Annotated in this window: 52 protein-coding genes, 1 other RNA gene and 1 pseudogene; 35 read left to right on the plus strand and 19 right to left on the minus strand. The window is 60.4% G+C overall.

The genetic code is table 11. From position 1 onward, the window contains the following. Window positions 1-2,563 (minus strand): M10 family metallopeptidase C-terminal domain-containing protein (locus ACW9HX_RS20110; RefSeq protein ID WP_457381956.1); only part of this gene is annotated, 2,563 nt, incomplete at its 3' end. Between the two features lie 211 nt (window positions 2,564-2,774). Here ACW9HX_RS20110 and ACW9HX_RS20115 point away from each other — a divergent pair. After that, window positions 2,775-3,419: an MBL fold metallo-hydrolase gene (locus ACW9HX_RS20115; RefSeq protein ID WP_457381957.1), complete on the plus strand. Its 645-nt coding sequence runs from the start codon at window positions 2,775-2,777 to the stop codon at window positions 3,417-3,419. A 116-nt stretch (window positions 3,420-3,535) separates the two neighbouring features. Continuing rightward, window positions 3,536-4,273 (plus strand): OmpA family protein, encoded by a 738-nt coding sequence (locus tag ACW9HX_RS20120; protein ID WP_096822848.1) that lies wholly within the window; start codon window positions 3,536-3,538, stop codon window positions 4,271-4,273. 68 nt (window positions 4,274-4,341) lie between these two features. Here the strand turns inward: ACW9HX_RS20120 and ACW9HX_RS20125 are convergent, their stop codons facing one another. Beyond that, window positions 4,342-4,776 carry a YhcB family protein gene (locus tag ACW9HX_RS20125; RefSeq protein ID WP_457381958.1) on the minus strand — a complete coding sequence of 145 codons (435 nt, stop codon included), beginning with the start codon at window positions 4,774-4,776 and terminating at the stop codon, window positions 4,342-4,344. A 144-nt stretch (window positions 4,777-4,920) separates the two neighbouring features. Here ACW9HX_RS20125 and ACW9HX_RS20130 point away from each other — a divergent pair, with 144 nt between their 5' ends. The 3 genes from ACW9HX_RS20130 (at window position 4,921) to zapE (ending at window position 8,115) form a co-directional block, all read left to right on the plus strand. Continuing rightward, window positions 4,921-5,550 (plus strand): alpha/beta hydrolase, encoded by a 630-nt coding sequence (locus ACW9HX_RS20130; protein WP_457381980.1) that lies wholly within the window; start codon window positions 4,921-4,923, stop codon window positions 5,548-5,550. 24 nt (window positions 5,551-5,574) lie between these two features. Then, complete coding sequence (locus ACW9HX_RS20135; RefSeq protein ID WP_457381959.1) at window positions 5,575-6,930, plus strand: tryptophan--tRNA ligase; 1,356 nt, start codon at window positions 5,575-5,577, stop codon at window positions 6,928-6,930. Between the two features lie 90 nt (window positions 6,931-7,020). Beyond that, window positions 7,021-8,115 carry a cell division protein ZapE gene (gene zapE / locus ACW9HX_RS20140; RefSeq protein ID WP_085606932.1) on the plus strand — a complete coding sequence of 365 codons (1,095 nt, stop codon included), beginning with the start codon at window positions 7,021-7,023 and terminating at the stop codon, window positions 8,113-8,115. Between the two features lie 62 nt (window positions 8,116-8,177). Here the strand turns inward: zapE and ACW9HX_RS20145 are convergent, their stop codons facing one another. Next, window positions 8,178-9,074, minus strand: a complete 897-nt coding sequence (locus tag ACW9HX_RS20145; RefSeq protein ID WP_173861364.1) for a GlxA family transcriptional regulator — start codon at window positions 9,072-9,074, stop codon at window positions 8,178-8,180. Window positions 9,075-9,320: 246 nt separating this feature from the next. Here ACW9HX_RS20145 and ACW9HX_RS20150 point away from each other — a divergent pair, with 246 nt between their 5' ends. Beyond that, window positions 9,321-10,457, plus strand: a complete 1,137-nt coding sequence (locus ACW9HX_RS20150; protein WP_457381960.1) for an acyl-CoA dehydrogenase family protein — start codon at window positions 9,321-9,323, stop codon at window positions 10,455-10,457. Window positions 10,458-10,506: 49 nt separating this feature from the next. On the opposite strand, the gene ACW9HX_RS20155 is transcribed toward ACW9HX_RS20150, so the two are convergent. Next, window positions 10,507-11,547, minus strand: a complete 1,041-nt coding sequence (locus ACW9HX_RS20155; RefSeq protein ID WP_457381961.1) for an NADP(H)-dependent aldo-keto reductase — start codon at window positions 11,545-11,547, stop codon at window positions 10,507-10,509. 244 nt (window positions 11,548-11,791) lie between these two features. Between ACW9HX_RS20155 and rplM the strand changes: the two genes are divergently transcribed. From rplM to ACW9HX_RS20190, 7 genes are all read left to right on the plus strand, one after another. After that, complete coding sequence (rplM, locus tag ACW9HX_RS20160; protein ID WP_003228062.1) at window positions 11,792-12,220, plus strand: 50S ribosomal protein L13; 429 nt, start codon at window positions 11,792-11,794, stop codon at window positions 12,218-12,220. 14 nt (window positions 12,221-12,234) lie between these two features. Next, window positions 12,235-12,627 carry a 30S ribosomal protein S9 gene (gene rpsI, locus ACW9HX_RS20165; RefSeq protein ID WP_007961615.1) on the plus strand — a complete coding sequence of 131 codons (393 nt, stop codon included), beginning with the start codon at window positions 12,235-12,237 and terminating at the stop codon, window positions 12,625-12,627. 269 nt (window positions 12,628-12,896) lie between these two features. Beyond that, window positions 12,897-13,490, plus strand: coding sequence for a ubiquinol-cytochrome c reductase iron-sulfur subunit (gene petA, locus ACW9HX_RS20170; RefSeq protein ID WP_003228055.1), 594 nt, complete (start codon window positions 12,897-12,899; stop codon window positions 13,488-13,490). After that, entirely contained in the window at window positions 13,490-14,701 is a 1,212-nt protein-coding gene (locus tag ACW9HX_RS20175) for a cytochrome b (protein WP_096822842.1), read from the plus strand. Before petA ends, ACW9HX_RS20175 begins: the two co-directional genes overlap by 1 nt. Beyond that, window positions 14,701-15,483: a cytochrome c1 gene (locus tag ACW9HX_RS20180; protein WP_457381962.1), complete on the plus strand. Its 783-nt coding sequence runs from the start codon at window positions 14,701-14,703 to the stop codon at window positions 15,481-15,483. Before ACW9HX_RS20175 ends, ACW9HX_RS20180 begins: the two co-directional genes overlap by 1 nt. 147 nt (window positions 15,484-15,630) lie before the next feature. Continuing rightward, window positions 15,631-16,248 (plus strand): glutathione S-transferase N-terminal domain-containing protein, encoded by a 618-nt coding sequence (locus tag ACW9HX_RS20185; protein ID WP_096822840.1) that lies wholly within the window; start codon window positions 15,631-15,633, stop codon window positions 16,246-16,248. Between the two features lie 16 nt (window positions 16,249-16,264). Next, a complete protein-coding gene (locus tag ACW9HX_RS20190; RefSeq protein ID WP_065261496.1) occupies window positions 16,265-16,678 on the plus strand; it encodes a ClpXP protease specificity-enhancing factor in 414 nt (137 codons plus the stop codon). A gap of 51 nt (window positions 16,679-16,729) precedes the next feature. On the opposite strand, the gene ACW9HX_RS20195 is transcribed toward ACW9HX_RS20190, so the two are convergent. The 4 genes from ACW9HX_RS20195 to ACW9HX_RS20210 all read right to left on the minus strand — a co-directional run bounded on the left by ACW9HX_RS20195 (window position 16,730) and on the right by ACW9HX_RS20210 (window position 20,174). After that, on the minus strand, window positions 16,730-17,308 hold the full coding sequence (locus ACW9HX_RS20195) for a BON domain-containing protein (protein WP_134828052.1): 579 nt from the start codon (window positions 17,306-17,308) through the stop codon (window positions 16,730-16,732). Next, complete coding sequence (locus ACW9HX_RS20200; RefSeq protein WP_007928463.1) at window positions 17,305-17,898, minus strand: phosphoheptose isomerase; 594 nt, start codon at window positions 17,896-17,898, stop codon at window positions 17,305-17,307. The genes ACW9HX_RS20195 and ACW9HX_RS20200 overlap by 4 nt, the downstream gene beginning before the upstream one ends. Window positions 17,899-18,000: 102 nt before the next feature. After that, on the minus strand, window positions 18,001-18,363 hold the full coding sequence (locus ACW9HX_RS20205; protein WP_007956783.1) for a YraN family protein: 363 nt from the start codon (window positions 18,361-18,363) through the stop codon (window positions 18,001-18,003). Next, complete coding sequence (locus tag ACW9HX_RS20210) at window positions 18,363-20,174, minus strand: penicillin-binding protein activator (protein ID WP_457381963.1); 1,812 nt, start codon at window positions 20,172-20,174, stop codon at window positions 18,363-18,365. The genes ACW9HX_RS20205 and ACW9HX_RS20210 overlap by 1 nt, the downstream gene beginning before the upstream one ends. Before the next feature lie 240 nt (window positions 20,175-20,414). Between ACW9HX_RS20210 and rsmI the strand changes: the two genes are divergently transcribed. The 18 genes from rsmI (at window position 20,415) to lpxC (ending at window position 39,905) form a co-directional block, all read left to right on the plus strand. Beyond that, complete coding sequence (gene rsmI, locus ACW9HX_RS20215; RefSeq protein ID WP_457381964.1) at window positions 20,415-21,257, plus strand: 16S rRNA (cytidine(1402)-2'-O)-methyltransferase; 843 nt, start codon at window positions 20,415-20,417, stop codon at window positions 21,255-21,257. 73 nt (window positions 21,258-21,330) lie between these two features. Continuing rightward, an RNA gene (rnpB, locus tag ACW9HX_RS20220) (RNase P RNA component class A) lies at window positions 21,331-21,684 on the plus strand. Window positions 21,685-22,087: 403 nt separating this feature from the next. After that, window positions 22,088-22,543: a division/cell wall cluster transcriptional repressor MraZ gene (gene mraZ / locus ACW9HX_RS20225; RefSeq protein WP_003205355.1), complete on the plus strand. Its 456-nt coding sequence runs from the start codon at window positions 22,088-22,090 to the stop codon at window positions 22,541-22,543. After that, window positions 22,540-23,487, plus strand: a complete 948-nt coding sequence (rsmH, locus tag ACW9HX_RS20230) for a 16S rRNA (cytosine(1402)-N(4))-methyltransferase RsmH (RefSeq protein WP_457381965.1) — start codon at window positions 22,540-22,542, stop codon at window positions 23,485-23,487. The genes mraZ and rsmH overlap by 4 nt, the downstream gene beginning before the upstream one ends. After that, a complete protein-coding gene (gene ftsL / locus ACW9HX_RS20235; RefSeq protein WP_007956777.1) occupies window positions 23,484-23,777 on the plus strand; it encodes a cell division protein FtsL in 294 nt (97 codons plus the stop codon). The genes rsmH and ftsL overlap by 4 nt, the downstream gene beginning before the upstream one ends. Next, window positions 23,777-25,516 carry a peptidoglycan D,D-transpeptidase FtsI family protein gene (locus ACW9HX_RS20240; protein ID WP_457381981.1) on the plus strand — a complete coding sequence of 580 codons (1,740 nt, stop codon included), beginning with the start codon at window positions 23,777-23,779 and terminating at the stop codon, window positions 25,514-25,516. The genes ftsL and ACW9HX_RS20240 overlap by 1 nt, the downstream gene beginning before the upstream one ends. Further along, window positions 25,516-26,979 carry a UDP-N-acetylmuramoyl-L-alanyl-D-glutamate--2,6-diaminopimelate ligase gene (locus tag ACW9HX_RS20245; protein ID WP_457381966.1) on the plus strand — a complete coding sequence of 488 codons (1,464 nt, stop codon included), beginning with the start codon at window positions 25,516-25,518 and terminating at the stop codon, window positions 26,977-26,979. The genes ACW9HX_RS20240 and ACW9HX_RS20245 overlap by 1 nt, the downstream gene beginning before the upstream one ends. After that, on the plus strand, window positions 26,972-28,339 hold the full coding sequence (locus tag ACW9HX_RS20250; RefSeq protein ID WP_457381967.1) for a UDP-N-acetylmuramoyl-tripeptide--D-alanyl-D-alanine ligase: 1,368 nt from the start codon (window positions 26,972-26,974) through the stop codon (window positions 28,337-28,339). Before ACW9HX_RS20245 ends, ACW9HX_RS20250 begins: the two co-directional genes overlap by 8 nt. After that, entirely contained in the window at window positions 28,339-29,421 is a 1,083-nt protein-coding gene (mraY, locus tag ACW9HX_RS20255) for a phospho-N-acetylmuramoyl-pentapeptide-transferase (RefSeq protein WP_015096766.1), read from the plus strand. Before ACW9HX_RS20250 ends, mraY begins: the two co-directional genes overlap by 1 nt. Before the next feature lie 5 nt (window positions 29,422-29,426). Continuing rightward, the gene (gene murD, locus ACW9HX_RS20260) at window positions 29,427-30,773 is read left to right on the plus strand and encodes a UDP-N-acetylmuramoyl-L-alanine--D-glutamate ligase (protein WP_457381968.1); all 1,347 of its coding nucleotides are present in this window, start codon (window positions 29,427-29,429) and stop codon (window positions 30,771-30,773) included. Next, window positions 30,770-31,987 (plus strand): putative lipid II flippase FtsW, encoded by a 1,218-nt coding sequence (gene ftsW / locus ACW9HX_RS20265; protein ID WP_096822830.1) that lies wholly within the window; start codon window positions 30,770-30,772, stop codon window positions 31,985-31,987. The genes murD and ftsW overlap by 4 nt, the downstream gene beginning before the upstream one ends. Then, window positions 31,977-33,047 (plus strand): undecaprenyldiphospho-muramoylpentapeptide beta-N-acetylglucosaminyltransferase, encoded by a 1,071-nt coding sequence (gene murG, locus ACW9HX_RS20270; protein WP_457381969.1) that lies wholly within the window; start codon window positions 31,977-31,979, stop codon window positions 33,045-33,047. The genes ftsW and murG overlap by 11 nt, the downstream gene beginning before the upstream one ends. Next, window positions 33,040-34,500, plus strand: a complete 1,461-nt coding sequence (gene murC, locus ACW9HX_RS20275; protein ID WP_085733672.1) for a UDP-N-acetylmuramate--L-alanine ligase — start codon at window positions 33,040-33,042, stop codon at window positions 34,498-34,500. Before murG ends, murC begins: the two co-directional genes overlap by 8 nt. Further along, window positions 34,497-35,471 carry a D-alanine--D-alanine ligase gene (locus ACW9HX_RS20280; RefSeq protein ID WP_096822828.1) on the plus strand — a complete coding sequence of 325 codons (975 nt, stop codon included), beginning with the start codon at window positions 34,497-34,499 and terminating at the stop codon, window positions 35,469-35,471. The genes murC and ACW9HX_RS20280 overlap by 4 nt, the downstream gene beginning before the upstream one ends. A gap of 4 nt (window positions 35,472-35,475) precedes the next feature. Next, a complete protein-coding gene (locus tag ACW9HX_RS20285; RefSeq protein ID WP_248742697.1) occupies window positions 35,476-36,342 on the plus strand; it encodes a cell division protein FtsQ/DivIB in 867 nt (288 codons plus the stop codon). 15 nt (window positions 36,343-36,357) lie between these two features. Next, window positions 36,358-37,617 carry a cell division protein FtsA gene (gene ftsA / locus ACW9HX_RS20290; RefSeq protein ID WP_007956755.1) on the plus strand — a complete coding sequence of 420 codons (1,260 nt, stop codon included), beginning with the start codon at window positions 36,358-36,360 and terminating at the stop codon, window positions 37,615-37,617. Window positions 37,618-37,684: 67 nt separating this feature from the next. After that, complete coding sequence (gene ftsZ / locus ACW9HX_RS20295) at window positions 37,685-38,881, plus strand: cell division protein FtsZ (RefSeq protein ID WP_457381970.1); 1,197 nt, start codon at window positions 37,685-37,687, stop codon at window positions 38,879-38,881. A gap of 112 nt (window positions 38,882-38,993) precedes the next feature. Beyond that, window positions 38,994-39,905 carry a UDP-3-O-acyl-N-acetylglucosamine deacetylase gene (gene lpxC / locus ACW9HX_RS20300; protein ID WP_007916984.1) on the plus strand — a complete coding sequence of 304 codons (912 nt, stop codon included), beginning with the start codon at window positions 38,994-38,996 and terminating at the stop codon, window positions 39,903-39,905. Window positions 39,906-39,966: 61 nt separating this feature from the next. On the opposite strand, the gene ACW9HX_RS20305 is transcribed toward lpxC, so the two are convergent. From ACW9HX_RS20305 to ACW9HX_RS20335, 7 genes are all read right to left on the minus strand, one after another. Beyond that, window positions 39,967-41,475, minus strand: a complete 1,509-nt coding sequence (locus ACW9HX_RS20305; RefSeq protein ID WP_457381971.1) for a sensor domain-containing diguanylate cyclase — start codon at window positions 41,473-41,475, stop codon at window positions 39,967-39,969. Window positions 41,476-41,665: 190 nt separating this feature from the next. Then, window positions 41,666-42,982 carry an OprD family porin gene (locus tag ACW9HX_RS20310; RefSeq protein WP_457381972.1) on the minus strand — a complete coding sequence of 439 codons (1,317 nt, stop codon included), beginning with the start codon at window positions 42,980-42,982 and terminating at the stop codon, window positions 41,666-41,668. A gap of 196 nt (window positions 42,983-43,178) precedes the next feature. Continuing rightward, window positions 43,179-43,400, minus strand: a complete 222-nt coding sequence (locus ACW9HX_RS20315; RefSeq protein ID WP_457381973.1) for a hypothetical protein — start codon at window positions 43,398-43,400, stop codon at window positions 43,179-43,181. 306 nt (window positions 43,401-43,706) lie between these two features. Beyond that, a complete protein-coding gene (locus ACW9HX_RS20320; RefSeq protein WP_457381974.1) occupies window positions 43,707-45,071 on the minus strand; it encodes a heavy metal sensor histidine kinase in 1,365 nt (454 codons plus the stop codon). Further along, a complete protein-coding gene (locus ACW9HX_RS20325) occupies window positions 45,061-45,738 on the minus strand; it encodes a heavy metal response regulator transcription factor (RefSeq protein WP_053123617.1) in 678 nt (225 codons plus the stop codon). Before ACW9HX_RS20325 ends, ACW9HX_RS20320 begins: the two co-directional genes overlap by 11 nt. 8 nt (window positions 45,739-45,746) lie before the next feature. Then, window positions 45,747-48,848 (minus strand): multidrug efflux RND transporter permease subunit, encoded by a 3,102-nt coding sequence (locus tag ACW9HX_RS20330; RefSeq protein ID WP_457381975.1) that lies wholly within the window; start codon window positions 48,846-48,848, stop codon window positions 45,747-45,749. After that, on the minus strand, window positions 48,845-50,005 hold the full coding sequence (locus tag ACW9HX_RS20335) for an efflux RND transporter periplasmic adaptor subunit (protein WP_457381976.1): 1,161 nt from the start codon (window positions 50,003-50,005) through the stop codon (window positions 48,845-48,847). The genes ACW9HX_RS20330 and ACW9HX_RS20335 overlap by 4 nt, the downstream gene beginning before the upstream one ends. A 709-nt stretch (window positions 50,006-50,714) precedes the next feature. Between ACW9HX_RS20335 and ACW9HX_RS20340 the strand changes: the two genes are divergently transcribed. From ACW9HX_RS20340 to ACW9HX_RS20355, 4 genes and pseudogenes are all read left to right on the plus strand, one after another. After that, the gene (locus ACW9HX_RS20340) at window positions 50,715-51,020 is read left to right on the plus strand and encodes a type 1 fimbrial protein (protein ID WP_457381977.1); all 306 of its coding nucleotides are present in this window, start codon (window positions 50,715-50,717) and stop codon (window positions 51,018-51,020) included. Window positions 51,021-51,131: 111 nt separating this feature from the next. After that, complete coding sequence (locus tag ACW9HX_RS20345; RefSeq protein WP_236193404.1) at window positions 51,132-51,371, plus strand: hypothetical protein; 240 nt, start codon at window positions 51,132-51,134, stop codon at window positions 51,369-51,371. A 147-nt stretch (window positions 51,372-51,518) separates the two neighbouring features. Further along, a pseudogene (locus tag ACW9HX_RS20350) lies at window positions 51,519-51,800 on the plus strand (PAS domain-containing protein); the annotation flags it as partial. Between the two features lie 243 nt (window positions 51,801-52,043). Then, window positions 52,044-53,108 carry a methyl-accepting chemotaxis protein gene (locus tag ACW9HX_RS20355; RefSeq protein WP_457381982.1) on the plus strand — a complete coding sequence of 355 codons (1,065 nt, stop codon included), beginning with the start codon at window positions 52,044-52,046 and terminating at the stop codon, window positions 53,106-53,108. On the opposite strand, the gene ACW9HX_RS20360 is transcribed toward ACW9HX_RS20355, so the two are convergent. The 4 genes from ACW9HX_RS20360 to ACW9HX_RS20375 all read right to left on the minus strand — a co-directional run bounded on the left by ACW9HX_RS20360 (window position 53,105) and on the right by ACW9HX_RS20375 (window position 55,818). After that, entirely contained in the window at window positions 53,105-53,854 is a 750-nt protein-coding gene (locus tag ACW9HX_RS20360; protein ID WP_457381978.1) for a YkgJ family cysteine cluster protein, read from the minus strand. The genes ACW9HX_RS20355 and ACW9HX_RS20360 overlap by 4 nt on opposite strands. An 87-nt stretch (window positions 53,855-53,941) precedes the next feature. Then, complete coding sequence (locus tag ACW9HX_RS20365) at window positions 53,942-54,259, minus strand: hypothetical protein (RefSeq protein WP_457381979.1); 318 nt, start codon at window positions 54,257-54,259, stop codon at window positions 53,942-53,944. 170 nt (window positions 54,260-54,429) lie between these two features. Next, a complete protein-coding gene (locus ACW9HX_RS20370; RefSeq protein ID WP_457381983.1) occupies window positions 54,430-54,888 on the minus strand; it encodes a GNAT family N-acetyltransferase in 459 nt (152 codons plus the stop codon). Between the two features lie 27 nt (window positions 54,889-54,915). After that, entirely contained in the window at window positions 54,916-55,818 is a 903-nt protein-coding gene (locus ACW9HX_RS20375) for a chemotaxis protein CheV (protein WP_096822815.1), read from the minus strand. Between the last annotated feature and the right edge of the window lie 335 nt (window positions 55,819-56,153).

Raw genomic sequence — 56,153 nt, forward strand, 5'->3', positions numbered from 1 at the left:
TGCCGTAAGCGTCATCGCCCTTGCCGCCGATCATGGTGTCCAGGCCTGCGCCGCCGTTGAGCTGGTTGTTGCCGTCGTTGCCGATCAGCACGTTGTTCAACGAGTTGCCGATACCGTCGATGTTGGCCGTGCCGGTCAGGGTCAGGTTCTCGACGTTGGCGCCCAGGGTGTAGGTGATCGACGCTTTGACGGTGTCGATTTCGCTGGCCAGGGTGCTGGTCTCGACCACGACGTCACCGACGTTGTCGACGATGTAGGTGTCGTTGCCGGTGCCGCCGGCCATGTAGTCGGCGCCCAGGCCGCCATCGAGGATGTTGTTGCCCGAGTTGCCGGTGATGCGGTTGTCCAGCGAGTTGCCGGTGCCGTTGAGGTTGGCAGTGCCGATCAGGTTCAGCCACTCGACGTTGGCGCCCAGGGTGTAATCGATCGAAGCGTTGACGGCGTCGATCTCCGAGGCCGAGGTGCCGGTTTCAATGACCACGTCGCCGATGTTGTCGACGTAGTAGCTGTCGTTGCCGGCGCCGCCGTTCATGATGTCGGCACCTGCACCGCCGTCGAGGACGTTGGAACCGCTGTTGCCGGTCAGCACGTTGTCCAGGCTGTTACCGGTCAGGTTGATGTGAGCGGAACCGGTCAACACGCCGTCTTCGACGTTGGCGCTCAGGGTGTAGCTGACGGAGGCCTGGACCAGATCGTGGCCTTCGTTGAGGTTTTCCACCACGGTGTCGCCGACGTTGTCGACGATGTAGGTGTCGTCGCCGGTGCCGCCGATCAGGGCGTCAGCGCCCGCGCCGCCGTTGAGTACGTCATTGCCGGCGCCGCCTTGCAGGGTGTTGGCGTCGGCGTTGCCGATCAGCACGTTGTCCAGCGCGTTGCCCAATACGGTGAAGGCTCCGGCGGCATACAGACTGACGTTCTCGACGTTCTGCAGGTTGCTCAGGTTCAGGTCGATCACGTTGTTCTGCGCGGTGGCAGCGTAAACGATGGCCAAGGTGTCGTTGCCTTCGTTGGCGTTTTCCTGGACCAGTGCCAGTTCGCCGGCCTGATCGATGCCGTAAGCGTCATCGCCCTTGCCGCCGATCATGGTGTCCAGGCCTGCGCCGCCATTGAGCTGGTTGTTGCCGTCGTTGCCGATCAGCACGTTGTTCAGCGAGTTGCCGATGCCGTCGATGTTGGCGGTGCCGGTCAGGGTCAGGTTTTCCAGGTTGGCGCCCAGAGTAAACGAAACCGAAGATCTGACAGTGTCGATTTCACTGGCAATGGTGCTGGTTTCAACGACGTAATCGCCGACGTTATCGACGATGTAGGTGTCGTTGCCGGTGCCGCCGGCCATGTAGTCGGCACCCGCGCCACCGTCGATGATGTTGTTGCCCGAGTTGCCGGTGATACGGTTGCCCAGTTCGTTGCCGGTGGCATTGAGATTGGCGCTGCCGATCAGGTTCAGGTTTTCGACGTTGGCACCCAGGGTGTAATCGATCGAGGAGTTGACCGTGTCGATTTCCGAGGCCAGGGTGCTGGTTTCGACGACTACGTCGCCGACATTGTCGACATAGTATGTGTCGTTGCCAGCACCGCCGATCATGGTGTCGGCGCCCTCGTTGCCAACCAGCAGGTTATCCAGCGCGTTACCGGTCAGCACGTCGTCAAACGCAGAGCCGACGGCGTTTTCAATCTTGGTACCCCAGGCGATGGTCAGACCGTTGTTGATGGCCGTCAACGTGTTGAGGTCGAGGAAGCTCTTGCCGATGTTGCTGAATTGGCCTTCATTCAGGTTGATTTTCACCCCGGCCAATTGATTGGTGCCGTCGATGGTATCGACACCGCCCGAGTCCCAGATTGTCTCGAATACTGACTGGGTGGGTGCCCAGCTGTAAGTCGTGTTGCCGGCCTGCCAGTGCGTGTTGGCACCATAAAGGTTCTGGATCGCGAGGATGTCCAGAAGCATCGGAGTGGTCGGCTGGTACGAGTACGAGTCGTTGTAGCTCATGATGGTGTAACGGACATCGTCCACGGACGGATCGATGATCGTCGGGTTCAAGGCGCTCGCCGAGAAGGGGTGCTTGAGGCCGATTGCATGGCCGATCTCGTGCATGAACGTCAGGTAATCGTACGAGCCCTTGACCGGCGACAGGCTGCTGGTCTCCGGACCAATCCACACATCCCCGCCTTTTGGGGTCTCGTCAGGCAGGTAAGCCCACGCAGCCGTTTTGTCGTCCATCGACGCGTAACCGCCAAAGCGCAGGTCGCCGACGTTGACGATGTTGTCACTGGTCTTGTTGAACAGGATGTTGGCGACGGAACTCCAGGAATCGAGCGCATTGGAAACGGCGGTCTGCTGAGCGGCTGTCAGCGAGTACGAATCCAGATACTCGTTTTTCGAGCTGTAGTTGATCGCGAAATACGAAACACCCGGTGTCATGAAACTGTAGGTCAGCAGAGTAACAGCGGTGGGATCGCTCCACTTGACGCTCTCCCATTTTGTACCGCCAATGAGGCTGTTGACGGGGGCGGAGCCAGTCAGGGACGCGGACCAAGTTTCGGTGTAACCAGTAGGACGAGGCATGTGGATTTCCTGGATGGGCTGCGGTCCTTCCTGAATGCGACCGCTACAAAAAAAGGCGATTCTGCACCAGAAACGTTACGTTTGACATCATCTAGCCACTACTTTCTGATCGATGGCGTCAAATAACTGACCGGGCGATCTGTATCGGCGAGTCGAGTAGAATCCTGAAGCTCTTTCACCGCCTTTCGTCTACTACAGGCCCTCGATTTCCATGACCGCTCCCCACTCCCAACTGATCCGCGAAACCTTCCCCGTCGGCCCGTTGCAGTGCAACTGCACGATCATCGGCGACCCGATCACGAAGAAAGCCATCGTCGTCGACCCGGGGGGCAACCCCGACCTGATCATGGCGCGCCTTGATGCGCTGGGTCTGAAAGTGGTGAGCATCATCCACACCCATGCGCATCTCGATCACTTTCTGGCTTCCGGGCAGATGAAAGAAAAAACCGGTGCAACCCTGCACTTGCACAAAGAAGATCAGTTCCTGTGGGACAACCTGGAGATGCAATGCCAGATGTTCGGCGTGCCCTACACCCCGGTGCCATCCCCGGATCGCTGGCTGAGCGACGACGAAGAGCTGGCCTGCGGCTGCGGCGTGGCGCTGCACACGCCGGGGCATACACCCGGTTCCATGAGCTTTTGGTTTTCCGAGGCTAAGCTGTTGATTGCCGGCGACACGTTGTTCCGGCGCGGAGTAGGGCGCACGGATTTGTGGGGCGGCGATCAGGCGACCATCGTGCGATCGATCAAGCAGCGGCTATATACATTGGACGAAGACGCGATCGTTGTGGCTGGACATGGCCCGGACACACGTCTGGGTGATGAAATGCGGGAAAATCCGTTCGTGCGCGCCTAAACATTTTGTCACGAGTGCCCGGCGGAATTTTTGTGCATTGTCATGATCCAACGCCCGCAAAGGTCCATTGCCAAACGGCCGTTGCACCACAGAATGCAAAAAAGTAGGAGCTCTCCATGTTCACCACGCGTCGTTTGATAATTGTCGCTACTGCCGTCGCCGTGCTGTCCGGCTGCGCCTCGCCCAACCCGTATGACAATCAGGGCCAGGCCGACGGTGGCTCCCAGGGCATGAGCAAAACCGCCAAGTACGGTGGCCTCGGTGCACTGGCCGGCGCGTTGGCCGGTGCTGCCATCGACCACAACAACCGCGGCAAGGGCGCCTTGATCGGCGCCGCTGTCGTCGGTGCTTCGGCAGCCGGTTACGGTTACTACGCCGACCAGCAAGAAAAGAAACTGCGCGCCAGCATGGCCAACACTGGTGTTGAAGTGCAGCGTCAGGGCGATCAGATCAAGCTGATCATGCCGGGCAACATCACCTTCGCTACTGATTCGGCAAACATCGCCCCAAGCTTCTACCAGCCGCTGAACAACCTGGCCGGCTCGCTCAAGGAGTTCAGCCAGAATCAGATCGAGATCGTCGGCTACACCGACAGCACCGGCAGCCGCCAGCACAACATGGACCTGTCCCAACGTCGCGCGCAGAGCGTGGCGACCTACCTGACCTCGCAAGGCGTCAGCGGTGCCAACCTGTCGGCCCGCGGTGCCGGTCCGGATAATCCGATTGCCAGCAACGGTGACGTCAACGGTCGGGCGCAGAACCGCCGCGTTGAAGTCAACCTGAAGGCAATCCCGGGTCAGCAGTACGGTGGTCAGCAGCAACAGCAGCCAGGCACGGTTCAGCAGTACCCGTAACCGTCAGGCACAAAAAAGCCCCCGGACAAGTGATTGTCCGGGGGCTTTTTATTTGCGCTGAAGGCTGATTACTTCTTCAGGCCGTAATGCTCATCGAGCATGCCCGGCGAGTTCGGCGTCTTCGGGGCGTAGTCACGCGGCGGCTCCTGATTGCGCGGTGGCGTCAGACGTTCGCGCGGGGCCTGCGCAGCCTCTGCGTGCAGAGAGGCGAGCAGACGTTGGCGGGTCTGTTCGTCCAGGGCCAGACGATTGGCGCCATCGGCGAGGTGATCCTGCACTTCCTGATAGCTCTGGGTCAGTTTCTTGACCAGATTGGCGGTGCTGTTGAAGTGGGTCACCACTTCGTTCTGATAACTGTCGAAACGTTCCTGAATGTCGTCCAGTTGACGCTGTGTGCGGCTGGGCGCGGCGTTCGGCGCAACGCGTGCGATCAGGAAACCAATGGCGACACCCACAACCAGGGCAAGAGTCGGTAACAACCAAACTAAGAGCGAGTGTTCCACGAGTCCTTCCTCTATAAACGGCTTTGCTTTACGTTAACGGCTCGAACCTGCGCTGTATACCGCGATTCACTCGCAATAGATTGGCACAGACAATTTGCTAGACGAGTCGACCCGATTCGAGGTCACGGAGTTCCTTCCTTGCTGATGCGTGAAACCCCTGTAGTGATTGACGGCCCGGTGGGTCAACTTGAATCTCTGTATCTGGACAGCGAGCAGCCACGCGGCATCGCGCTGATCTGCCACCCGAACCCGGTGCAGGGCGGCACCATGCTCAACAAGGTCGTCTCGACCCTGCAGCGCACCGCGCGCGACGCGGGCCTGATCACCTTGCGCTTCAACTACCGCGGCGTCGGTGCCAGCGAAGGCTCCCATGACATGGGCAGCGGTGAAGTCGACGACGCTCAGGCGGCCGCCGCATGGCTGCTGGAAAAACACCCGGATCTGCCGTTGACCCTGTTCGGTTTTTCCTTCGGTGGATTTGTTGCAGCAAGTCTCGGTGGCCGTCTCGAAGCCCAGGGCGTACAGCTCAAACATCTGTTCATGGTTGCACCGGCGGTGATGCGCCTGGGAGATCAGGATCAGTTGCCGCAGCAGGGCGAACTGACGGTGATCCAGCCGGAAACCGACGAAGTGATCGATCCGCAACTGGTCTACGACTGGTCTGACAAACTCCAGCGCCCCCATGAGCTGCTGAAAGTGGCAGAATGCGGACACTTTTTTCATGGCAAGCTGACCGATCTCAAGGATCTGATCCTGCCGCGTCTCTCGAATTGATTGCAGTCTGACAAGCGATTACCCATGACGAACCGTACCCGCATCCTCACCGGCATTACCACCACCGGCACCCCGCACCTGGGCAACTACGCCGGCGCCATCCGCCCGGCGATTCTCGCCAGCCGCGACAGCAATGCCGACTCGTTCTACTTCCTGGCTGACTATCACGCCCTCATCAAGTGCGATGACCCGCTGCGCATCCAGCGCTCGCGTCTGGAAATCGCCGCGACCTGGCTGGCCGGTGGTCTGGATGTGGATCGCGTGACCTTTTACCGTCAGTCGGACATCCCGGAAATCCCCGAGCTGACCTGGCTGCTGACCTGCGTTGCCGCCAAGGGCCTGCTCAACCGCGCCCACGCCTACAAGGCGTCGGTGGACAAGAACGTCGAGACCGGCGAAGACCCGGATGCCGGCATCACCATGGGCTTGTACAGCTATCCGGTGCTGATGGCCGCGGACATCCTGATGTTCAACGCGCACAAGGTGCCGGTCGGTCGCGACCAGATCCAGCACGTGGAGATGGCTCGCGACATCGGCCAGCGCTTCAACCACCTGTTCGGCCAGGGCAAGGAGTTCTTCACCATGCCCGAAGCGCTGATCGAGGAAAGCGTCGCCACGCTGCCGGGCCTGGACGGTCGCAAGATGTCCAAGAGCTACGACAACACCATTCCGCTGTTCTCCAGTGCCAAGGAAATGAAGGACGCGATCTCGCGGATCGTTACCGACTCCCGCGCACCGGGCGAAGCGAAAGATCCGGACAACTCGCACCTGTTCACCCTGTTCCAGGCTTTCTCCACGCCGTCGCAAGCCGACGAATTCCGCAGCGAGCTGCTGGGTGGTCTGGGCTGGGGCGAAGCGAAGAACCGTCTGTTCCAGCTGCTGGACAACGAGCTGGGCGAGTCCCGCGAGCGTTATCACCAGTTGATCGAGCGTCCGGCGGATCTGGAAGACATCCTGCAACACGGCGCCAAGAAGGCCCGTGCGGTGGCGACGCCGTTCCTCAACGAATTGCGCGAAGCGGTCGGCCTGCGTTCGTTCGTCAATCAGGTTCAGGTTGCCGCGACCACCAAGAAGAAGGCTGCGAAAGCCGCACGTTTCGTCAGCTTCCGCGAAGACGACGGCAGCTTCCGTTTCCGTCTGCTGGCGGCCGATGGCGAGCAGTTGCTGCTGTCGCGCAACTTCGCCGACGGCAAGACCGCCGGCCAGCTGACCAAACAACTGCAATCGGGTCAGGCGCTGGATGTCCGTAGCGAAAGCCTGAGCTTCAGCGTCTGGCTGGAAGGCGAGTGTGTCGGTGACAGCCCGGCGTTCGCCGACGCTGCTGCGCGAGACGCGGCCATCGAGGCCTTGCGGATCGCTCTGACACCGATTCAGGAATAATCAACGGGCCGGCCCGACCAAGGGCCGATTGCCATTCCCACGGGCCATCGCTACAGTGACGGCCCGTTTTTGTTGCCTTGCTAACGAATTATGACGCCCCTAGAACGATATCAAGCTGATCTGAAACGCCCGGACTTCTTCCATGACGCGGCGCAGGAAACTGCCGTGCGTCACTTGCAACGCCTGTACGACGATCTGATCGCGGCCGAGCAGAACAAGCCGGGTTTGCTGGGCAAACTGTTTGGCAAAAAGGATCAGACGCCGGTCAAGGGCCTGTACTTCTGGGGCGGTGTGGGTCGCGGCAAGACTTACCTGGTGGACACCTTCTTCGAAGCGCTGCCATTCAAGGAAAAGACGCGTACCCACTTCCACCGCTTCATGAAGCGCGTGCATGAAGAGATGAAGACCCTCGGCGGCGAGAAAAACCCGCTGACCATCATCGCCAAGCGTTTTGCGACGGAATCGCGGGTCATCTGCTTCGATGAATTCTTCGTCTCCGACATCACCGACGCCATGATCCTCGGCACGCTGATGGAAGAACTGTTCAAGAACGGCGTGACCCTGGTCGCCACGTCGAACATCGTGCCGGACGGCTTGTACAAGGATGGCCTGCAACGTGCGCGCTTCCTGCCGGCCATCGCGCTGATCAAGCAGAACACCGAGATCGTCAACGTCGACAGCGGCGTCGACTACCGTTTGCGTCACCTCGAGCAGGCGGAACTGTTCCACTTCCCGCTCGACGAAGCCGCGCACGAAAGCCTGCGCAAGAGCTTCCGTGCGCTGACGCCTGAATGCACGGCTGCCGTGGAAAACGATGTGCTGATCATCGAAAACCGCGAAATCCGCGCTCTGCGCACTTGCGACGACGTGGCCTGGTTCGACTTCCGCGAACTTTGCGACGGCCCGCGCAGCCAGAACGACTACATCGAACTGGGCAAGATCTTCCACGCCGTGTTGCTCAGTGGCGTGGAGCAGATGAGCGTCACTACCGACGACATCGCCCGCCGCTTCATCAACATGGTCGACGAGTTCTACGACCGTAACGTCAAGCTGATCATTTCCGCCGAAGTCGAGTTGAAAGACTTGTACACCGGCGGGCGCCTGACGTTCGAATTCCAGCGGACCCTCAGCCGTCTGCTGGAAATGCAATCCCACGAATTCCTGTCCCGGGCGCACAAGCCTTAAGCGGATTCGGCAAACAAAAAGGGCCTGCAGATGCAGGCCCTTTTTTGTGTCTGGTCGAATCGTCAGGCAGCTTGCTGGAACTGCTGTCGATACTGGTTCGGCGACAGTTCGGTGTGCTGGCGGAACAGGCGTGCAAAGAAACTCGCATCGTCGTAGCCGACTTCGTAGCTGATGGTCTTGATGCTCTTGCGGCTGCCGGAGAGCAAGCCCTTGGCGGTCTCGATGCGCAGCCGTTGCAGGTAGTGCAGAGGCTTGTCACCGGTGGCGGTCTGGAAGCGGCGCATGAAGTTGCGAATGCTCATGCCGTGCTCGCGGGCCACGTCCTCGAAGCGGAACTTGTCGGCGAAATGCTCTTCGAGCCAGTGCTGGATCTGCAGGATGATCACGTCCTGGTGCAGTTTCTGCCCGCCGAAACCGATGCGGCCCGGTGAGTAACTGCGCTGCACTTCGTAGAGGATGTCGCGGGCCACGGCTTGGGCCACGTTGGCGCCGCAGAAGCGCTCGATCAGATAGATATAGAGGTCGCAGGCCGAGGTGGTGCCGCCGGCGCAGTACAGGTTGTCGGCGTCGGTCAGGTGCTTGTCCTGATTGAGATAGACCTGTGGGAAACGCTCGGCGAAGGCATTGAAGAAGCGCCAGTAGGTGGTTGCTTCCTTGCCGTTGAGCAGGCCGGCTTCGGCCAGCCAGAACACCCCGGTAGCCTCGCCGCAGAGTACTGCGCCACGGGCGTGTTGTTCGCGCAGCCACGGCAGGACCTGTGGATAACGTTGGCAGAGGGTGTCGAAGTCATCCCAGAAGGCCGGAAGGATGATGACGTCGGCGTTTTCCAGGCCGCCGTCTACCGGCATGACCACGTCGCTGAAGCTGTTTACCGGTTTGCCGTCGGGGCTGACCAGGCGGGTTTCGAATGCCGGAGTCAGGCCGTGGCCCAGTTGTTTGCCGTAACGCAGGCTGGCCAGGTGGAAGAAGTCCTTGGCTTGCATGAGGGTGGAAGCGAAAACCCGGTCGATCGCCAGGATGCTGACGCGCCGCAAGGGCGTGGAGACTTGCTTAGACATAATTCAACTTTTGTTTTTATAAGGGAAAGTGGTCACCAGACGGCTGGATCGTCTTATTTTTTGTCGGATGTGTCCAGTGTCCTGTATCGGAAGCGAGGCTTAGTCTCTGAAGGTCTGATCCCTTCAACAATAAAGAAAAGGTGTCGCATGATCCCCAGAACCCTGTTCAGCTCCGAGCACGAATTGTTCCGCGACAGCGTGCGGACATTCCTTGAAAAGGAGGCCGTGCCGTTCCACGGGCAATGGGAAAAACAAGGCTACATCGACCGCAAATTGTGGAACAAGGCAGGGGAGGCTGGGATGCTCTGCTCGCATCTGCCGGAGGAATACGGCGGGCTGGGGGCGGACTTCCTGTACAGCGCCGTAGTGATCGAGGAAGTGGGGCGGTTGGGTCTGACCGGTATCGGTTTCTCGCTGCATTCGGACATCGTCGCGCCGTACATACTGCATTACGGCAGCGAGGCGTTGAAGCACAAGTACCTGCCTAAACTGGTGTCCGGCGAGATGGTCACGGCCATCGCCATGACCGAGCCAGGCGCGGGTTCCGACTTGCAGGGGGTCAAGACCACCGCCGTGCTGGATGGTGACGAATATGTCATCAACGGTTCGAAAACCTTCATCACCAATGGTTTTCTCGCCGATCTGGTGATCGTCGTCGCCAAGACCGATCCCAAGGCTGGAGCGAAGGGCACCAGTCTGTTTCTGGTGGAGGCGAACACGCCGGGCTTCGAAAAGGGCAAGCGCCTGGAGAAGGTCGGAATGAAGGCTCAGGACACGTCGGAATTGTTCTTCCAGGACGTGCGAGTGCCGAAGGAAAACCTCTTGGGGCAGGCCGGGGCCGGGTTTGCCTATCTGATGCAGGAATTGCCGCAGGAGCGTCTGACCGTGGCCATTGGCGGGCTGGCCTCGGCCGAGGCGGCGCTGCAGTGGACGCTGGATTACACCCGTGACCGCAAGGCGTTCGGCAAGGCGATTGCCGATTTCCAGAACACTCGCTTCAAACTGGCGGAAATGGCCACCGAGATTCAGATCGGCCGGGTGTTCGTCGATCGCTGCCTGGAGCTGCACCTGCAAGGCAAGCTCGACGTGCCGACCGCCGCGATGGCCAAGTACTGGGGCACCGACCTGCAATGCAAGGTACTCGACGAGTGCGTGCAGTTGCATGGCGGCTACGGTTTCATGTGGGAGTACCCGGTAGCCCGGGCCTGGGCGGATGCGCGGGTGCAGCGGATCTATGCCGGCACCAACGAAATCATGAAAGAGATTATTGCGCGGTCGCTTTGACCGGAGCGCTCCCACGCTTGTGCGTGGGAGCGCGGCTTTTAGCGCCGGATCAAGGGGCCGGATTCGGATGATCCTTGTGAATCGCCTCGATCCCTTCAAGCACTTCGTCTGAAAGATTCAGATAGAAACTGGCAATGTTGCTGTCCAGTTGCTCGAGCGTTGTCGCCCCGATGATGTTGCTGGTGACGAACGGTTGCCGATTGACGAAGGCCAGCGCCATTTGCGCCGGATCCAGGCCATGTTCCCGGGCGAGAGCCACGTAGCGGCTGCACGCCGCTTCCGATTGCGGGTTGAAGTAGCGGCTGAAGCGGCTGTAGAGGCTCAGGCGACCTTTTGGCGGGCGGGCGCCACCTTCGTACTTGCCCGACAGGAAACCGAACGCCAGCGGCGAATAGGCGAGCAGGCCACACTGTTCGCGAATGGCGATTTCCGCCAGGCCGACTTCGAAGCTGCGGTTGAGCAGGTTGTACGGGTTCTGGATCGACACCGCGCGGGGCCAGCCACGGGCTTCGGCCAGAGCAAGGAAGCGCATGGTGCCCCACGGGGTCTCGTTGGACAGACCGATGTGGCGGATCTTGCCGGCCTTCACTTGCTCATCGAGCGCTTCCAGGGTGTCTTCGAGGGGCGTGAGGTTGGCTTCGATCTTGTGTTTGTAGCCCAGCTGTCCGAAAAAGTTGGTGCTGCGCTCCGGCCAGTGCAATTGATACAGGTCGATGTAGTCGGTCTGCAGGCGCTTGAGGCTGGCGTCCACCGCTTCGGTGATGTGTTGGCGGTTGTGGCGCAGGTTCTTGTCGCGGATGTAGTCGATGGTGTTGCCGGGGCCGGCGATCTTGCTGGCGAGGATCCAGTCGGCGCGGTCGCCGCGACTCTTGAAGTAATTGCCGATGTAGCGCTCGGTGGTGGCATAGGTTTCGGCTTTCGGCGGCACCGGGTACATCTCGGCGGTGTCGATGAAGTTGATCCCGGCCTCTTTTGCCCGTTCGATCTGGGCGAAGGCTTCAGCTTCAGTGTTTTGCTCGCCCCAGGTCATGGTGCCGAGGCAGATTGCACTCACGTTCAGGTCGGTACGGCCTAGCTGGCGATAGTCCATCGGGTGCTCCTTGGGCAAAACAGGCATAAAAGCAGGTTGAAATTTTTTTCGCAATCTGCATAATTGCCGACCTCTTTCTGCAGTGGAAGTGATGCGCCGCCGCCGAAGAATCTTGCCGTTGAACGGACGCGCCGACCCGAGCCCCCGAAAGCGTCTGTATCCGGCTGCCTTTGACTTGTCAAAGTACGCACTATTCAGTAAGATCCGCCGTCTTATTTACAGGCGGCCCCTGAGGCTATAAAGAATGAAAACTTTTACTGCTAAACCGGAAACAGTAAAGCGCGACTGGTTTGTCGTCGACGCTGCTGGTCAGACCCTGGGTCGTCTGGCCACCGAAATCGCGAGCCGTCTGCGTGGCAAGCACAAGCCTGAGTACACTCCTCACGTTGACACCGGCGACTACATCGTCGTAATCAACGCTGAGCAGATCCGTGTTACCGGTGCTAAAACCACTGACAAAATGTACTACTCCCACTCCGGTTTCCCGGGCGGCATCAAGTCGATCAACTTTGAAAAGCTGATCGCCAAAGCCCCTGAGCGCGTGATCGAGACCGCGGTTAAAGGCATGCTGCCTAAGAACCCACTGGGTCGCGACATGTACCGTAAGCTGAAAGTCTATGCGGGCGCTGCACACCCTCATACTGCTCAGCAGCCCCAAGAACTGAAGATTTAACGGAATAGTTCATTATGTCGGCGACTCAAAATTACGGCACTGGCCGTCGCAAGACCGCAACCGCACGCGTTTTCCTGCGTCCGGGTACTGGTAACATCTCCATCAACAACCGTTCGCTGGATTCGTTCTTCGGCCGCGAAACTGCCCGCATGGTAGTTCGTCAGCCGCTGGAACTGACCGAGACTGTCGAGAAGTTCGACATCTACGTCACCGTGATCGGCGGTGGTGTAAGTGGTCAAGCTGGCGCAATCCGCCACGGCATCACTCGCGCTCTGATGGACTACGACGAAACCCTGCGTAGCGCTCTGCGCAAAGCTGGCTTCGTTACCCGCGACGCCCGTGAAGTTGAACGTAAGAAAGTTGGTCTGCGTAAAGCGCGTAAGCGTCCGCAGTACTCGAAGCGTTAATTTCGCTTCCACGTTCAAAAAGAACGCCCGATTCCTCACGGAACCGGGCGTTTTTTTATGCGTGCGATTTCTTGAATAATTGCGCTGTGACAACTTGCCACATTCGTAGACCCCCTATACTACAAGGCTTGGGGGCCACCCCTCCGGGTAATTACCTTGTCAGAATTGGGGGTTTTCATTACCATTCGGCAAAATTTTTATAAGTACATAGATTCATATTTAGTAGATGCCTGATTTAACAGGCCACAAAGCTGATGGGAGAGGACTGAATGAGCAATGACGGCGTGAATGCAGGCCGGCGTCGCTTCTTGGTAGCAGCCACATCCGTGGTGGGTGCTGCAGGAGCGGTGGGGGCTGCGGTCCCGTTCGTGGGGTCATGGTTTCCCAGTGCCAAGGCGAAAGCTGCCGGTGCACCGGTGAAAGTGAATGTCAGCAAAATCGAGCCCGGACAGCAGATGATTGCTGAATGGCGCGGCCAGCCGGTATTCATTGTTCGCCGTACTGCGGAAATCCTGGGGAATCTCAAGAAGATCGAGGGCCAGCTCTCCGATCCGACCTCCAAAAACTCCACGCAACCTACCTATGTCGACCCTGAAGTGCGTTCGATCAAGCCGGAAATTCTGCTGCTGATCGGGATCTGCACTCACCTGGGTTGCTCACCGACCTTCCGTCCCGAAGTGGCACCCGCGGATCTGGGAAAAGACTGGGTAGGCGGCTATTTCTGCCCTTGCCACGGTTCCCACTATGATCTGGCTGGCCGCGTCTACAAGTCGCAACCTGCGCCTTTGAACCTGCCAGTACCCCCGCATTCCTATGAGACCGATGACCTGATCGTCATTGGCGTCGATACGGAGAAAGCGTGATGAGCAAGTTCATGGATTGGGTTGATGCGCGCTTCCCCGCCACCAAAATGTGGGAAGACCATCTCAGCAAGTATTACGCTCCAAAAAACTTCAACTTCTTCTACTTCTTCGGCTCGCTGGCGCTGCTCGTTCTGGTCAACCAGATCGTTACCGGTGTCTGGCTGACCATGAGCTATACCCCGTCGGCGGAAGAGGCGTTCGCCTCCGTCGAATACATCATGCGCGACGTCGAGTACGGCTCGATCCTGCGTTTGCTCCACTCCACCGGCGCTTCGGCGTTCTTCATCGTGGTCTATCTGCACATGTTCCGTGGTCTGCTCTACGGTTCGTATCAGAAACCGCGTGAACTGGTTTGGGTGTTCGGCATGCTGATCTACCTGGCGCTGATGGCCGAGGCTTTCATGGGCTACTTGCTGCCATGGGGGCAGATGTCCTACTGGGGCGCCCAGGTGATCATCTCGCTGTTTGGCGCAATCCCCGTCATTGGCAACGACCTGACTCAGTGGATCCGTGGTGACTACCTGATTTCCGGAATCACCCTGAACCGCTTCTTCGCCCTGCACGTGGTGGCCCTGCCGATCGTGATTCTCGGTCTGGTGGTGCTGCACATCCTGGCGTTGCATGAAGTCGGTTCGAATAACCCGGACGGCGTGGACATCAAGAAGCACAAAGACGAAAACGGTATCCCGCTGGACGGCATCGCCTTCCACCCGTACTACACCGTGAAAGACATTGTCGGCGTCGTGGTGTTCCTGTTCATCTTCTGCTTCATTGTGTTCTTCTTCCCTGAAATGGGCGGCTACTTCCTCGAAAAACCAAACTTCGAGCAAGCCAACCCGTTCAAGACGCCTGAGCACATTGCGCCCGTCTGGTACTTCACACCGTTCTACGCGATCTTGCGTGCGGTCCCTGACAAACTCATGGGCGTTATCGCCATGGGTGCGGCGATTGCGGTGCTGTTCGTCCTGCCATGGCTCGACCGCAGCCCGGTCAAGTCGATGCGCTACAAAGGCTGGATGAGCAAGATCTGGCTGGTGGTGTTCTGCATTTCCTTCGTGATCCTCGGCATTCTGGGCGTTCTGGCCCCGACGCCGGAGCGCACCTTGCTGTCGCAGGTATGTACCTTCCTGTACTTCGCCTACTTCATTCTGATGCCTTTCTACACCAGGCTCGAGAAGACCAAACCGGTTCCGGAAAGGGTGACTGGCTGATGAAAAAGTTATTTTTTGCTCTGATTTTTGCTGCGCTGCCAGTGCTGTCTTTCGCCGCTGAACACGGTGGCCCGGAGCTGGAAAAAGTCGACATCGACGTTTCCGACAAGGCTGCCCTGCAAGATGGTGCGCGTACGTTCGCCAACTATTGCATGGGTTGCCACAGTGCCAAGTTCCAGCGTTACGAGCGTGTTGCCGATGATCTCGGCGTTCCGCACGAAATGATGCTGGAGAAGTTGGTGTTCACTGGCGCCAAAATTGGCGATCACATGACCATCGGCATGCAGCCGGCCGATGCCAAGACCTGGTTCGGCGCAGCGCCTCCGGACCTGACCCTGGTGGCTCGTGTTCGTGGTACCGACTGGCTTTATGGTTATCTGCGTTCGTTCTATGAAGATCCGGCGCGCCCATGGGGTGTGAACAACAAGGTCTTCCCGAACGTCGGCATGCCAAACGTGCTGGTCGGCCTGCAAGGTCGTCAGGTCGTGGGTTGCAAGCAGGTGCAGATCGTCGAAGACGGCAAGAAGCAGTATGACCCGCTGACCGGTACGCCTTTGACTCACGAGGCGTGCGATCAGTTGACCATCGTGCCGAAAACCGGAACCCTGAACGAAGAGCAGTTCGATGAGAAGGTCAAGAATCTGGTAACCTTCCTGGCTTACTCGGCTAACCCGGTTAAGCTGCAACATCAGCGCATCGGTACTTACGTCTTGTTGTACCTGGCGTTCTTCTTTGTGTTCGCCTACCTGCTCAAGCGTGAATACTGGAAAGACGTGCACTGATACGCTTCAAGCAATTGCTGTTAATCGCGCGCGCCCAAGGGCGTCTCTGAAAACGCAGTGCCTGGTCAGCCAGGTATTGCGGGAGGCGCCCTCTGGGCGCGCGCGTTTTTCCGGCTCCGACAATTTCAACAAGCGAGGAGGATCGCCATGGGCGTGACCAATCGGTTGGCCTGTTACTCCGACCCCGCCGACCACTATTCCCACCGAGTGCGCATCGTGCTTGCAGAGAAGGGTGTCAGCGCCGAAATCATTTATGTGGAGGCTGGTCGTCAGCCGCCTAAACTGATTGAGGTGAACCCTTACGGTAGTCTCCCGACGCTGGTCGATCGCGATCTGGCGTTGTGGGAGTCGACCGTGGTGATGGAGTATCTGGATGAGCGTTACCCGCATCCGCCATTGATGCCTGTGTATCCGGTGGCGCGTGCCAACAGTCGTCTGTTGATACACCGTATCCAGCGCGACTGGTGTGGTCTGGTGGATCTGATTCTGGATTCACGCACCAAGGAAGCCGCGCGTGTCGTGGCGCGCAAGGAATTGCGCGAAAGCCTGACGGGCGTGTCGCCGTTGTTTGCCGACAAGCCGTTTTTCCTCAGTGAGGAACAAAGTCTGGTGGATTGCTGCCTATTGCCAATACTCTGGCGTTTGCCGATTCTGGGTATAGAACTGCCGCGGCCAGCCAAGCCGCTGCTTGATTATATGGAGCGTCAGTTTGCGCGTGAGGCTTTCCAGGCGAGTCTGTCTGGTGTCGAACGCGACATGCGCTAAGGCTTAAGGAGCCGTTATGAACTCCAGTCGACCTTATCTGGTCCGCGCGCTCTACGAGTGGATTGTGGATAACGATTGCACCCCGCACATGCTGGTCAATTCCGAGTACCCGGCAGTGCAGGTGCCACAGGGTTTTGCCAGTGACGGGCAGATTGTCCTGAACATTTCGCCGAGTGCCGTGCGTCATCTGCACATGGACAACGACGTCGTGACCTTCGAAGGTCGCTTCGGTGGTGTTCCGCACAGTCTGTATGTGCCGATTGCTGCGATCCTGGGTATCTATGCCCGGGAGAACGGTCAGGGCATGGTGTTCGATCTGGAGTCGCCGATGGATGACGAAGACGAGATCGAACAGGACGATGATATTCCGCCACCGGACAGCGAACCGCCGCGCCCAAGCGGTCGACCAAGCCTGAAAGTGGTGAAGTAATAAAAAAGGCGATCCAACCGGATCGCCTTTTTTGCGCCTGCGCTTTGCGTATCAGTCGATGTATTCGAACAGCTTCACAATCTTCTGCACGCCGGAAACACCCTGCACCAGATTGGTGGCTTGGGCCGCCTCCTGCTTGGTCAGCAGGCCGAGCAGATAGACGATGCCGTTTTCGGTCACGACCTTGATGCGTGAGCCGGGAATGCTGGCATCGGTCAGCATCTGGGTTTTGATCTTGGTCGTCAGCCACGAGTCGTTCTGGCGGGCGAGGAAGCTCGACGGCGCAATCACTTGCAGCTCGTTGTGCACCTTCTTCACGCGTTGCACGTTGGCGGCAGCCTGTTCGGCCTTGGCCTTGAGGTCTTCGCGCGGGGTCTGGCCCGCCAGCAGTACGACGCCGTTGAAACTGGTGACGACGATGTGTGAATCGTTGTCCAGGCCCGGATCGGCCTTGGCCACGTTTACGCCGACTTTGGTTTCGATCAATGAGTCGTCGATTTTGCTGCCGAAGGTGCGGGTGCCGCGATCGTCTTCGATCGGTGCTTCACGGCTGGCATTCACCACGGAGGTGCAGCCAGTAATGCCGAGGCACAGGGTCAAGGCCAGAAGGCCAAGGCGATTAGGGGTCATTCTTCACTCCCGAACAGTTGGCTGTCGATCAGATCGCAAAGGCAATGGATCGCCAGCAAGTGGACTTCCTGAATACGTGCGGTGACGTTGGCCGGTACGCGAATCTCGACGTCCTCGGGCAACAGCAGCGACGCCATGCCGCCGCCATCGCGACCGGTCAATGCTACGACAATCATTTCGCGATCATGTGCGGCCTGGATCGCCTGAATAATGTTTGCCGAGTTGCCGCTGGTCGAAATCGCCAGCAATACATCGCCTGGCTGGCCAAGTGCGCGGATCTGCTTGGAGAACACTTCGTTGTAGCTGTAGTCGTTGGCGATCGAGGTGATGGTCGAGCTGTCGGTGGTCAGGGCGATGGCCGGCAGGCTCGGGCGCTCGCGCTCGAAGCGGTTGAGCAGCTCCGAGGAGAAGTGCTGGGCATCGCCGGCCGAGCCGCCGTTACCGCACGAGAGCATCTTCCCCTCGTTGAGCAAGGCGTTGACCATCACTTGGCTGGCTTGCTCGATGTGCGGTGCAAGTACGTCCATCGCCTGTTGCTTGGTGTCGATACTGGCCTGAAAAAGCTGGCGAATTCGGGATTGCATGTCCATCTGTGTGACCTTAATTAGCGCGGCTGTCCGGCACGTGAATGTGCAGCCCGCAAAGCAAAGAGCAAAAGTGTTGAGTGAAAATGTCCAGGTCGGCGCAGGCGCTCAACTGTCGAACGCATTCTGCAACCAGTTCAGCTGACCCTGGTGGCTGTCGATGGCCACCACGTCGAAGCGGCAGGGGGAATTGGCCCAACGCGACTCGCGCTGAAGAAAATATTGTGCGGCGAAAATCAGTTTCTGCCGTTTGCGCCCGTCGATACTGTCGAGCGCTCCACCCCATTGAGTGTTCTTTCGGTAACGTACTTCGACGAATACTACTGTATCGCCATCAAGCATGACCAGATCAAGCTCGCCGCGTTTACATAACCAGTTCTGCGCCAGCAGGCGCAGACCCTGGTGTTGCAGATGCTCGAGCGCCTGGCGCTCGGCATCCTTGCCACTTTGCAGGTGTGACCTGTCGGGCATCAGCGTGGAGTGTCCGGCAGGCGCTGAACCTGGCCGCTGACGAACTGGGCCCATGGCAGCTGGCGCACGACGCGTTGTGTCTGAGTCATACCCAGGCTGCCTGACAGGCCGTCGATGCGGCTGTCCGGCAAAGCCTTGAGTTGATCCAGGCGTGGCGCCAGGCGGTAGGCGTCAACACCCATCGCGTACAGTCGGCCGAGGCTGCCGGCAGCTTGTGGCCATTGAGCGGTGACCTGCTTGCGCAGTGGATCATTGGCATCCAGCAACCATGGCGTTTCGCAGAAGCGCACACCGTTCATGTCGTTGTACTGGTTCACGTCGCCGCTGGCACTGAATACATGGGAAGTTGCGTAGACCGGAACGTCACCGGCGTACTGGAAGTTCAGGGTCGGCTTGATCTGCTGCGCCTGTTGCGGCGTGGCAGCCAGGAAGATGAACTCGATGTCCTGGCGACGCGAAGGCTGGGCGGCGACGTTGGTGCCGGCAGCATTCTGCAGGCTCTTGGCGCGGGCTTCGCTCTGACGCAGCTGAAACATGTCGGCGATTTGCTGGGCCAGTTGCACAGGCTGATCGACACGCTCGGTGGCGACGATGCTGCCGCCATTGGCTTGCCAGTCCTGGCTGAATGCACGCAGAACGCGGTCGCCCCATTCGCCTTTCGGCACCATGATTGCGGCGCGATGCAGGCCGTCGGCACGGGCGCGGCGGGACACTTCGCGGGCTTCGTCTTCAGCGGCCAGTCCGAACTGGAACAGTTGCGCCGGGCCTTGGTCGCCTTCGCTGTAGTTCAGTGCCAGGGTGGTGATCGGCAGTTGCGGGCGGGTGCTCAGCTGTTTGACCAGTGGTTTTTCCAGTGGCCCGACAACCAGTTGCACGCCGTCGGCCTGGGCCTTGCGGTAGAACTCGTCCATCGAGGTCAGGTGCGAGCTGTCATAGAACACGATGGCCGGTGGTTTCTGGCCGGCTTGCTGAGCCTGGTAGTGCGCGGCCATGAAGCCGTCACGCAGCGCCTTGCCGACCGAGGCCAGTTGGCCGTCCTGTGGCAGCAGCAGGGCAATCTTGCTCAGAGGCTGGCTGGCCAGTTCCTTGAGCTTGGTCAGCGGCAGCGGCAGGTTGATTGCGGCCGGGTGTTTCGGGTGCTGCGAGCGCCAGGCATCGATGGCGGCTTGCTGTTGCTCCAGGGTGCCGGCGGTTTTCACTGCCAGGGCCAGGCTCATCCAGCCACCCAGGTCATCGGTGGTGTTCGGTTGCAGTTGATCGGTCGGCAGCGACGCAATCAGGGTCCAGATCGCTTCGTGGTTCTTGCCGGCGGCTTCGCCTTCCAGCATCGGTGCGATGAAGATGCGCTCGCGAGCGGCCGCCAGTGTCTGACCGTCGGCTTCAAGGGCGCGGGCGCGGACGGTGCCGGCGCGAACTTGCAGCGGTACCGACATTTCGCTCAGGCGTTGCAGGCTTGGATGGTTCAGGGCTGCCAGTGCGGCTTTTGGCTGGTTGCGGGTCATGGCCAGCTCAGCGGACAACGTGCTGGCGAATGCCTGCTGGCCAGGCTGGAGTTGTTCCATTGGCACTTGTTGCAGGATTTGCGCGGACTGTCCGGCATTGCCTTGACGGTAAGCCATGTCTGCCGCGCTGAGGCGCAGCAGCGCAGCCTTGTCAGGCGATTTGGCCTGGGCGGCCTGCTCGAGCAGTTGCTCGATGCTGGCGTCCGGAGTCCGTGGAAGTTCGCCAAGGCTGGAGGAAGGGGAGCTGGCGCAAGCCGCCAGCAAGGCAGCGAGGCAGAGGGCAGTGAACAGCCGCAGGCAAGCGATCATGTAAGTGTTCCTGATACTCGATCAAATTAGCGTCGAATTGTACCCAAGCGCTGGCCGGGGCGCGATGTTACTGGCGTGAAACCGTCAATTTAGCTGATACAAATGTTACGCGACCGCACAATGGTGCGACAAACCGTGTCTGCCGTGACCGCATCGCCTGTCGCGCGACGCGCTACAATGGCGGTTTTTACCGAACGTGAGGTGTGCGCTTTGACTGCTCCAGGTGCTTTGAATTCCGCTATGGGCTCGCTTTATGTGGTGGCGACGCCCATCGGCAACCTGGATGACATCAGCGCCCGGGCGTTGAAAATCCTGCGCGAAGTGGCGCTGATCGCCGCCGAAGACACGCGCCATTCCCAGCGTCTGATGCAGCATTTCGGCATCACTACGCCGCTGGCGGCCTGTCACGAACACAACGAGCGTGATGAAGGCAGTCGCTTTATTACCCGTCTGCTGGCGGGCGACAACGTGGCGCTGATTTCCGATGCCGGTACGCCGTTGATTTCCGATCCGGGCTATCACCTGGTGCGTCAGGCGCGAGCCGCCGGGATCAATGTGGTGCCGGTGCCGGGTGCCTGCGCGTTGATCGCGGCGCTGTCGGCTGCCGGTCTGCCGTCTGATCGTTTCATCTTTGAAGGGTTTCTGCCGGCGAAGGCGGTGGGGCGCAAGGCGCGCCTTGAAGCCATCAAGGAAGAGCCGCGCACGCTGATTTTCTACGAGGCGCCGCACCGTATTCTCGAATGCCTGCAGGATATGGAAGTCGTGTTCGGTGCTGATCGCCCGGCATTGCTCGCCCGTGAAATCACCAAAACCTTTGAAACGCTCAAGGGCCTGCCGCTGGCCGAGTTGCGTGCATTCGTCGAGGCGGACAGCAATCAGCAGCGTGGCGAATGTGTTGTTGTGGTGGCTGGCTGGACTGCGCCGGAATCCGAGGATGCCGTCAGCAGCGAGGCGATGCGCATCCTCAATCTGTTGCTTGAGGAGATGCCCCTCAAGCGAGCGGCGGCGCTGGCGGCGCAAATCACCGGTGAACGCAAAAACGTGCTGTATCAGGTAGCACTGGATCAGCAAAAGGACGCGTAACCCGTCGCGCAGACAGGTTTGCGGGCTATTAGCGCTTGTTCTTCGGGCGCTCTGCCGTTAACCTGCGCGGCGGAGAGTCGATCGGACAGTCGCTGCCCTCTATGAAAATTAGGGGGGGGAGGAAAGTCCGGGCTCCATAGGGCGAAGTGCCAGGTAATGCCTGGGAGGCGTGAGCCTACGGAAAGTGCCACAGAAAATAACCGCCTAAGCGCTTCGGCGCCGGTAAGGGTGAAAAGGTGCGGTAAGAGCGCACCGCACGTCTGGCAACAGTTCGTGGCTAGGTAAACCCCACTTGGAGCAAGACCAAATAGGGTCCCAAGGCGTGGCCCGCGCTGGGACCGGGTAGGTTGCTAAAGATGTCCAGTGATGGCCATCGTAGACGAATGACTGTTCAAGACAGAACCCGGCTTACAGATCGACTCTCCACCTTTTTCTTTTCCCTGCTTGAATTAAAGGCGACAGGGCTGTTTATTATCAGCAGGCCTGCTCTGGAAATCCGGCAGCGGCAACCGCAGTAATAGCCATTTCCCACCTTGCTTCAATCAACAGCAGAAGCGCTTTTGTAATACCGAAAAAATCTTACTCTTAACAAATTACTTTAACTTTCGAGCGCAGCTTTCAGTGCTGCATCAAGTTATTGGATAAAAGCATCCGCCAGATTCTCGTTGCGCCTCCTTTTATGCTCCTAAATCTCCGTTCTGTAAGGGTTTTCCTTTAATCCGCGCCTTGACGGTGTGGTGGGCGCATTCCTATAGTGTGCGCAAGTGGCGGAAAGTGGCATGAAGTGGGTTTTTTGAGCTCAAAACGATAAAAATTGGAGAAACGCTGACGTGTTTCGCGGAGCTAACGCTATCAGTCTCGACGCAAAGGGCCGTCTCGCCATGCCGAGCCGGTACCGTGACGAGCTCGTTTCGCGTAGTTCCGGCCAGTTGATCGTGACCATTGATGCCGTTGATCCATGTTTGTGTGTCTACCCGCTCGATGAGTGGGAAATTATTGAAACCAAGTTGCGCGCGCTTCCTTCGCTCCGCGAAGAAAACCGTCGTCTGCAGCGTTTATTGATTGGTAACGCCGTTGACCTCGAGCTCGACGGCAGTGGTCGTTTTCTGGTGCCGCCGCGCCTGCGCGAATACGCAAAGCTGGACAAGCGCGCGATGCTGGTCGGCCAACTGAACAAGTTCCAACTGTGGGACGAAGATGCCTGGAACGCGGTTTCTGCCGCTGACCTGGCTGCCATACAACAACCGGGCGCCATGCCTGACGAACTGCGTGATTTGATCCTGTGACTATTGATAGCGGCTTTAACCACATCACCGTACTGCTTGACGAAGCCGTCGAGGCTCTCGCCGTACGCCCTGATGGTTGCTATCTGGATGGCACGTTCGGGCGCGGCGGGCACAGTCGGTTGATCCTCAGCAAACTCGGGCCGGATGGTCGGCTCATCGGATTCGACAAGGATCCTCAAGCGATTGCTACCGGGCAAACGCTAGCGGCCGAAGACGGCCGCTTTGTCGTTGTGCAGCGCAGCTTTGCCGAGCTCGGCTCGGTGGTTGCCGAACAGGGTCTGGCCGGCAAGGTCAGCGGCATTCTGCTCGACCTCGGTGTGTCTTCGCCGCAGCTCGATGATGCCGAGCGCGGCTTCAGTTTTCTCAACGATGGCCCGTTGGACATGCGCATGGATCCGTCCCGTGGGATCAGCGCCGCCGAGTTCGTCAATACTGCGCCTGTGGAAGAAATCGCCCGGGTGTTCAAGGAATATGGCGAAGAGCGCTTCTCCGGTCGTATGGCTCGCGCCGTGGCCGAACGCCGTGACATTACGCCGTTTGAGCGCACCGCCGATCTGGCCGAAGTCCTGAAAGTCGCCAACCCGGCGTGGGAAAAGGGCAAGAACCCGGCAACCCGTGCATTCCAGGGGCTGCGTATTCACGTCAACAATGAACTGGGCGATCTGGAGGCGGGCCTTGAAGCCGCGCTCGAATGCCTGGAAGTGGGCGGCCGTCTGGTCGTGATCAGCTTCCACTCGCTGGAAGACCGCATCGTCAAACTGTTCATGCGCAAGCTGGTGAAAGGCGAAGCCGACAACCTGCCGCGCAACCTGCCGGTTCGCCACGTCGCGTTCGAACCGAAAATCAAAATCCATGGCAAAGCGCAGACGGCCTCCGACGCCGAACTCAAAGCCAACCCACGTTCCCGTAGCGCTGTCATGCGCGTCGCGGAGAAGTTGCGGTGAGCAAGCTTTTCGCCAAACCACTGCCCGGCGGCAGCTTTTTCATGCTGCTGCTGTTCATCGGCGTGCTCGTGTCGGCCATCGGCGTGTCTTACAGTGCCCACTGGAACCGGCAGTTGCTCAACACCCTGTACAACGAACTGAGCGTGCGCGACAAGGCGCAGGCCGAATGGGGGCGCCTGATCCTGGAGCAAAGCACCTGGACCGCCCACAGCCGGATCGAAGTGCTGGCCACCGAACAACTGAAGATGCACATCCCTGGCGCAGCTGACGTGAAGATGGTGGCGCCATGATGAAACTCGAAGGGGCTCTCTTCCCGTGGCGCTTCCGTCTGGTCGTCGGTCTGCTCGGCATGATGGTGGCCGCGATCTGCTGGCGGATCATCGACCTGCAAGTGATCGATCGTGACTTCCTCAAGGGGCAGGGTGATGCGCGCAGTGTTCGTCACATTCCGATCCCGGCGCACCGTGGCCTGATCACCGACCGTAACGGCGAGCCTTTGGCCGTGAGTACCCCGGTGACCACGCTGTGGGCCAATGCCAAGGAAATGCAGACGGCCAAAGAGAAGTGGCCGGCACTGGCTGCGGCGCTCGGGCAGGATCCGAAAGCCCTCGCCGAACGCCTCGAAGCCCAGGCCAACAAAGAATTCATTTATCTGGTGCGCGGGCTGACCCCCGAGCAGGGCCAGGCCGTGCTCGACCTGAAAGTACCGGGCGTCTACGGCATCGAAGAATTCCGCCGGTTCTACCCGGCCGGTGAAGTCACCGCGCACATGGTCGGGTTCACCGACATCGATGACCACGGTCGTGAAGGGGTCGAACTGGCCTACGACGAGTGGCTGGCCGGCGTACCCGGCAAACGGCAAGTCATCAAGGATCGGCGCGGACGGCTGATCAAGGATGTCCAGGTCACCAAGAACGCCAAGGCCGGCAAGCCCTTGGCGTTGTCCATTGACCTGCGTCTGCAATACCTGGCCAACCGTGAGCTGCGTAACGCGATCATCGAGAACGGCGCCAAGGCTGGCAGCCTGGTGATCATGGACGTGAAGACCGGCGAAATCCTCGCCATGGTCAACCAGCCGACCTACAACCCGAACAACCGTCGCAACCTGCAACCGGCGATGATGCGTAACCGCGCGATGATCGACGTGTTCGAACCGGGTTCGACCATGAAAGCGATCTCGATGAGCGCCGCGATCGAAACCGGCCGCTGGAAACCGAGCGACACCGTCGAGGTGTATCCGGGCTCGCTGCAGATTGGCAAGTACACGATCAAGGACGTATCGAAGACCGAAGGTCCGGTACTCGACCTGACCGGCATTCTGATCAATTCCAGTAACGTCGGCATGAGTAAGGTCGCGTTCGATATCGGCGGCGAAACCATTTTCCGTCTGGCGCAGAAAGTCGGCCTCGGCCAGGACACCGGCCTCGGTTTCCCTGGCGAGCGTGTCGGCAACCTGCCGAACTACCGCGAGTGGCGTAAGGCTGAAACCGCAACGCTGTCCTACGGCTACGGTATTTCGGTGACCGCCATTCAGTTGGTGCATGCGTTCTCGGCGCTGGCCAACAACGGTCGTCTCGCACCACTGACCCTGATCAAAACCGACAAGGCACCGCAGACCACTCAGGTGCTGCCGGAAGCCGTCGCGAAAACCATGCAAGGCATGCTTCAACAAGTGATCGAGGCGCCGCGCGGCGTGTTCCGTGCACAAGTGCCGGCGTATCACGTGGCGGGCAAGTCGGGTACTGCGCGCAAGACTTCGGTAGGCACCAAGGGCTACGCCGAAAACTCGTACCGCTCGCTGTTCGCCGGTTTCGGTCCGATGAGCGATCCACGTTACGCCATCGTCGTGGTGATCGATGAGCCGAGCAAGGCCGGTTACTTCGGTGGTCTGGTTTCCGCGCCGGTGTTCAGCCGCGTGATGTCCGGCACCCTGCGTCTGATGAACGTGACCCCGGACAACCTGCCGACAACACAACAGGCCAATGCCACCCCGGTCGTTCCGCTGAAAGCCAATGGAGGGCGCGGCTGATGTCTCTTAGTCTGAACAAGATATTCCCGCATGCCGGCCACGATCTGTTGATCCGTGAACTGGCGCTCGACAGCCGCAACGTGCGCGCGGGTGACCTGTTCCTCGCGGTGCCAGGCGGCAAGTTCGACGGTCGTGCGCATATCGCTGACGCGCTCACCCGTGGCGCTGCCGCCGTGGCTTACGAAGTGGAAGGCGCCACTGTGCTGCCGATCACTGACGTGCCGCTGATTCCGGTCAAAGGCCTGGCGGCGCAGTTGTCGGACATCGCCGGGCGTTTTTACGGTGAGCCGAGTCATCACCTGAACCTCGTGGGCGTGACCGGCACCAACGGCAAGACCAGCGTGACTCAGCTTGTAGCCCAGGCGCTGGACCTGCTCGGCCAGCATTGCGGCATCGTTGGCACCCTCGGCTCCGGTTTCTACGGCTCGCTGCAAAGCGGCCTGCACACCACGCCGAATCCGATCGCCATGCAGGCGACCTTGGGCGACCTGAAAAAGGCCGGCGCCAAAGCCGTGGCCATGGAAGTTTCGTCCCATGGTCTGGATCAGGGCCGGGTCACCGCACTGGCGTTCGACGTCGCTGTGATGACCAACCTGTCCCGCGATCACCTCGATTACCACGGCACCATGGAAGCCTACGCCGAAGCGAAGGCCAAGCTGTTCGCCTGGAATGACCTGAAGTGCCGCGTGGTCAATCTGGACGACGATTTCGGCCGGCAACTGGCCGCTGAAAAACGTGAGTCGCGCCTGATCACCTATAGCCTGCTCGACAGCAGCGCCTATCTGTATGTCCGCGAAGCGCAGTTCGACGACCATGGCGTGCGCGCCACGCTGGTTACGCCGCAGGGCGAACATCACCTGCGCAGCACATTGCTGGGCCGTTTCAACCTGAGCAACGTACTGGCTGCGGTCGGCGCCTTGCTCGGTCTGGACTATGCCCTCGACGAAATCCTCAAGGTGCTGCCGAAACTCGAAGGCCCGGCCGGACGCATGCAGCGTCTCGGCGGTGGCACCCAGCCGCTGGTGGTGGTCGATTACGCCCACACGCCGGATGCGCTGGAAAAAGTTCTGACCGCGCTGCGCCCGCACGTCAAAGGCCAGCTGCTGTGCCTGTTCGGTTGCGGCGGTGATCGCGATCGCGGCAAGCGCCCGTTGATGGCCGAAGTGGTCGAGCGTCTGGCCGATCGCGTGCTGGTCACCGATGACAATCCGCGCACCGAAGACCCGGCGGTGATTTTCGATGACATCCGCGCCGGTTTCACAGCTGTGGATAACGTGACATTCGTGGCCGGCCGTGGCCAGGCCATTGCGCAACTGATCGCCAGTGCCTCGGCGGATGACGTGGTTGTCCTGGCCGGCAAAGGTCACGAGGACTATCAGGAAATCAACGGCGAGCGCCACGCATTCTCTGATCTGGTCGAGGCTGATCACGCCCTGACCGCGTGGGAGGTGGCCCATGCTTAAGGCCCTGAAACTCAGCGAACTGATCAACGCGCTCGACGCCCGTCTGATCAGCGCAGACGCCAGTTTTGACGGTGTGAGCATCGACAGCCGCGCCATCAAGGCTGGCCAACTGTTTATTGCCCTGACCGGTCCACGTTTCGACGGTCATGATTATCTGAATGACGTGGCCGCCAAAGGTGCGGTCGCGGCGCTGGTCGAGCGTGAAGTCGCCGACAGCACGTTGCCGCAATTGCTGGTGAAAGATACCCGCCAGGCTCTCGGCCAACTGGGCGCCTTGAACCGTGCCGCATTCACTCAACCCGTCGCAGCGATTACCGGTTCCAGCGGCAAGACCACGGTCAAGGAAATGCTCGCGAGCATCCTGCGCACGCGCGGTCCGGTGCTGGCGACCCGTGGCAATCTGAACAATGACCTTGGCGCACCGCTGACCCTGCTCGAACTGGCCCCGGAACACACGGCGGCCGTGATCGAACTGGGCGCCTCGCGTCTGGGTGAAATCGCCTACACCGTCGGGCTGACCAAGCCGCATGTGGCGATCCTCAACAATGCCGGCACCGCGCACGTCGGAGAGTTTGGCGGCCCGGAAAAAATCGTTGAAGCCAAGGGCGAGATCATCGACGGGTTGGCGGTTGATGGCGTTGCTGTGCTCAATCTTGATGACAAGGCCTTCGGCATCTGGAAAAACCGTGCGGGCGCTCGCAAGGTGCTGACCTTTGCTTTGAGCAATTCGCAGGCTGACTTCTACGCCAGCGACTTGAGCACCGATGCGCGGGGTTGCCCGGCCTTCAATCTGCACACGCCTGAAGGTATCGAGCGCGTTCAACTGAACCTGCTCGGCACCCATAACGTCGCCAATGCCCTGGCCGCTGCCGCCGCCGCACATGCTCTGGGCGTATCGCTGTTCGGCATCGCCACCGGGCTTGGTGCGGTGCAGCCAGTCAAAGGTCGCACCGTCGCGCAACTGGCGAAAAACGGCATGCGCGTGATCGATGACACTTACAACGCGAACCCCACCTCGATGTGCGCGGCCGTTGATATACTCGCCGGCTTTTCCGGCCGCACCGTTCTGGTGCTCGGGGATATCGGCGAGTTGGGCGACTGGGCGGAGCAGGGGCACCGCGACGTGGGCGAATACGCCCGGGGCAAGGTTTCCGCGCTTTACGCCGTCGGGCCGAACATGGTCCACGCCGTGAACGCATTCGGCAGCGAGGCGTATCACTTCGGCACTCAGGCCGAACTGATCCAGGCCCTCGGTGCCGAGCAGGACAAAAACACCACCATTTTGATCAAGGGTTCGCGCAGCGCAGCGATGGAAAACATCGTTGCGGCCCTGTGCGGATCCAGTCTGGAGAAACATTAATGCTGCTGCTGCTAGCGGAGTATCTGCAACAGTTCTACAAAGGCTTCGCGGTCTTCCAGTACCTGACCCTGCGCGGGATCCTCGGTGTGCTGACCGCGTTGGTCTTGTCGCTGTGCTACGGCCCGTGGATGATCCGCACCCTGCAGAACCGTCAGATCGGCCAGTCCGTTCGTAACGACGGCCCGCAATCGCACCTGTCCAAATCCGGTACGCCGACCATGGGTGGCGCGCTGATTCTGTCTTCGATCGGTGTCAGCACCCTGCTATGGGCTGACCTGAGCAATCGTTATGTGTGGGTCGTGTTGCTGGTGACCCTGCTGTTCGGCGCCATCGGCTGGGTCGACGACTACCGTAAGGTCATCGAGAAGAACTCCCGTGGTCTGCCGAGTCGCTGGAAGTATTTCTGGCAGTCGGTGTTCGGCCTCGGCGCTGCGATCTTCCTTTATATGACTGCCGCCACGCCGGTGGAAACCACCCTGATCTTGCCGATGCTCAAGGACTACAGCATTCCGCTGGGCGCTGGCTTTATCGTGCTGACTTACTTCGTGATCGTCGGTTCGAGCAACGCGGTCAACCTGACCGACGGCCTCGACGGTCTGGCGATCATGCCAACCGTAATGGTCGGCGGTGGCCTGGGCATCTTCTGCTACCTGTCGGGTAACGTGAAGTTCGCTGAATACCTGTTGATCCCGTACGTACCGGGCGCGGGCGAGCTGATCGTGTTCTGCGGCGCGCTGATCGGTGCCGGCCTGGGCTTCCTGTGGTTCAACACTTACCCGGCGCAAGTCTTCATGGGTGACGTCGGCGCACTGGCGCTGGGCGCGGCTCTGGGCACCATCGCGGTGATCGTCCGTCAGGAAATCGTCCTGTTCATCATGGGCGGCGTGTTCGTGATGGAAACCCTGTCAGTCGTCATTCAGGTTGCTTCCTTTAAGCTGACCGGTCGCCGTGTGTTCCGCATGGCTCCGATACACCACCACTTTGAACTCAAGGGCTGGCCCGAGCCGCGTGTGATCGTCCGTTTCTGGATCATCACCGTGATTCTCGTGCTGATCGGCCTTGCCACCCTGAAGCTGAGGTAGAACGAGTGTCTCTGATCGCTTCTGACCACTTCCGCATCGTTGTCGGCCTCGGCAAGAGCGGCATGTCCCTGGTTCGCTTCCTGGCGAACCGGGGCGTGGCGTTTGCTGTAGCCGACACGCGGGAAAATCCACCGGAACTGGCCACGCTCCAGCGTGACTATCCGCACGTGGAAGTGCGTTGTGGCGAGCTGGACGTCGAGTTCCTTTGCCGTGCCGACGAGCTCTACGTGAGCCCCGGCCTGGCGTTGGCGACTCCTGCCCTGCAAGCAGCTGCGGCTCGTGGCGTGAAGTTGTCCGGCGACATCGAGTTGTTCGCGCGTAACGCGAAGGCGCCGATCGTGGCCATCAGCGGTTCCAACGCGAAAAGCACCGTCACCACCCTGGTCGGCGAGATGGCGGCTGCGGCCGGCAAGCGCGTGGCCGTGGGCGGCAACCTCGGTACGCCAGCGCTGGATCTGCTGAGCGATGACGTCGAGCTGTACGTGATGGAGCTGTCGAGCTTCCAGCTGGAAACCACCGACCAGCTCAACGCCGAAGTGGCGACCGTGCTCAACATCAGCGAAGACCACATGGATCGCTACAGCGGTCTGCCGGCCTATCACCTGGCCAAGCACCGGATTTTCCGTGGCGCCAAGCAGTTCGTGGTCAACCGTCAGGACGCCTTGACCCGGCCGCTGATGGGCGAGGGCCAGCCGTGCTGGACTTTCGGCCTGACCAAACCCGATTTCAAAGCATTCGGCCTGCGCGAAGAGAATGGCGAGAAATACCTGGCCTTCGAATTCCAGAACCTGATGCCGGTGCGTGAACTGAAGATTCGCGGCGCTCACAACCAATCCAACGCCCTCGCGGCGCTGGCGCTCGGACATGCGGTCGGTCTGCCGTTCGATGCCATGCTCGCGGCCCTGCGCAACTTCGCTGGCCTCGAACACCGCTGCCAGTGGGTGCGTGACCTGGACGGTGTCGGTTACTACAACGATTCCAAAGCCACCAACGTCGGCGCCGCACTGGCCGCCATCGAAGGCCTGGGCGCGGACATCGACGGCAAGGTCGTGCTGATCGCCGGTGGCGACGGCAAGGGTGCCGAATTCAAGGATTTGCGTGATCCGGTGGCGGCCCACTGCCGCGCCGTGATCCTGATGGGCCGCGACTCCGACAAGATCGGCGAGGCCATCGGAGATGCCGTTCCCCTTATTCGCGCCACCACGCTGATCGACGCTGTCGCACAATGCCGCGCCGCCGCCCAGCCGGGTGACGTGGTGCTGCTGTCGCCGGCCTGCGCCAGTTTCGACATGTTCAAGAATTACGAAGACCGTGGTCACCAGTTCGTCCGCGCCGTGGAGGAACTGGCATGAGCCTGAGAAACATCATCAAGCCGTATCCGTCGCCGATCATCACCGGGCGCGGGATCGACCTCGACTTCCCGATGCTCGCCGGTTGCCTGGCGCTGCTTGGCCTGGGTCTGATCATGATTGCTTCGGCATCGACCGAAGTCGGCGCGGTACAGTCGGGCAGTGCTCTGTATTACATGACCCGTCACCTGATCTACGTGGTGCTGGGCCTGGGCGCGTGCATTGTCACCATGATGATTCCGATCGCCACCTGGCAGCGGCTGGGCTGGCTGATGCTGATCGGTGCGTTCGGTTTGCTGGTGATGGTGATCGTCCCGGGGATCGGCCGTGAAGTGAACGGTTCGATGCGCTGGATCGGTTTCAGCTTCTTCAACGTTCAGCCGTCCGAGATTGCCAAGGTGTTCGTGGTGATTTACCTCGCCGGTTATCTGGTGCGGCGTCAGAAGGAAGTGCGCGAGAGCTGGATGGGCTTCTTCAAGCCGTTCATCGTGCTGCTGCCGATGGCCGGCCTGTTGCTGATGGAGCCGGACTTCGGTGCCACCGTCGTAATGATGGGCGCTGCAGCGGCGATGCTGTTCCTGGGCGGGGTCGGGTTGTTCCGGTTCTCGCTGATGGTGGTGCTGGCGGTAGCGGCCGTAGTGTTGCTGATTCAGATGCAACCCTACCGGATGGCGCGTCTGACCAACTTCGCCGACCCGTGGGCAGACCAGTTCGGTGCCGGTTATCAATTGTCGCAAGCGTTGATCGCGTTTGGTCGCGGCGAGTGGCTGGGCGTTGGTCTGGGCAACAGCGTGCAGAAGCAGTTCTACCTGCCTGAAGCGCACACCGACTTCGTGTTCTCGGTACTGGCTGAAGAGCTGGGCGCGGTGGGTTCGCTGTGCACCGTGGCGCTGTTCGTGTTCGTGTGTATTCGCGGCATGTACATCGGCCTGTGGGCCGAGAAAGCCAAACAGTTTTTTGCCGCTTATGTTGCCTACGGCCTGTCGTTCCTGTGGATCGGTCAGTTCCTGATCAACATCGGCGTGAACGTCGGCCTGTTGCCGACCAAGGGCCTGACCTTGCCGTTCCTCAGTTATGGCGGCAGCTCCCTGGTGATCTGCTGTGCCTGTCTTGGCTTGTTGCTGAGGATCGAGTGGGAGAGTCGGACCCACCTGGGCAGTGAAGAGATGGAGTTCCATGAAAGCGACTTCGCGGAGGAGCCGAATCATGGTCGCTAACGTATTGATCATGGCTGGCGGCACCGGTGGCCACGTGTTCCCGGCACTGTCCTGTGCCCGTGAATTCCAGGCGCGCGGCTATACCGTGCACTGGCTCGGCACGCCACGCGGGATCGAGAACGATCTGGTGCCGGCCGCCGGCCTTGAATTGCACCGCATCAACGCCAGCGGTCTGCGCGGCAAGGGCAAGCTGTCGCTGCTCAAAGCGCCGTTCATGCTGCTGAAGTCGGTGTGGCAGGCGCGGGCGATCATTCGCCGGTTGCGTCCGGTGTGTGTGGTCGGTTTCGGTGGCTATGTGACCGGTCCTGGCGGTATCGCCGCCAAACTGGCCGGAGTGCCGGTGATCGTTCACGAGCAGAACGCCGTGGCCGGCACCGCCAATCGGTTGCTGGTGCCGTTCGCCGCCCGGGTGTGTGAAGCGTTCCCCGACACCTTTACCCTGTCGGACAGCCGCCGTACCACCGGTAACCCGGTGCGCAGCGAGCTGTTCCTCGAAACACCGCGTGCGGCACTGGCCGGACGCAAGGCGCGTTTGCTGATCCTGGGCGGAAGCCTGGGGGCAGAACCGTTGAACAAGTTGCTGCCTGAAGCCCTGGCACAAGTCGCTGCCGACTTGCGTCCGGAAGTGTTTCATCAGGCCGGCAAAAATCACGATGAAGTGACTGCAGAGCGCTACCGCGCCGCCGGCGTGGACGCGCAGGTGCAGCCCTTCATCAAGGACATGGCCCAGGCCTATGGCTGGGCTGACCTGGTGGTGTGCCGCGCAGGCGCATTGACCGTCAGTGAGCTGGCTGCCGCCGGTCTGCCCTCGATGCTGGTGCCGTTGCCCCACGCGATCGACGATCACCAGACCCGCAACGCCGATTATTTGGCCCGCGAAGGCGCTGCCTTCCTGATGCCACAAAGAACGACTGGTGCCGCGGACCTTGCCGCGCGCCTGACAGAGGTCTTGATGCAACCGCAACGACTCGAAAAAATGGCCCAAGCGGCCCGCCGTCTGGCAAAACCCGAAGCCACCCGTAGCGTGGTCGATACCTGTCTGGAGGTGGCCCATGGTTGAGAATCAGAAAGCCATGCCGCAACCGGAAATGCGCCGCATCCGTCGCATCCACTTCGTCGGCATCGGCGGCGTGGGCATGTGCGGCATTGCCGAAGTGTTGTTGAACCTGGGTTACGCCGTCTCCGGCTCCGACCTCAAGGCTTCGCCGGTCACCGAGCGTCTGGAATCCTTCGGCGCGCAGATCTTCATCGGTCACCGTGCCGAGAACGCCGCTGCCGCCGACGTGTTGGTGGTGTCGAGTGCCGTGAACACCTCCAACCCGGAAGTGGCGACCGCCCTTGAGCGTCGTATTCCGGTGGTGCCGCGTGCCGAGATGCTCGCCGAGCTGATGCGCTACCGCCACGGTATCGCCGTCGCCGGTACCCACGGCAAAACCACCACCACCAGCCTGATCGCTTCGGTGTTCGCGGCCGGTGGCCTGGACCCGACCTTCGTCATCGGTGGCCGTCTGAACGCAGCGGGCACCAATGCCCAGCTCGGCACCAGCCGCTACCTGATCGCCGAGGCCGACGAGAGCGACGCCAGCTTCCTGCACCTGCAACCGCTGGTGGCCGTGGTGACCAACATCGACGCCGATCACATGGCGACCTACGACGGCGACTTCAACAAACTGAAGAAAACCTTCGTCGAGTTCCTGCACAACCTGCCGTTCTACGGTCTGGCGGTGATGTGCCTGGACGATCCGGTAGTGCGTGAAATCCTGCCGCAGGTGAAGCGTCCGACCGTGACCTACGGCTTCAGCGAAGACGCTGACGTGCGCGCCATCAATGTGCGTCAGCAGGGCATGCAGACTTTCTTCACTGTGCTGCGCCCAGACCGCGAGCCGCTGGATGTTTCCGTGAACATGCCGGGCAATCACAACGTGCTCAATTCCCTGGCGACCATCTGCATCGCCACTGACGAGGGCGTCAGCGATGAAGCCATCGTCCAGGGCCTGTCCGGGTTCCAGGGTGTCGGCCGACGCTTCCAGGTTTACGGCGAACTGCCGGTGGACGGCGGCAACGTGATGCTGGTCGACGATTACGGTCACCACCCGACCGAAGTCGCGGCCGTGATCAAGGCCGTACGTGGTGGCTGGCCTGAGCGCCGCCTGGTGATGGTTTACCAGCCGCATCGCTACAGCCGCACCCGTGACCTGTACGACGATTTCGTCAATGTACTGGCCGACGCCAACGTGCTGCTGCTGATGGAAGTCTATCCGGCCGGCGAAGAGCCGATTCCGGGGGCTGACAGCCGCAAGCTGTGCAACAGCATCCGCCAGCGCGGTCAGCTGGACCCGATCTACATCGAGCGCGGCGTCGATCTGGCGCCACTGGTAAAGCCGCTGCTGCGCGCCGGCGACATTCTGTTGTGCCAGGGTGCCGGTGACATCGGCGGTCTCGCACCGAAACTGTTGAAAAGCGAGTTGTTCGCCGGTGCCGTGGCGGCGCCGGTCGAGGGGAAGTTGAAATGACTGCTGCCTACGCCAATCTGTTCTCCACCATTGCCCCGAAAGACTTCGGCCGCGTTGCCGTGCTGTTCGGTGGCCTGAGTGCCGAGCGTGAAGTCTCGCTGAAGTCCGGCAACGCCGTGCTCACTGCGCTGCAAAGCGCCGGTGTTGACGCGTTCGGGATCGACGTCGGCGCCGATATTCTGCAGCGTCTGCTGAGTGAAAAGATCGACCGCGCGTTCATCATCCTCCACGGTCGTGGCGGTGAAGACGGCAGCATGCAGGGCCTGCTCGAAGTGGCCGGCATACCGTACACCGGCAGCGGCATCCTGGCGTCTGCGCTGGCGATGGACAAGCTGCGCACCAAGCAGGTCTGGCACACGTTGGGGATTCCGACGCCGCGTCACGCCGTGCTGCGCAGCGAGGCCGATTGTATTTCGGCAGCGACGGAACTGGGCTTCCCTTTGATCGTCAAACCGGCGCATGAAGGTTCAAGTATCGGGATGGCCAAAGTGAGTTCTGCGTCCGAGTTGATCGACGCATGGAAAGCGGCCAGTACCTACGATTCGCAAGTGTTGGTCGAGCAATGGATCCACGGTCCGGAGTTCACCATCGCCACCCTGCGTGACCAGGTGTTGCCTCCTATCGCCCTGGGCACGCCGCACACGTTCTACGACTACGACGCCAAGTACATCGCCAACGATACCCAGTATCGGATTCCGTGCGGGCTGGATGCTGCCAAGGAAAAAGAACTCATGGACCTCACGGCGCAAGCCTGCGAGGCGCTGGGCATTGGTGGTTGGGGCCGGGCGGACGTGATGCAGGACGCCGACGGCAAATTCTGGTTCCTGGAAGTCAACACGGCTCCCGGCATGACCGATCACAGCCTGGTACCGATGGCGGCGAAAGCGGCCGGTCTGGATTTCCAGCAACTGGTCCTGGCCATTCTGGCCGCCAGTGTCGATGCCGACGGCAAAAAAGAGGCGCGAGGTTAAGACCATGCAAGGCGCACAGCTCAGACATCAGCCACCCGCTCCCGGCCGCAAGCCGGTGCCGCGGGGTGCCAGCCGAATGGTGGCCAAAGAGCCGATGTCCGCGCGCCTGCCCAAAGCCAATTTCGGCTTTCTGAAGAGCCTGTTCTGGCCGGTGCTGCTGGTGGTGCTCGGGTTCGGCACCTACGAAGGCGCGCAGCGTTTGTTGCCATACGCCGACCGGCCGATCACCAAGATCGCGGTGCAGGGCGACCTGAGCTATATCAGCCAGCAAGCGGTGCAGCAGCGAATCGCCCCGTATGTGGCGTCGAGCTTCTTCACCATCGACCTGGCGAGCATGCGCTCCGAGCTGGAACAGATGCCATGGATCGCCCACGCCGAAGTACGCCGGGTGTGGCCGGACCAGGTGGTGATCCGCCTCGAAGAGCAACTGCCCGTGGCCCGCTGGGGCGACGAGTCTTTGCTCAACAACCAGGGCCAGGCGTTCACGCCCAAGGAACTGGCGAACTACGAGCACCTGCCACAGCTGTTCGGCCCGCAGCGGGCCCAACAGCAAGTGATGCAGCAGTATCAGGTGCTGAGCCAGATGCTCAGGCCATTGGGCTTCTCGATTGCGCGCCTCGAGCTGCGTGAACGTGGCAGCTGGTTCCTGACCACCGGTGCCGGCAGTTCCGGCCCGGGCATCGAGTTGCTGCTGGGACGCGGCAACCTGGTGGAAAAGATGCGCCGCTTCATTGCCATCTACGACAAGACGCTTAAAGACCAGATTACGAACATTGCGCGCATCGATCTGCGCTACGCCAACGGCCTCGCTGTTGGCTGGCGGGAACCAGTAGCGCCGACGACAGCCCAACCCGCTGTCGCAAAGAATTAAGAAGAGGCAGGACCCATGGCAAACGTGCAAAGCGGCAAAATGATCGTCGGTCTCGATATCGGCACCTCCAAGGTGGTGGCGCTGGTCGGCGAGGTTGCGGACGACGGCTCGCTGGAAATCGTCGGGATCGGCACTCATCCGTCCCGCGGCCTGAAGAAAGGCGTGGTGGTGAACATCGAGTCCACCGTGCAATCGATCCAGCGCGCGATCGAAGAAGCCCAACTGATGGCGGGCTGCCGCATTCACTCGGCGTTCGTCGGCGTGGCGGGCAATCACATTCGCAGCCTGAACTCCCACGGCATCGTGGCGATTCGTGATCGCGAAGTCAGCTCGGCTGACCTGGAGCGCGTACTCGACGCCGCCCAGGCGGTGGCGATTCCGGCTGACCAGCGTGTGCTGCACACCTTGCCGCAGGACTACGTGATCGATAACCAGGAAGGCGTGCGCGAGCCGCTGGGCATGTCCGGCGTGCGTCTGGAAGCCAAGGTTCATGTGGTCACCTGCGCCGTCAATGCTGCACAGAACATTGAAAAATGCGTGCGTCGCTGCGGTCTGGAAATCGACGACATCATTCTCGAGCAACTGGCTTCGGCCTACTCGGTACTGACCGACGACGAAAAAGAGCTGGGCGTGTGCCTGGTCGACATCGGCGGCGGCACCACCGACATCGCGATCTTCACCGAAGGCGCCATCCGCCACACGGCCGTGATCCCGATTGCCGGTGACCAGGTGACCAACGACATCGCCATGGCGTTGCGCACCCCGACCCAGTACGCCGAAGAGATCAAGATCCGTTATGCCTGTGCCCTGGCCAAACTGGCCGGTGCCGGTGAAACCATCAAGGTGCCAAGCGTCGGCGATCGTCCGCCGCGCGAACTGTCCCGTCAGGCCCTGGCCGAAGTGGTCGAGCCGCGTTACGACGAACTGTTCACCCTGATCCAGGCCGAGCTGCGTCGCAGCGGCTATGAAGACCTGATCCCGGCCGGCATCGTGCTGACCGGCGGTACGTCGAAAATGGAAGGCGCTACCGAACTGGCCGAGGAAATCTTCCACATGCCGGTCCGCCTTGGCGTGCCCCATGGCGTGAAAGGTCTGGATGACGTGGTGCGCAACCCGATTTATTCCACTGGCGTTGGCTTGTTGATGTACGGCCTGCAAAAGCAGTCCGACGGGATCTCGTTCTCGGGCATCGGCAGCCGCGACAGCTACAGCAACGATGAGCCACAGGCGCCGTTGCTGGACCGTTTGAAGAAGTGGGTTCAAGGCAACTTCTAAAGCTTTACCGCAACACCGCAACAAAAAGCAGTAGGCGAAAAAACTAGAGAATGTAAGGAGAGGGAAAATGTTCGAACTCGTAGACAACATCCCCGCAAGCCCGGTAATCAAAGTTATCGGTGTTGGCGGTGGCGGCGGCAACGCTGTCAACCACATGGTCAAGAGCAACATTGAAGGCGTCGAGTTCATCTGCGCCAACACCGATGCTCAAGCGCTGAAAAACATCGGCGCGCGTACCATTCTGCAACTGGGCACCGGTGTGACCAAAGGCCTGGGCGCCGGCGCCAACCCGGAAGTCGGCCGTCAGGCTGCGCTGGAAGATCGCGAGCGCATCGCTGAAGTGCTGGCCGGCACCAACATGGTGTTCATCACCACCGGCATGGGCGGCGGTACCGGTACCGGTGCTGCGCCGATCATCGCCGAAGTGGCCAAGGAAATGGGCATCCTGACCGTTGCTGTCGTAACGCGTCCGTTCCCGTTCGAAGGCCGCAAGCGTATGCAGATCGCCGACGAAGGCATCCGCATGCTTTCCGAAAGCGTCGACTCGTTGATCACCATTCCCAACGAGAAGCTGCTGACCATCCTCGGTAAAGACGCAAGCCTGCTGTCGGCTTTCGCCAAGGCTGACGATGTACTGGCCGGTGCCGTTCGCGGTATCTCCGACATCATCAAGCGTCCGGGCATGATCAACGTCGACTTCGCCGACGTACGCACCGTGATGAGCGAAATGGGCATGGCGATGATGGGCACTGGCTGCGCCAGCGGTCCGAACCGTGCACGTGAAGCCACCGAAGCGGCCATCCGCAACCCGCTGCTGGAAGACGTGAACCTGCAAGGCGCACGCGGCATCCTGGTGAACATCACCGCCGGTCCTGACCTGTCCCTGGGTGAGTACTCCGACGTGGGTTCGATCATCGAAGCCTTCGCTTCCGAGCACGCGATGGTCAAGGTCGGTACCGTTATCGATCCGGACATGCGCGACGAGCTGCACGTAACCGTGGTTGCCACCGGTCTGGGCGCGAAAATCGAGAAGCCTGTCAAGGTCATCGACAACACCGTTCACACCACCATGGCTGCTGCTCCGGTGCAACAACAGGCTCCTGCGCGTCAGGAACAACCTGCTGTGAACTACCGTGACCTGGACCGTCCGACCGTCATGCGCAACCAGGCTCAGGCCGGTGCTGCGACTGCCGCGAAGATGAATCCGCAAGATGACCTGGACTACCTGGACATCCCGGCTTTCCTGCGTCGTCAGGCTGATTGATGGAATGTATCAGGGCTATGAAGGTGATTGGTGTTCAGCAAAGGCATGGTCTGCTATCATCGCCAGCCTTTGTTGATACCAGTTCGCAATTTGCGCTGAAGCGGCCCAAGCCATGATTAAACAACGCACACTGAAAAATATTATCCGTGCCACAGGTGTAGGCCTGCACTCCGGGGAGAAGGTCTACCTGACCCTCAAGCCTGCGCCTGTCGACACTGGCATTGTGTTTTGTCGCGCTGACCTCGACCCTGTGGTGCAGATTCCTGCCCGCGCGGAAAACGTCGGTGAAACCACTATGTCGACGACGCTGATCAACGGCGACGTCAAAGTGGACACGGTAGAGCACTTGCTCTCGGCCATGGCTGGCCTGGGCATCGATAACGCCTACGTCGAGCTCTCCGCGTCCGAAGTCCCGATCATGGACGGTAGCGCAGGACCTTTCGTATTCCTGATTCAATCGGCAGGCCTGGAAGAACAGGACGCCGCCAAGAAATTCATCCGCATCCTGCGTGAAGTGACAGTGGAAGACGGCGACAAGCGCGCCACTTTCGTCCCTTTCGAAGGGTTCAAGGTGAGCTTCGAGATCGATTTCGATCACCCGGTTTTCCGGGACCGCACCCAGAGTGCAAGCGTGGACTTTTCCAGCACTTCGTTCGTAAAAGAAGTCAGCCGCGCCCGTACTTTCGGTTTCATGAGTGACATCGAGTACCTGCGCAAGCACAACCTCGCACTCGGCGGCAGCGTTGAAAACGCGATCGTGGTCGATGCCGATGGCGTACTGAACGAAGACGGCCTTCGCTATGAAGACGAATTCGTGAAGCACAAGATCCTCGATGCAATTGGCGACCTGTACCTGCTGGGCAATAGCCTGATTGGTGAGTTCAAGGGCTTCAAGTCCGGCCACGCACTGAACAACCAGCTGCTGCGCAAGTTGATTGAGCAGACAGATGCCTGGGAAGTCGTGACGTTCGAAGACGCCAGCACCGCACCAATCTCTTACATGCGCCCGGTTGCGGCAGTGTAAGTAAAAAACCTCTCTAGTTTTTTGAAGGCCACCTTTGGGTGGCCTTTTTTTATGCCTGTTTTCAGGACGCCACCACCACCCGGTTCCGCCCACCTTCCTTGGCCTGATACAGCGCCTTGTCCGCTGCAAACAACAGCTGCTCCAGACTGATTTCGCTGGACGCTGTCCAGGTACTGATACCGATGCTCACCGTCATCGGCACTTCATCTCCGTCCAGGCGCGGCAACTGTTCTACCGCCGCCCGTACATGCTCGGCAATCTGTTGCGCGCCGACACTGTCGGTTTCGGCCAGGATCACCGAGAACTCTTCACCGCCATAACGCGCCACCAGGTCTGCCGGGCGTCGCACATTGGCGGAAATTACCTTGGCCAGTTCGCGCAGCGCCTGATCCCCGCCTTGATGGCCATGCCGGTCGTTGAACGCCTTGAAGTGATCGGCATCGATCATCAGCAGCGACAACGCTTTACCCGAGCGCTGGGCACGAAACCACTCGTGTCGCAGCGCCTGATCGAGCATCCGCCGGTTGGCGACGCCGGTCAGGGCATCGGTGGCCGCCAGTTGCGCCAGTTCATGTTCGGCCCGTTGCCGCAGGCGCAGCTCCCGGGCCAGCAGCCAGGTCAGCCACAACAGGCCGAGACAGAGCACACCGGTGGCACCGCTGATCAGAATTGCCGTGCGCTTCCACGCGCCGAACACTTCATCGCTTGATAGCGCAACGATTACCGTCAGCGGCAGGTTGCCGACCTGAGAATAGGTGTACAGCCGTTGCTGATGATCCATGCTCGAAATGCTATTGAAACTGCCATTGCCGCTACGGTCGCGCAGAATCCGCACCACATTGGGACGGGCGGCAAAACTCTTGCCGATCGAATCGCTTTGCAGATAGGGCTTCTGGGCCAGCAGGATGCCGTCGTTGTTGATGATGTTCAGCGTGCTGTCGACGCCGATGTCGAGGCTGTTGAACAACTGGTCGAAGTAATCGAGCTTCATCGAAGCGACCGCCACGCCCAGGAACTCGCCAGTGTCCGAAGAGATGCGTCGGCTGAAACTGATGCGCCACTGGTTGGCGTCGTCGCAGTCGCAACGTGGTTTGAACGGCCGGCTGATGAACATGCCGGTGTCGCGTTTGAAAGCGTGGGCAAGGAAGTAGTCGCGGTCGGCGAAATTGCCCGGCAGCGGGTCGATCCGCGAGGAGTCGGCGATGACCTCGCCATGCTTGTCGAGCAGCAGAATGTCGCCCTTGAAACGCGCCGTCGTCGAGCGGTCGAACAGCGCCAGGTGGCGTATCTGCGGTGACACGCTTTTCAGGTCCTCACGCTGGGCGGCGGCGATCAGACCTTGCAGGGTCAGGTCGTACAGTTCGACGGTACGCAGTACATCGGCATCGATCAGTTGGGCGATGGTGGTGGCGCTGCGTGTCGCCGATTCCTGAGCGTTGGCGTGCTCACGAATCAGCAGAAAAGTAACAATGCACACAATCGCGATGACGCTCAGCAGACTGCCGAAGATCAGCAGCAGCTCGGGACGTCCGGTCTTGCCCGCAGCGGGTGGGGTACGGCTCGCGATCATGGTGGGTTATCGGTGATGGATACTTCTAAGAGTAGGCCTGTGGATAACAATGTGGGAGCGAGCCTGCTCGCGATAGCGGTGAATCAGTCAGCATTCCTGTTACTGACACTCCGTTATCGCGAGCAGGCTCGCTCCCACAGTGTAAGTGACCTGCCTGCTCAGGCAGGCCACCCTCAGCTTAGCGCCGATCTTAGAAGACGTTGATCGGGTAGTCGATGATCACGCGGTATTCATCTGTGTCGGTGTCCAGCGCGCCGTAACCGTTGCCGCCACGGTTGGTAGCCCATTGCAGGCGTACCGCCAGGTCTTTGGCCTGACCGCTCTGCACCACGTATTTGAGATCGATGTCGCGTTCCCAGTGTTTGGCGTTGCGGCCTTCGGCGCTGTACCACGAGGCGTAGCCTTTGCTGTCCGGGTCGACCTTGGTCAGGTCCAGCGTGCCGCGCGAGTAAGACACCGCCGAAGTCAGGCCCGGCAGGCCCAGACCTGCGAAGTCGTAGGCGTACTTGAGTTTCCACGAGCGTTCGTTCGGGCCGTTGAAGTCCGAGTACTGCTGGGAGTTGTCGAGGTAAACGCTGTCACCCTGGCTGATGTAATCGAACGGCGTGTTGCCGTTGACCCGCTGATACGCGGCGGTGACGCTGTGGCTGCCGATGCCGACGGTGAAATGCAGGCTGTAGGTGTTGTTGTCGATGTTGCCCAGCAACGCGTCGCCGGTGTCCTGCGTGTGATAGAAGTGCAGGCCCGGATTAAGGGTCACCAGGTTGTTCAGCGCCCAAGTGTAGTCGAGGTCGTAGTAGTACTGGTTCCAGATGTCCTTGAGTTCGGCAGCGTACAGATTACTGGTCAAACCTTCGACACCGCTCCAGGCCACGCCGGCCCAGTTCAAATGCTGGCTGTTATCGCCGTCGGCGAGGGTGCCATAAGAGGTGCCGATACGCTTGTGGCCGCTCTGGTTATACGGCTTGGTGAAACTGGCCTGGCCGCCTTCGATCATCCAACCGTCGAAGCTGTGGTTGGTCAGGCTGACGCCGCGGAAGGTCTGCGGCAGCATGCGGCTTTCACCGCCGGCGATCACCGGGTTGGTGAGGAACAGGTCACCGGCCTTCAGTTCGGTATCGAATGCGCGCATTTTCAAAGTGCCGCCCGCCGTGGAGAACGAGCCCGGCGCCTTTCCGTTGCCGTCGCTGACCGGCAAGATGCTGGAGTTGTCCGTACCGCCACCGCCATCAAGTTTCAGACCGAGCATTGCGTGGGCATCGATGCCGAATCCGACTGTGCCTTCGGTGTAGCCCGACTGGAATTTGCCGAGGAAACCCTGGCCCCACTCGATGTTGTCGTCCGCCTGCTGCATGCGGTTGCGATTCATGTAGTAGTTGCGGGCGTTGAGGTTGAGGCTCGAGCCTTCGACGAAGCCTTCTTTCTCGGGTTCGGCGGCGTGGGCGGCGGGGGCAATCGTTGCGGCAATTGCAATGAACAGCGGGGTGAAGCGGACTGGGTAACGCACTTGCGGTAAAGCTCCTTGGGTCAACTGACACTTCATTGTTTTGAGGTGCGGGATGTTTCTAATTGTAAGAGACGAAGCAGACCGCTTGCACACCACAACGAAAAAAGGCCGCTGAAAGTCAGCGGCCTGGAAGGACGACGGTTGAACGGGAAGAGCCAAACAACCGCGTCGAGGGAAACGTTGCGCGGTGCGTGACTCAGCTGTCTTTCTCGGATGCCTGAGCCTGGGAAGTTGCAGCCTGAGGGGCTTGCGTGGCGTCTTGGGCCTTGGCCATCACGTCTGCCTGATACTGCTCGAATGCCTGGGCGCGAGCGGCGTTTTGCGCTACGAACGACTGCGATTCTTCAGCCATCGCCATCGGCGACAGGATCAATGAGGACAAAACGAAAGCGCTGGCAATACCCATACTGTTGGACATCTTGAAAACCTTCTTGCTTGGCAAGTGCTGTTTGGTGCGGGCAAAGATAAGGTTGCCGGGCGTTGGGAAACAGCGTGATTTTCATAAATGACTGTTGCGTGTTAGGTAAAAGTCGGGATTTGCGTTGTATCTAAGGGCCTACCCCCTCACCCCAGCCCTCTCCCCCCAAGGGGGCGAGGGGGAAAGGGAGCAGATTGGGGGCTTTTCAAAGCCTGAGATCGGCTCGGTAGTTCAGGTCGATGTAACTCGAAACGACAACTCGGTCAGTCCCCTCTCCCCCCGGGAGAGGGTTAGGGTGAGGGGCTTTCAGACCGGAAGATGAATACCAAAAGTGTTCATCCCCCGATCACTGCGCACGAACACATCACCACCATGCATGAGCGCAATCGCCTTGACGATCGCCAACCCCAACCCATGGTTATTTCCACTGTTACTGCGCGACGCATCCACCCGATAAAACCGCTCGAACAATCGAGGCAAATGCTCGCTGGCAATCGGCGCGCCGGGGTTGGCCACGCCGATACTGACCTGATGTTCCTCGACCGTGATCTGCACGTCGATCACCTGTCCCGGCGCGGTGTGCTGCACCGCATTGCTCAGCAGATTGATCAACGCCCGGCGCAGATGGGCGATCTCGATCTGTACCTGCGCGTCGCCGCTCACCCGAACCTGTACCTGTGCATCCTCGAGGATGAAGTCGAGGTATTCGAGGGTAGTCGCCACTTCATCGGCAAGTGATGTCGAGGTCAGTTTGGTGGCCTTGCTGCCCTGATCGGCACTGGCCAGAAACAGCATGTCGTTGATGATCGAGCGCAGGCGCTCCAGCTCTTCGAGATTGGATTGCAGCACTTCGAAATAATGTTCGGCAGAGCGCCCGCGAGTGAGGGCAACCTGAGTCTGGCCGATCAGGTTGGTCAACGGCGAGCGCAGTTCATGGGCCACGTCGGCGTTGAACGATTCCAGCCGCGAGTAGGCTTGTTCAACCCGTTCCAGCGTCGAGTTGAACGAGTCGACGAACTGTTCCAGCTCCGGCGGCAATGGCGACAGACGCAGGCGTCCGGCCCGCAGCGGCGGGGCCAGGCGCTGGGCTTCGTGGGACAGTTTGATCAGCGGTTGGAGGCCGATTCGCGCCACCCAGTAACCCAAAGCCGAGGCCAGCAGCACGCCGATCACCGCCAGACTGACAAGTGCGATCAGCAGCTGATGCTGGGTCTGGTGAAAGGTCTCGGTGTCGATGCCGATCATGAAGCGCAGCGGCGGGCGCTGATCCTTGGCCGGGAGTTCGGTCAGCAGCACTTTCAGCGGATAGGGATGGTCGGGCAGTTGCAGGTCGCGCATGCCCAGCGGGCCTTGGGCAAACCCACGGATCAAGGTATCCGGCTCGCCGAATTCATACTCAGGATTGCCGCTCACCACCCAAAAGTGGATGCGCTTGTCTTCTTCGCCGAGCAGCTTGAGCTTGGCATTGATCTTCACCCAATGCTCGGGCGTACCGTAACGATTGAGCGCTGATTCAAGCACGCTATAACGCGCATCGAGTTCCGCTTCCGGCAGCAGGCCCAGGCCTTTGTCCACTTGTTGATACAGCGCGCCGCCGATCAACAGGAACACCAGCAGCGCCACCAGTGTGAACATGCCGCTCAAGCGCAGGGCGATGGAGTTACTGGACACCACGGCTCTCCAGCACATAACCCATGCCACGGATGGTGTGCAGCAGTTTCTCGTCGAACGGCCCGTCAAGCTTGGCCCGCAGACGCTTGATCGCGACTTCGACGACGTTGGCGTCGCTGTCGAAATTGATGTCCCAGACCATCTCGGCAATCGCGGTTTTCGACAGGATTTCGCCCTGACGCCGGGCCAGCACGCTGAGCAGCGAAAACTCCTTCGCGGTCAGGTCCAGTCGGGTGCCGGCGCGGGTGGCCTTGCGACTGATCAGATCGATCCACAGGTCGGCGATGCTCACCTGCACCGGTTCATGGCCGCCGCTGCGGCGGGTCAGCGCTTGCAGGCGCGCCACCAGTTCGAGGAAGGAAAACGGTTTGCCGAGGTAATCGTCGGCGCCGTCGCGCAAACCACGGATCCGGTCTTCGACCCGCTCGCGGGCGGTTAGCATGATCACTGGCGTCTGCTTGCGTGCACGCAAGGCTCGCAGCACACCGAAGCCGTCGAGACCCGGCAGCATCACGTCGAGGACGATCACCGCGTAGTCACTTTCCAGCGCCAGGTGCAGGCCCTCGATGCCGTCGCGGGCCAGATCCACGGTGTAACCCTGCTCCGTCAAGCCTCGGTGCAGGTAGTCCGCGGTTTTCTCTTCGTCTTCGATAATCAGAACGCGCATGACCCGCCTCAGTCTGTCGTTGCCAGCGCCGCGACGGGCGATGGTTTGGGCTTGTGGAACAGCCGCTCAAGCCACAAGTATATGACCGGTGTGGTGAACAGCGTCAGCATCTGGCTGACCAGCAAGCCGCCCACGACCGCGATCCCCAGCGGCTGGCGCAGTTCGGCACCGGTGCCGTAACCGAGCATCAGCGGCAGGGCGCCGAGCAGGGCGGCGAGGGTGGTCATGATGATCGGCCTGAACCGCGTGATACACGCTTCGAAAATGGCGTCCTGCGGCGATAGCCCGCGATTGCGTTGCGCTTCGAGGGCGAAGTCGATCATCAGGATGCCGTTCTTCTTCACGATACCGATCAGCAACACCAGCCCGATCAGCGCCATGATCGAAAAGTCCTGGCCGCAGATCCACAGCATGATCACCGCGCCCAGGCCTGCTGCCGGCAAGGTCGAGATGATCGTCAGCGGATGGACGAAGCTTTCATAAAGCACTCCGAGAATGATGTACACCGCTACCAGCGCCGCCAGAATCAGCCACGGCTGGCTGGCCAGGGAACTCTGGAATGCCTGCGCCGCCCCCTGGAAGTTGCCGCTGATCGCGGTCGGCATGCCGATCTCGGCCTTGGCCTGATTGAGCAGGATTACCGCGTCACCCAACGCCACGCCGGGCGCCAGGTTGAACGACAGGTTGGCGGCCGGGAACATGCCGTCGTGGGCAATCGACAGAGGGCCGATGGTCGGTGCGTCGAACCGGGCCAGCGCCGACAGCGGCACCATTTCCCCGCTCAACGGTGAGCGCAGGTAGAAATAGTTGAGGCTTTCGGCCTTGCCGCGCTGCGCGGTGTCTAGTTCCAGAATCACGTTGTACTGGTTGACCTGGGTCTGGAACTCGTTGATCTGCCGTTGCCCGAACGCGTCGTACAGCGCCTCGTCGACATCGCTGGCGGTCAGGCCGAAGCGCGCGGCGGCACTGCGGTCGATGCTGATGTGAGTGATGCTGCCGCCCAGTTGCAGGTCGTTGGAAATGTCGCGGAACGCCGGGTTGCTGCGCAGTTTTTCGGTCAGTTTCTGGGTCCAGGTGGCGAGTGTCGGCCCGTCATTGCTCTTGAGCACATATTGATACTGCGCTCGGCTCGGGCCGGAGCTGAGGTTGATGTCCTGGCCGGCGCGCAGGTAAAGCACGATACCGGGGACTTTCATCAGTTGCGGACGGATGCGGTCGATGAACTGGCTGGCCGAGACGTCGCGATCACCGCGTTTTTTCAGGGCAATCCAGAAGCGGCCGTTGGCGATGGTCTGGTTGCTGCCGGACACACCCACAGAATGTGAAAACGCCTGGACGGCCGGGTCGGCGGCGACGATTTCGGCCATCGCCAGGTGTTTTTTCACCATGTCGCTGTAGGAGATGTCCGCAGCGGCTTCGGTGGTGCCGAGGACGAAACCGGTGTCCTGCACCGGGAAGAACCCTTTGGGGATAAAGATGTAACCGCCGATAGCCATCGCGACCGAGATACCGAATACGCCGATCATCAGTTTCTGGTGGGCGAGTGCGCGGCGCAGGCCTTTTTCGTACCAGCCGAGCAGGCGCTCGCTGAACCCCGGTTTGTCATGGGCATGATGCACTGGTTTGCGCATGAACAGCGCGGCGAGCGTCGGCGCCAGAGTCAGCGACACCACCACGGAAATCATGATGGTCGAGGTGGCCGTCAGGGCGAACTCCTTGAACAAGCGCCCGACCACACCGCCCATGAACAGCAGCGGAATGAACGCCGCCACCAGCGAGAAACTGATCGAGACCACGGTGAAACCGATCTCGCCAGCGCCCTTGACCGCCGCTTCGCGCATGCTGTCGCCGGCTTCCAGGTGGCGGTGAATGTTTTCCACCACCACGATCGCATCGTCGACCACGAATCCGACCGCCACCACGATGGCAACGAGGGTCAGGTTGTTCAGGCTGAAACCGAGCAAGTACATCAAGGCGAAACTGGCGGTCAGCGACACACCGAGCACCGCCGATACAATCATCGTCGCCGACAACTGGCGCAGGAACAGCGCCATCACCGCCACCACCAGCAGAATCGCGATCAGCAGGGTGATTTCCACTTCATGCAGGGAGGCGCGAATGGTCTGGGTGCGGTCGATCAACACCTTGACCTGCACCGAGGCCGGCAGCATGGCTTCGAGGCCGGGCAGGGCGGCTTGAATGCGGTCCACGGTCTCGACGATGTTGGCCCCCGGCTGGCGGGAGATCACCAGGTTCACCCCCGGTTGATCGCCGGCCCAGGCTTGCACGTAGGCATCTTCCGAACCGTTGACGACTTTGGCGACATCTTTCAGGTGAACCGGGGCGCCATCCTTGTAGGAAACGATGAGCTGGCTGTATTCCTCAGGGTGGAACAACTGGTCATTGGTCGACAGCGTGGAAATGCTCGATTCGCCGTACAGCGCACCTTTGGCAAGGTTGAGGCTGGTCTGCTGGATCGCCAGACGAATGTCGGCGAGGGTCAGGCCGATAGCCGCCAGTTTGTCCGCCGAGGCCTGTACGCGAATAGCCGGACGTTGCTGACCGGTGATGTTGATCTGGCCTACGCCATCGATCTGACTGATCTGACGGGCCAGCAGGGTTTCCACCAGGTCACTGAGTTCAGTGCCGGGCATTTGCGTGGAGCTGACGCTGAGGATCAACACCGGGCTGTCGGCCGGGTTGACCTTCTTCCAGGTCGGCAGGGTCGGCATGTCTTTCGGCAGTTTGCCGGCGGCGGTGTTGATCGCGGCCTGCACTTCCTGGGCGGCGGTGTCGATGCTCTTGTCGAGGGTGAATTGCAGGGTCAGCAGGCTGGAGCCCAAAGCGCTGCTGGAGGTCATCTGGGTCATGCCGGGGATGGCGCTGAATTGCACCTCCAGCGGCGTGGCCACGGAGGATGCCATGGTGTCGGGGCTGGCGCCGGGCAGTTGTGCGGAGACCTGGATCGTCGGAAATTCTGCTTCCGGCAATGGGGCAATCGGCAGACGCGGGAAGGCAATCACTCCGACCAGCACCAGCGCGATGGTCAGCAGAATCGTCGCCACCGGATGGTCGATGCACCAGGTCGAAACGCCTTTGTGCTGCTTCATGGCTTGGGCTCCGCTTGCACCACCTGCGGTGGTTCGCTCATGACCTGCACAGTCGAACCTGGTTTGAGTCGCGACTGGCCATCACTGACCAATACGTCGCCGGGTTTCACGCCTTTGATGATGTCCTGGCCGCTGCCCTGGTAAACCATTTGCACCTGCACGGCTTCAACCTTGTCGCCGTTGACCCGGTACACGAAGTGTTGATCCAGACCCCGTTGTACGACGGTGGGCGGGACAACCAGCGCATCTTTATCCAGCGCCGTCTGAATCTTTACCGTCACCAGCAGGCCGGGCCAGAGCTTCTGGTTGGGGTTATCGAATTCGGCCTTGGCGCGGATGGTGCCGGTGTTGGTGTTGATCTGATTGTCGATCAGGGTCAGGTGACCTTCGCCGAGCAGGTTGCTGGTTTCACCGTCGGTGTCGGCGCCGATGTAGGCCTTGACCTGCGCGCGCTGCGGGTCGTTGATCAGGCCCTGCAGGGTCGGCAGCATTTGCTGGGGCAGGGAAAACTCGACGGCGATCGGGTCGATCTGGGTCACGGTGAACAGACCCTGAGTGTCGGTCATGCGCAGGAAGTTGCCTTCGTCGACCGTGCGAATCCCGACGCGACCGGTGACCGGGGAGCGAATCTGGGTGTAGGAAAGCTGTACCTGTGCCGCGTCGATCGAGGCTTGATTGCCCTGGGCGGTGGCCTTGAGCTGGTTGACCAGGGCCTGTTGCTGGTCGTAGGTCTGCTTCGATACGCCGTCGTCGACGCTGAGCAGTTTGTAGCGCTTGAGGTTGACCAGCGCCACTTGCAGTTGCGCCTGGCTTTCGCCCAGTTGCGCCCGGGCCTGGTCGAGGCTGGCGCGGATTGAGCGGTCGTCGATGGTGGCGAGCAGGTCGCCCTGTTTGACCAATTGACCCTCTTTGACCAGGAGTTTGGTGAGGATGCCGTCGATCTGTGGGCGTACCACCACGCTGTGGAGTGAGAGCACCGAGCCGATGCCGCTGGTGTAGCGGGGGACGTCTTTTTCGCTGACGGCGACGACCCTGACCGGGATGGCGGTGGGGGCGGCGAGTTTGGCCGGAGCGGGTTTGTATGCGTACCACAGGCCGGCGGCTGCGAGGGCGATCAGCAGGGTGGTGAGCAGGGCCTTTTTCTTCTGGATTTGCATGCTTGTGGGGCGCCAGGGGGACGGGGTTTGGGCAGGTTGGTTCTTTATAAACTTGTTTGGGGGTCAGGAGGGTGACGGCTAGCTGTCGGCGCTGTCAGTTTCGGCTTTTGGCTTGGCGGCCTTTGGGCCGACCATGCTCTTGGGGTTATGGGTGTATATCCGTTTTTTCGGGTGTTGCGGTTGGCGGTTTCGCCCTTACGGCGAGTCCCTTTTTCAAACGCCAAAAAGGAACCAAAAGGCTTGGCCCCGGCGTTCGGCGCCTCGCTGTGGCTCGGCGTTCCTTCGTTCCGGGATTCATCCGGGGGCATCGCCTCCGGTTTGCTTCGCTGCACCTCCTCTCGATGTGTTTGGCTTCGCCAAACGGCGCTACGCGCCCACCCCCGGATAAATCCCTCCACTCAGCCTTCCGATGGGGCCGGTACGTCAAGAGCGGTACTCGAGCTAACGCTCATTGTTTTGAGTGGTGAAGAGCGGGGTGGTGGTGGTGGTGGTGGTGGTGGTGGTGGTGGTGGTGGTGGTGGTGGTGGTGGTTTCTCAGCAATGCGGTTTTGAAAGTGTGATTCACCTTTCATATTTGTCTTGGCGATCTTTGGATTTCCTTCTTTCCCGGTTCCTGCCATCTACGCTCCTAAAGATCCGCCCCCACCAGCGGATACACGTTGTACAGCCCTGACACCATTGGGGTGGGTCTTTCGGGAGTGTCTTTGCCATGAAGTTGAATATTGCTATATCGGCTGGGCTTGTTTGGCTTCCGCTTTGTGTCTTTGCCGCGCCGCAGACGAGTTCAGGTGAGATCCGGTTCAGTGGGCGGATTGTCGATTCCGGTTGTGAGGTGGGGCGTGTCGGGGCTTTGGGTTCGAAGGAGTCGCGACACGTTGAGGTCAAGCCTGGCGTGACACTTGATGTCGATACCTATCGCAATGCATGCAGCCATGAGGCGTTGCCGTTGTCGTTGTCTTATGAGGCGCTGAAGACTTCGAGCGACAAGGGCATTGTCACCATCAGTTATCTGTAGGCCGTTCGGCGTGCGGTGCAAATCTTCAGGTACCGATGCAGGGCGCGCAGGTATACTGCGCGCCTTCGCGGCTCACTGTTCGGGCCCGACTTTTTGCTTTGCGGAGCTTTTATGACTTCCCCGACCCAACCGCCAGTTGATGACGCTATCAGCGACGTCACGGCCGAGCATGCTGAAACCAGCGACACCAAAGCCAAGATCCCGGCCTTCAAGTTTCCGTTCAAGCCAGGTGACCTGGCGGCTGCCAAAGCGGCCAAGCAGCCGCAGTTCAAAGGCAAGGACGGTGACCGTCATGCCAAGATCCCGGGCGCGGCACCGTCGGGCACGCGTCGTTCGATGGGCAAGCGCTGATTCAATCCCTCCTCGGCCATCGCTGCGATTTTCGATCACAGTGATGGCTAAGTGCTCAGTTCCTGAGCCAGATCAACGTTTGACCAGTTAGTGCGCTTAGAGTCAGCAGCCCTGCCGACTCTTTCCAATAAAACGAGCGCGCTTTCCATGAAGATCAATCTCCCGGTGACCGGACGCAATGTCGATGTTGCGCCGGATGCGAACATTCTCTCGACCACCGATCTGACCAGCGCGATCACCTACGCCAACGACGATTTCATCAAGATCAGCGGTTACAGCCGCGACGAGCTGCTGGGCACGCCGCATAACCTGTTGCGTCATCCGGACATGCCGGCGCAGGCGTTTGCCCATATGTGGCAGACGCTCAAGCGCGGGCGGTCGTGGATGGGGCTGGTGAAGAATCGTTGCAAGAACGGTGATCACTACTGGGTCAGTGCCTATGTCACGCCGGTCACGCAGAACGGTGCGGCGGTGGAGTTTCAGTCGGTGCGTACGCGGCCGGATGCGCGGCAGATCGCTGCGGCGGAGCGGGCGTATGCGCAGTTGCGCGAGGGGCGGGTGGCGCGGTGGCATAGGCTGCCGGTGTTGGGTTTGCGAGCGCGGATCATGGCGTTGACCAGTTCGGTGCTGGCGGTGGTGCTGGGGATTGAAGCCTGGTTGCGGCCGGAGTCCATGGGCATAGAAGCGGCTGCGCTGGTGGCCGGAAGTGGTGCGTGTGCCTTGGGCGTGGGCTGGTTATTGCGGCCACTGGAGCGTCTGACCGAGCGGGCGAGGGGGATTGCCGACAACCCGTTGAGCCAGGGGATTTATACCGGGCGGCGGGATCAGTTCGGGCAGATCGAGTTCGCCTTGCAGATGCTTGAAGCCCAGGTCGGCGCGGTGGTCGGGCGGATCGGCGATGCGTCGCAGCGGCTGGCCGGGCACGCAGCGCAACTGGTCGATCATTTGCACAGCAGTCATACCAGTACGCTGGCGCAGCAGGCGGAAACCGATCAGGTGGCGGCGGCGATTCATCAGATGGCTGCCAGTGTCGCCGAGGTCGCCAGCCATGCGCAGCAGGCGTCGGTGGCGGCTGATATGGCGGGGACGGAAACCCGTGAGGGGCATCTGCTGGTCGGCGAGAGTCGCAGCGCGGTCTTGCGACTGGCCGAAGAGTTGGGCAGGGCGACCGAGGTGATTCATCAGCTCGAAGGTCACAGCAGCGAGATTTCCGGAGTGCTGGAGGTGATTCGCAGCATCGCCGAGCAGACCAATCTGCTGGCGCTCAACGCCGCAATCGAAGCGGCGCGGGCGGGGGATGCCGGGCGCGGGTTTGCGGTGGTGGCCGATGAGGTGCGGGGGTTGGCCCAGCGCACTCAGCAGTCGACCAACGAGATTCAGCGGATGATCAGCACCCTGCAAAATGGCGCACGGGATGCGGTGCTGGTGATGCAGCAGAGCAGCGAGCATGTGGATAACAGTGTTGAACAGGCCCAGCGCGCGGCCCGGGCCTTGGACGGGATCAGTGGCCGGGTCGAGCAGATCACCGAGATGAGTCTGCAGATTGCTGCCGCAGTCGAAGAGCAAAGCGCGGTGAGCGAGGACATCAACCGCAACATCGTCAGTATTCGTACGGCGTGTGAATTGACGGTGGATGAAGGCCGCCAGAGCCAGCTCAACTCACAGGACGTGGCGGGGCTGGCGGGGGATTTGCGCTCGCTGGCGCGGGAGTTCTGGGCGCGGCGGCAGGGATCCTAGGCCGCGCGCAGGGAAATGAACGCGTAAGTCTGCGGCGGCTCGGTGACCACTTGTGCACCCGCCGCCAGCACTTGCCCGGCGACATCATCACCGGACAGATGAAACTGCCATTCACTGGACACTTCGCTCAATGGTTGCGCTGTCACCTGATCAATCACCGAAGCAAAAACACTCATATCCGGCAGGTAGGCAGTGAACCCGTCGCCCTTGAGCGCCGTGGTGCGGATGCCGAGCAGTCCGCAAATTGCATCCTTGGTCCGGATGTCGTCGCGATCCGCCTGACGGGAGCGCTGGATCAGCGTCACCAGTTCCTGATCCACCAGTTCTCCACCGACAATCAGCTCCGGCCCTTGGTCCCACGATTCCGGCGGGCAATCCTTGGCGGCAGGGTTCAGCGCAATGTGCGGATTGATTTCGGCGGGATAGATACGGCACACCAGCGGCCGGCGCTCGTAGATGCGGCACAGCTTGTCTTCGTCAAGATTCCGGCAGGGCCCGACGTTGTAGGCGGCGAAGGTGATCGCCACATGGGCGTCGGAGTTTCCGCTGCGCACTAACGCCGAGCGGCGCTGCGCGTGTTCGCGCTGTTGCACCGGCAGGCCCAGGCCGTTGGCGAGAAACGCCTCCACCAGCACGATCACCTGACCGCCGTCGGCTGCCCACATGCGGGCTTCGGCCAGCGTCAGGGGCACGTGGTGATCGGTGCAGCATTTGCCGCAACCTACGCAGGAAAACTTCGTATTCATTGAACGGGCAATCTTCAATCAGGGTGTGAAGCGGCGACGTAAAGCCGCCACGCAGGACTGGGTTGAAGCAAGTTGTGCGCCATTCAATCAGGGCTTGGTGGTCGGGCGGATCGAGTCCCATTCGGTGACAAACGCGGTTTTCGACTTTTTGTTGTACAGACACAGCTCGGTGCCTTGCTGGCCCTTCATGTGTTTTTGCGGGTACTGGCCTTGCAGCAACAGGGCGGTGTAGCCGACGCGGTCATCGAATTGCGCGGCGTTACCGACCGGTTTGGCGTCTTTCAGGCCGCTGGCCTTGGTGCAACTGGCGAGCACGGCTTTGTCATAGGCGGCCCAGGCGTCGGGGCTGGAGGCGTGGGCCAACGGGGCGATGAGGCAAAGTACGGAGAGGGCGAGGCGTTTCATGGTTCGGGCATCCTTGGGTTCAGTCCAGGATTGGAGTATGCCTGAGCGGGGAAAGTTGTCTTGAGGCCGTCATCGCGGGCAAGCCCGCTCCCACAGGGATTGATGGCGTATACAGATTTTGCAAACACCCGGAAACCTGTGGGAGCTGGCTTGCCAGCGATGGCGGTCTGTCAGTCCGGCACCAACTCCCGGCGGACCACATGCATTCCAGACCTTTCATACAAACTCTGCGCCCGATGGTTGTCTTCCAGCACCTTCAGATCGACAAACCCTTCGCGCCGATCCTGAAACGCCTTGAAGGCATGAAGCAGCAATGCCCGACCCAATCCACGACCTTGAGCGCGTGGATGTACCACCAGATTCTTGATGTAGGAACTGGTCCAGCATTGCGCCACACCGATGACGCCTTCGGCATCGCTGGCGATGAAGCACAGTGCCGGATCGTATTCCGGATCGTTTTCAAACTGCTGTTGCCAGACGTCCAGCGCCAGCACCCGGCCGCCACCTTCGCGGTAACCGATTTGCATCAGTTCATGCACAGCAGCGGCTTGTTCGGCGCTGTAAGTAGTGAGTTCGATGCCGTTCGGCCATTCGATGGCCGGCACGTCCTGGTTCAGGTCGCGCCGCATCAGAAAACAGAACGTCTCGCTCAAGACTCAGTGTCCGTGGGCGGCGACGTGTTTGGCCGCTTCGATCAGGCAGTGGGTCAGTTCTGGCGAGGAGAACTTGGTCAGCACCCCGTTCGCCCCGGCGAGCCGGGCCTTTTCGCTGTTCATCGCGCTGTCCAGCGAGGTGTGCAACAGCACGTAAAGGTGAGCGAAGTCCGGCGTCTCACGCAGGGTCCGGGTGAAGGCGTAGCCGTCCATCTCGGACATTTCGATGTCGGAGACGATCAGGTTGATTTGCTGCGCCGTGCCTTGCAGGTCCAGCAGGCAGTCGATGGCTTCCTTGGCGCTGCGGGCGGTGTGGCATTGCAGGCCGAGGTTGCGCAGGGTGTGCACCGATTGCTGGAGCGCCACCTGACTGTCGTCGACCACCAGAATCCGCGCGTTGCCCAGCACTTCGGCGTCTTCCATGCTCAGGTCGGTAGGAGCCATCTCGATCTGTGCCGGGGCGATGCTATGGATGACCTTTTCGATGTCCAGCACCTGCACCAGTGTGCCGTCGACCGAGGTCACGCCGGTGATGTAGGCACGCGAACCACCGGAGCCGAACGGAGGCGGTTTGATGTCGGTGGTCAGGCAATGCACGATCTTGCTCACCGCCTGCACGTGCAGACCCTGTTTCGAGCGGCTGACGTCGGTGACGATCAGGCAGCCGCCGTTCGGGTCTTCCAGCGGCCGCTCGCCGATGGCACGGCTCAGGTCGATCACCGACAGCGAAGCGCCGCGCAGGGTGGCGATGCCTTTGACGTGCGGGTGCGACTCCGGCAGCTTGGTCAGCGGCGGGCAGGGGATGATTTCACTGACTTTCAGCAGGTTGATCGCCATCAGCTTGCCGCTGCGCAAGGTAAACAGCAGAAGCGAAAGTGAATCTGCGCGGGCTTTGTTGGAAGACATAAAAACCTTCTGTGGAAAAAGGTGATGGGCGAGAGTGGAAATCGCCAGAAACTATTGATGCCGGGTTATCGGCGTCAAAAGGTTGGGCTTTAGGTTAGTTGTCGGGTGGCGTTGAGATCCAGAGCCCCTCACCCCAGCCCTCTCCCGGAGGGAGAGGGAGCCGACCGAGGTGTCTGGCGTTGTACATCGACCTGAATGACCGAGTCGATTATGGATTCAGTAAAGATCGTTCACGTCGGCGGATTTCTGCAATATCCCCCAATCAGTCCCCTCTCCCTCAGGGTGTATGTACCGGGGACATGGTGGACAGGTGTTCGGGGACATGGTGGACACTT

The organism is Pseudomonas sp. SDO52101_S400 (genome assembly GCF_054071635.1).

Bases quoted from the DNA above. Each gene is read 5' to 3' on its own strand.
- ACW9HX_RS20120 (WP_096822848.1), top strand. From the start codon at position 3,536: ATGTTCACCACGCGTCGTTTGATAATTGTCGCTACTGCCGTCGCCGTG.
- ACW9HX_RS20365 (WP_457381979.1), bottom strand. From the start codon at position 54,259: ATGAAACGCCTCGCCCTCTCCGTACTTTGCCTCATCGCCCCGTTGGCC.
- ACW9HX_RS20360 (WP_457381978.1), bottom strand. From the start codon at position 53,854: ATGAATACGAAGTTTTCCTGCGTAGGTTGCGGCAAATGCTGCACCGAT.
- ACW9HX_RS20200 (WP_007928463.1), bottom strand. From the start codon at position 17,898: ATGGACATGCAATCCCGAATTCGCCAGCTTTTTCAGGCCAGTATCGAC.
- ACW9HX_RS20240 (WP_457381981.1), top strand. From the start codon at position 23,777: ATGAAACTCGAAGGGGCTCTCTTCCCGTGGCGCTTCCGTCTGGTCGTC.
- rsmI (WP_457381964.1), top strand. From the start codon at position 20,415: ATGGGCTCGCTTTATGTGGTGGCGACGCCCATCGGCAACCTGGATGAC.
- ACW9HX_RS20315 (WP_457381973.1), bottom strand. From the start codon at position 43,400: ATGTCCAACAGTATGGGTATTGCCAGCGCTTTCGTTTTGTCCTCATTG.
- murG (WP_457381969.1), top strand. From the start codon at position 31,977: ATGGTCGCTAACGTATTGATCATGGCTGGCGGCACCGGTGGCCACGTG.
- ACW9HX_RS20135 (WP_457381959.1), top strand. From the start codon at position 5,575: ATGACGAACCGTACCCGCATCCTCACCGGCATTACCACCACCGGCACC.
- ACW9HX_RS20280 (WP_096822828.1), top strand. From the start codon at position 34,497: ATGACTGCTGCCTACGCCAATCTGTTCTCCACCATTGCCCCGAAAGAC.
- zapE (WP_085606932.1), top strand. From the start codon at position 7,021: ATGACGCCCCTAGAACGATATCAAGCTGATCTGAAACGCCCGGACTTC.
- ACW9HX_RS20115 (WP_457381957.1), top strand. From the start codon at position 2,775: ATGACCGCTCCCCACTCCCAACTGATCCGCGAAACCTTCCCCGTCGGC.
- ACW9HX_RS20325 (WP_053123617.1), bottom strand. From the start codon at position 45,738: ATGCGCGTTCTGATTATCGAAGACGAAGAGAAAACCGCGGACTACCTG.
- ACW9HX_RS20340 (WP_457381977.1), top strand. From the start codon at position 50,715: ATGAAGTTGAATATTGCTATATCGGCTGGGCTTGTTTGGCTTCCGCTT.
- ACW9HX_RS20150 (WP_457381960.1), top strand. From the start codon at position 9,321: ATGATCCCCAGAACCCTGTTCAGCTCCGAGCACGAATTGTTCCGCGAC.
- rplM (WP_003228062.1), top strand. From the start codon at position 11,792: ATGAAAACTTTTACTGCTAAACCGGAAACAGTAAAGCGCGACTGGTTT.
- mraY (WP_015096766.1), top strand. From the start codon at position 28,339: ATGCTGCTGCTGCTAGCGGAGTATCTGCAACAGTTCTACAAAGGCTTC.
- ACW9HX_RS20175 (WP_096822842.1), top strand. From the start codon at position 13,490: ATGAGCAAGTTCATGGATTGGGTTGATGCGCGCTTCCCCGCCACCAAA.
- ACW9HX_RS20185 (WP_096822840.1), top strand. From the start codon at position 15,631: ATGGGCGTGACCAATCGGTTGGCCTGTTACTCCGACCCCGCCGACCAC.
- ACW9HX_RS20370 (WP_457381983.1), bottom strand. From the start codon at position 54,888: ATGCGGCGCGACCTGAACCAGGACGTGCCGGCCATCGAATGGCCGAAC.
- murC (WP_085733672.1), top strand. From the start codon at position 33,040: ATGGTTGAGAATCAGAAAGCCATGCCGCAACCGGAAATGCGCCGCATC.
- ACW9HX_RS20355 (WP_457381982.1), top strand. From the start codon at position 52,044: ATGGGCATAGAAGCGGCTGCGCTGGTGGCCGGAAGTGGTGCGTGTGCC.
- ACW9HX_RS20285 (WP_248742697.1), top strand. From the start codon at position 35,476: ATGCAAGGCGCACAGCTCAGACATCAGCCACCCGCTCCCGGCCGCAAG.
- petA (WP_003228055.1), top strand. From the start codon at position 12,897: ATGAGCAATGACGGCGTGAATGCAGGCCGGCGTCGCTTCTTGGTAGCA.
- ACW9HX_RS20205 (WP_007956783.1), bottom strand. From the start codon at position 18,363: ATGCCCGACAGGTCACACCTGCAAAGTGGCAAGGATGCCGAGCGCCAG.
- ACW9HX_RS20250 (WP_457381967.1), top strand. From the start codon at position 26,972: ATGCTTAAGGCCCTGAAACTCAGCGAACTGATCAACGCGCTCGACGCC.
- ACW9HX_RS20155 (WP_457381961.1), bottom strand. From the start codon at position 11,547: ATGGACTATCGCCAGCTAGGCCGTACCGACCTGAACGTGAGTGCAATC.
- ACW9HX_RS20130 (WP_457381980.1), top strand. From the start codon at position 4,921: ATGCGTGAAACCCCTGTAGTGATTGACGGCCCGGTGGGTCAACTTGAA.
- lpxC (WP_007916984.1), top strand. From the start codon at position 38,994: ATGATTAAACAACGCACACTGAAAAATATTATCCGTGCCACAGGTGTA.
- ACW9HX_RS20335 (WP_457381976.1), bottom strand. From the start codon at position 50,005: ATGCAAATCCAGAAGAAAAAGGCCCTGCTCACCACCCTGCTGATCGCC.
- ACW9HX_RS20375 (WP_096822815.1), bottom strand. From the start codon at position 55,818: ATGTCTTCCAACAAAGCCCGCGCAGATTCACTTTCGCTTCTGCTGTTT.
- ACW9HX_RS20330 (WP_457381975.1), bottom strand. From the start codon at position 48,848: ATGAAGCAGCACAAAGGCGTTTCGACCTGGTGCATCGACCATCCGGTG.
- ACW9HX_RS20245 (WP_457381966.1), top strand. From the start codon at position 25,516: ATGTCTCTTAGTCTGAACAAGATATTCCCGCATGCCGGCCACGATCTG.
- ACW9HX_RS20190 (WP_065261496.1), top strand. From the start codon at position 16,265: ATGAACTCCAGTCGACCTTATCTGGTCCGCGCGCTCTACGAGTGGATT.
- ftsZ (WP_457381970.1), top strand. From the start codon at position 37,685: ATGTTCGAACTCGTAGACAACATCCCCGCAAGCCCGGTAATCAAAGTT.
- rpsI (WP_007961615.1), top strand. From the start codon at position 12,235: ATGTCGGCGACTCAAAATTACGGCACTGGCCGTCGCAAGACCGCAACC.
- ACW9HX_RS20305 (WP_457381971.1), bottom strand. From the start codon at position 41,475: ATGATCGCGAGCCGTACCCCACCCGCTGCGGGCAAGACCGGACGTCCC.
- ACW9HX_RS20195 (WP_134828052.1), bottom strand. From the start codon at position 17,308: ATGACCCCTAATCGCCTTGGCCTTCTGGCCTTGACCCTGTGCCTCGGC.
- ACW9HX_RS20345 (WP_236193404.1), top strand. From the start codon at position 51,132: ATGACTTCCCCGACCCAACCGCCAGTTGATGACGCTATCAGCGACGTC.
- ftsW (WP_096822830.1), top strand. From the start codon at position 30,770: ATGAGCCTGAGAAACATCATCAAGCCGTATCCGTCGCCGATCATCACC.
- ACW9HX_RS20210 (WP_457381963.1), bottom strand. From the start codon at position 20,174: ATGATCGCTTGCCTGCGGCTGTTCACTGCCCTCTGCCTCGCTGCCTTG.
- ftsA (WP_007956755.1), top strand. From the start codon at position 36,358: ATGGCAAACGTGCAAAGCGGCAAAATGATCGTCGGTCTCGATATCGGC.
- ACW9HX_RS20180 (WP_457381962.1), top strand. From the start codon at position 14,701: ATGAAAAAGTTATTTTTTGCTCTGATTTTTGCTGCGCTGCCAGTGCTG.